A 56,268-nucleotide genomic window follows, 5' to 3' on the forward strand; every position below is an offset into this window, starting at 1 on the left:
TACTTCAACGGCTCCAGCACGGAAACGTAATTGGCGACCGCCGCACCGCCCATGTTGAAGATCCCGCCGAGTTTTGCGTTCTTGAGCTGCATGCCCTCGGGCGCCTGTCCCGCGAGCTGCATCGCGGTCATCACATGCATGGAGACGCCGGTGGCGCCAATCGGATGGCCTTTGGCCTTCAGGCCGCCGGACGGATTGACCGGCAGCTTGCCGTCCTTCAGCGTCCAGCCCTCCTTGATCGCGCGAGCACCCTGCCCCTTCGGCGTCAGGCCCATCGCTTCGTACTCGATCAGCTCGGCGACCGTGAAACAGTCATGGGTCTCGACGAAGGAGAGATCGGAGAGCGTCACGCCCGCCTTTTCCAACGCGCGCTGCCACGCCACGGTGCAGCCCTCGAACTGGAGGATGTCGCGCTTGCTCATCGGCAGGAAGTCCTGGGCGTGTGCGGTGGCGCGGAAGCCGATCGACTTGCTCATGCTCTTGGCGGTCTCGGCATCGGCCAGCACCAGCGCCGCGGCGCCGTCGGAGACCAGGGAGCAGTCGGTGCGCTTCAGGGGACCGGCGACATAGGGGTTCTTCTCGCTCTCGGCGCGGCAAAAGTCGAAGCCAAAATCCTTGCGCATCTGGGCGAAGGGATTGGCGACGCCGTTCTTATGGTTCTTGGCCGCGATCAGCGCCAGCGCATCCGACTGGTCGCCGTATTTCTGGAAATAGGAGCTGGCAATCTTGCCGAATACGCCGGCGAAGCCGCCGACCGTGTCGCCGTCCTCGGGCAGGTAAGACGCCTTGAGCAGGTTCTTGCCGATCTCGGGCCCCGGCGTGCGCGTCATCTGCTCGACGCCGACGACCAGCACGATCTTGGCGGCGCCTGCGGCAATCGCGCGCAGGCCCTGGTGCACGGCGGCTGAGCCGGTTGCGCAGGCGTTCTCGACCCGGGTCGCCGGCTTGAAGCGCAGCTTCGGGTCGGCCTGAAGCACCAGCGAGGCGGTGAAATCCTGCGGCGAGAAGCCGGCGTTGAAATGGCCGAGCACGATCTCGTCGACATCGCCAGCCGAAATGCCGGCATCCGCCAGCGCCTCGTTGGCGACGCGCGTGACGAGGCTTTCAACGGTTTCGGTATCGAACTTGCCGAACGGCGTATGCGCCCATCCGACGATGCTGGCGGTCATGGTCATTTCTCCCTGGGGTCTCTTCCTGAGTTAAGTCTTAGCCCAGGGATGGCAAGACTTCACGCGGCTTTCAGGGCCTTGAGGGTACGCTGGCAGATGGCCGTTATGCCGGCCCAGTTCCCGGCCCTGATTTCGGCCGTCGGGCACAGCCAGGAACCGCCAACCGCGACCACATTGGGCTCGGCAAGCCAGGTCGCCGCATTGGCCTCACTGATGCCGCCGGTAGGGCAGAACCGCACGCTCGGGAAGGGCCCGCCGAGGGCGCGAAGGCCCTTGATGCCGCCGGCCTGCTCGGCCGGGAAGAATTTGGCGACGTCGAAGCCATGGGCCAGCGCCATCATCAGCTCGGAGGCGGTCGCGATGCCCGGCGCGAACGGCAGGGCGCTGTCGGCAGCGGCCTTCAGGAGGTCGGGGGTCAAGCCCGGGCTGATGCCGAACTTGACGCCGAGCTTTTCGACGCGGGTGAAGTCGGCCGCATTGAGAATTGTACCGATGCCGACGAGCGCCTCGGGGACCTCAGACATCATCGCCCTCGCTGCCTCGATCGCAACAGGAGTGCGCAGGGTCACCTCCAGCGTGCGGACGCCGCCGGCAACCAGCGCACGCGCCAGCGGCACCGCATCCTGGATACGATCGATGGTGAGGACGGGAATGACGGTCGCCGCCTTGAACAGCGCGACAAGGTGATTTTGTTGGGCACTCGTGGTCATCGTTGTGGTCGCTTCTTCACTTGGTCGCCTGGCGAGAGGCCGCCGGCCGGTGCCGCTTCTTCGGCGGCATGGCATAGCCCGGAATGATGGCGCCAGGATAGCAAATCACGAGGCTGGCGAGGCGATGCCCGGCCTGGGCGGCTTCGACCGGCTCCGATCCGGCGAGCCGGGCGGCGATATAGGCCGCGGCAAAGCTGTCGCCGGCAGCCGTGGTGTCCACCACCGGCTTGGTCATAGGCTCGGCGCGGACCTCGTCAGTGCCGCCGGGAAAGCGCAGGAGGCTCACCGGCTCGGCGAGGCGGAATACGAGTTCCGGAGAAGGGATGCGGGCGATCAGCTGCTCGTGGCTTTCGCCAGGATAGAGCGCGAGCAGGTCCTCGATCGAGGTCAGCACGATGTCGGCGGCCGCGAAGGCCGTGGCAAACACATCGCGCGCGACATCGCGGTCCGGCCAGCCGCGCGCGCGAAAATTGGTGTCGAACACGAAGCGGGTGCCGAGCAGGCGCGCGCGCTTGATCGCCGCGAACAGGCGCTCGCGTCCGGGCGCGTCGTAGATCGAGAGCGTGATCGCGGAGAGATAGACGATGTCGTAGCTCATCAGCGAGTTGAGCAGCTCGTCGGTCTCCGGCAAATTCATCAGCTGCCGCGCCGCCGCGCTGTCGCGCCAGTGGAAGAACTGGCGCTCGCCCTTTGCATCCAGCTGGATCATGTAGAGACCGGGCAGCTTGCCCGGCAACCGCACGACGCGCCGCGTGCCGACGCCCTCGGTAGTCCAGGCTGCGATCATCTCATCGCTTAGGGCATCATCGCCGAGCGCGGTGAGATAGTCGACCTTCACCTCGAGCCGCGCCAGGTACACCGCCGTGTTCAGGGTGTCGCCGCCGAAGCCGCGCGAGTACAGCCCGCCGCCCTGCCCTTGCGTCGCGGACGATCCGGTCGAATGTCCGCCCTGGGCCTGCCGGAGCTCGACCATGCATTCGCCGATGCAAGCAACGCTCGCCATCATATGACCCGCTCAGTGCGCGATCAGGCGACGAAATTGCCGCCGAGCTCGTCTTCGATGTGAATGCGGATGATGTCGTCGAAATTCTTCTCGGCGGTGGTGAAGCCGAGCTCGCGCGCGCGCTTCGCATCGAAATTGCGCGGCCAGCCGCCGACGATGCCGACGATGAAGGGATCGGGCTCGTGCTTGATGCGCGCGGCGACCTTCTCGCCCGCAACGCGCTTCAAGGCCGCGATCTGCTCGCCGACTGTCGCCGACAGGCCCGGCATGGTCAGATTGCGGCGTGGGCCGACGGTGGCGAGATCCATGGTGCCGGCGTGGAGCAGGAAGCCGACCGCGGAGCGTGGCGTGGCGTGCCAGTGACGGACGTCCTCGGACACCGGGAGGATCGCTTCCTTGCCGGCGAGCGGCTCGCGCAGGATGTTGGAGAAGAAGCCCGATGCCGCCTTGTTCGGCAGGCCCGGGCGGATGCAGATGGTCGGCAGGCGGATGCCGATGCCGTCGAGGAAACCGCGGCGAGAATAATCAGCGAGCAGGAGTTCGCCGATCGCCTTTTGCGTGCCGTAGCTGAGCAGCGGTGTGTGGAAGAATTCGTCGCCGATCGCGTCCGGAAACGGCGCGCCGAACACCGCGATCGAGGACGTGAACACTACGCGCGGCCTGTAGCCACCGCCGACGAGGCGGATGGCATCGAGCAGCATCCGCGTGCCGTCGAGATTGATGCGGTAGCCCTTCTCGAAGTCGAGCTCGGCTTCGCCGGAGACGATCGCGGCAAGATGGAAGATCACATCGGGACGGCCGGCGATCAGCTTTTCGGCTGCGCCCGGCACGGCGAAATCGCCGGACACGGTCTCGACGGGGAAGCCGGCCTGCTCTGGCTTCTTCGGCTCGACCACGTCGTGCATGGTCAATTTCGTGATGTCGCTCTTGCCGAGCCGGCCGTCGCGCAGCAGCCGTTCACAGAGTTTGCGGCCGACCATGCCGGCGGCGCCCAGAACCAGAATGTGCAAGAGCCTACTCCTTCTTATTGGCCGGAGCGCGCCGCTCCCAACGCGCCCTCGGCAAGCCCCGCGATCATTCCTTCACGGCGCCGGTCATCGCCGACACATAATGCTCCACGAAGAAGGCGTAAAGGATGACGAGCGGCAGCGAGCCGGCCAATGCTCCCGCCATCAGCGAACCCCAGCGGTAGATGTCACCGTCGACGAACTCATTAACGATCGCGACCGGCACCGTCTTGTTGCTGGTCGACTGCAGGAACGTCAGGGCGTAAATGAACTCATTCCAGCACAGCGTGAAACAGAAGATAAAGGCCGAGATCAGGCCGGGGATTGCGAGCGGCACGACGATCTTGATCAGGATCTGCCAGCGGCTCGCTCCGTCGATCAGCGCGCATTCCTCGAGCTCGAAGGGGATGGTCTTGAAATAGCCCATCAACAGCCAGGTCGAGAACGGGATCAGTATCGTCGGATAGGTCAGGATGAGCGCCAGCGGCGAGTCGAAAAGGCCGTACTGATACACGACGGTGGCGAGCGGAATGAACAGGATCGACGGCGGCACGAGATAGGCGAGGAAGATCAGCCCCCCGACGAGATTGGCGCCCTTGTAGCGCAACCGCACGATCGCGTAGGCCGCGAACACCGATGCGATGATCGAGAGCACCGTGGCGCAGATCGCCACGTACATCGTGTTCCAGAGCCAGTACGGATAGTAGCTCTCGAACAGCAGCTTGTGGAAGTGCTTGAACGTCGGGTTCCAGGTCCAAAACGGATTGTACCTGTCGAGGTCAAGCAGCTGCTCGTCGGGCTTCACCGACGTCAGCGCCATCCAGTAGAACGGGAACAGCAGGACGACGACGATGATCGCCAGCGGCAGATAGAGCGTCACCAGTCGGCGCGGCACCGACTGCAGATAGCTCATGCCTTCGCTGTGATCATCCTTCGCGACTGTCGGCGCCGAGCCATGCAGCACGGCCTTGAGATCGATCCGCGAGGTGGGGAGATCAGTCATTGCTTTCCCCTTGCTGCCACTTGCGACGCTGCAAGCCGAACCAGGATACCATGATCGCAGCCAGCAGGAATGGAATCATGGCGCTTGAGATCGCGGCCCCCTCGCCCAGTTGCCCCGCGATGATCGCGCGCTGATAGGACAAGGTTGCCATCAGGTGGGTGGCGTTGACCGGGCCGCCGCGAGTCATCGCCCAGATCAGCTGGAAGTCAGTGAAAGTGAAGAGCACGGAGAAGGTCATCACGACAGCGATGATCGGCGTCAGCAGCGGATAGGTGATGTACCGGAAATTCTGCCAACGCGTGGCACCGTCGAGCGTTGCTGCTTCATACAGCGACGGCGAGACGGTCTGCAGGCCAGCGAGCAGCGTAATCGCCACGAACGGCACGCCGCGCCAGATATTGGCGAAGATCACGCAAATACGCGCCCAGGTCGTGTCGCCCAGGAAATTGATGTTCTGGCTGATCAGGCCGAGATGCTTCAGCGACCAGGAGATGATCGAGAATTGCGAGTCGAAGATCCACCAAAAGGCGAGTGCCGAGAGCACGGTCGGAACGATGAAGGGGATGAGCACCATCGCGCGCAGCATCGCCTTGAAGGGCATGTGCTCGTTGAGCAGCAGCGCGAGATAGAGCCCGACCGCGAATTTGAGAGCGCTGGCGACAAAGGTGTAGAGCAGCGTATTGAACACCGAGAGCCAGAAGATCGAATCGTCCCAGAGCCACTCGTAGTTCTCGGTGCCGATGAAGTGCCCGACCCTGCCGATGCGCGTGTCCGTGAAGGACAGCCAGATGCCGAGTCCCAGCGGATAGGCCAGGAAGAAGATCAGGAACGCCATGGCCGGCACCATGAACCAGAAGCCGAGCCAATTGCGATTGTGTCTGAGCTGGGTCCAGGCGCTAGCCTCGCTCATCTGAGGCTTGGCCCGGGGAATTGCGACATCAGCCATGCCCGATATCCCTGATCGAAATGTTGACGAGCGGGCGGCCGGACGGCCGCCCGCTCCGTGACCCCTCAGCGATAGATGCGCTTCAGCTGGCGCTCGGCTTCCGCCATCGCGCCCTTCGCATCCTTGGCGCCGGTGCAGTAATTGGCGAACATGTCGACCACGATGAAGTCGGCGATCGCAGTTGCCGCCTTCTCGCCGACGGTGCCGATGCCGGATGCCGGCAGCGTGCGCTTGGACGCCTGCGAGAACACGGCGTTCTTGGGATCCGCCGTCCAGACCGGCGCCGATTCATAGGCGTTCAACGTCTGCGTCAGATAGCCCTGCGCCCCCTCCAGCCACTTCTCGTAGTTCTCCTTCTCCAGCATGAAGGCGACGAACGCCTTCGCCGCATTCGGATATTTGGTGAAGTTGAAGGCGAGGATCGGCAGCGCCAGCTGCAGCTCGGTCGGCTTGCCGACCGGTCCGACCGGCCAGAGCGCGTGATAGGTGTCCTCAGCGAGTTCTTTCTTGCTCGGATCAGTCTTGGCAGCGACGTAGATCGAGATGCCGTTCGCCGTGCAATAGAGCTCGCCCGCGAGGAAGGCCTTGTTGTTGGATGAATCATTCCAGGACGCGGTGCCGGGGATGAAGGTGTCGTACAGCGCCTTGCAATATTCCAGCGCCTTCGCCGTCTCCGGCGAGTTGATGATGATCTTGTCGTTTTGGTCGACCGTGTAGGCGCCGTGCCCCCACAGAACCCAGTGCAGCCATGAGTTGCCGTCGCCCGAGGCGTGCCCGAGCGCAAAGCCGGCAGGCGTGTTGTTCGCCTTCAGCGCCTTGCACATCTCGAGGAAGCCGGGGAAGTCCTTCGGGAATTCCTTGAAGCCGGCCTTGTCGGTCGCCGACTTGCGGTAGGTCATGTAGCCGCCGTTGGTGGCCACGGGAATGCCGAGCCAGTCGTTGCCGAACTTGCAGGTCTTGGCCGCCGCATCGGTCCAGCCGCCATACTTCTTGCCGAGGTAATCGGCGACGTCGTTCATCTTCAGCACTTTGGTGGGAAACAGCTGCGGCAGCGTGTGCAAGCCCCAGGCGAGATCGAGCCCTGAGCCGGTATTGGCCGCAACCGATGCCTTCGGCTGCACGTCCTCGAAGGATTCGCTGAATACGTTCATCTCGGTGCCGGTCGCAGCCTTGAACGCCGCAACCATCGCGTTGAACGCATCGTCCTCCTGCGGCACGAAGCGCTTCCACCGCATCACGGTCAGCTTGGCACCGGGCTCCGCCTTCCACGGCGCGCTCTGCGCCCAGGCCTTGGCGAAATCGAACAGTGCCGGCCCAGTCAGCATGCCGGTCGCAGCCAGAGCCGTTCCGCCCTGAAGCAGAGTCCGGCGGGTAAAGTCTTGCATATCGTCCTCCCTGTGATGCTTTTTCTTGTCTTACGTCTTGCGCTAGGCGTTCAGGCGCTTGCCTGTGGCCTCGTCGAACAAATGCACCAGCGACGGGTCGGGCTTCAGCCGCACCTTGTCGCCCGGGTTGAACTGGTGGCGCTCGCGGAAGACCGCGACGACCTGCTCGCCGCCGACCTTGGCGAACACCTGCGTCTCCGAGCCGGTCGGCTCGACCACGATGATCTCCGCCTCGGCGCCGTCATCGGCGATGGTGAAATGCTCAGGCCGCACGCCATAGACGGCAGGACGGCCGTCCGACGCCGTCGGCGCCGTCTTGAGCGGCAGCTTGACACCGTTCGGCCCCTCGAAGGTGGCAACGCCGTTGACGCGCACATGACCTTTGAGGAAGTTCATGGCGGGCGAGCCGATGAAGCCGGCGACGAACTGGTTGTCGGGCTTGTCGTAGAGCTCGAGCGGCGTGCCCATCTGCTCGACGATGCCGTCATGCATGACGACGATCTTGTCGGCCATGGTCATGGCCTCGATCTGGTCGTGGGTGACGTAGACGGTCGTCGTCTTCAGCCGCTGGTGCAGCTCCTTGATCTCGGTGCGCATGGCGACGCGCAGCTTGGCGTCCAGGTTCGACAAGGGCTCGTCAAACAGGAACACCTGCGGATCGCGCACGATGGCGCGGCCCATGGCGACGCGCTGACGCTGGCCGCCCGAGAGCTGGCGCGGATAGCGATCGAGCAGCGGCGACAGCGCCAAGATCTCGGCGGCGCGCTTGACGCGCTTGTTGATCTCGTCCGAGCTGGCATTCCGCAGCTTCAATGAGAAGCCCATGTTCTCGGCCACCGTCATGTGCGGATAGAGCGCGTAGTTCTGGAACACCATCGCAATGTCCCGCTCCTTGGGCTGGACATTGTTGACGACGCGGTCGCCGATCGAGATCGTGCCGGAGGTGATGTTCTCGAGACCGGCGAGCATGCGCAGAAGCGTCGACTTGCCGCAGCCGGAGGGGCCGACCAGAACGACGAACTGGCCGTCCTCGATCGGAATGGTCACGCCGTGCAGGACTTCAAAATTGCCGAACGATTTCCGCACGTCGCGGATTTGCACAGACGACATCTAGCTCCCTCCTTGAAAGTCGACGACGCCCTTCGCGCCGCGACCGTCTTGCTTTTTCAGACTTTACCGAACCCGGCCCGATCATAGCGAGCAACATTGTCGGCAGTTTGTGCGGTTTTGGCAATTTGTCTTTGGTTAGTCGTTGCTGGTAGCGCTGTCAACGTTCCTTTGTTTGCGACCGTGACTGTGTTAAGAGCAGCAATGGGTCGAAAACGCACCAAGTCAGGCAAGATCCGGCTGGCGGAAGTCGCCGAGCTTGCCGGCGTCAGCCCGATCACCGCGTCCCGCTTCTTCCGCAATCCGGAAGCACTGTCGGTTGCCAAGCGGACGCGGGTCGAGAGCGCCGCCAAGGAGCTCGGCTATGTTCCGAACCTTGCTGCACGCGCGCTGGCCTCGCAGCGTACCGAGGTGATCGGTGTATTGATCCCATCCCTCACCAATAACGTGTTCTCCGACGTGCTGCGGGGCATCTATGACGCCTCCGAAGGCAGCCGTTACTCGATCCAGCTGTCCAACACCCGCTACAGCATCCTCCAGGAGGAGAAGCTGCTGCGCCTGTTTCTGGCGCAGAAGCCGGCCGGGCTGATCGTCACCGGCATCGACCAGACCGCAGAATCGCGCGCGATGCTGGAGGCTGCCGACTGCCCGATCGTGCAGATCATGGAGATTGGCCCCAATCCAGTCGACATGATGATCGGCTTTTCGCACTATGATGCTGCGCGCGCGGCAGTTGCCCACCTGTTCGCGCAGGGTCACCGCAAGGTCGGCTTCATCGGCGCGCGGATGGATCCGCGGGTGCAGCGGCGGCTCGATGGATATGTCTCGGCCATGAAGGATGCCGCCCTGTTCGAGCAGCGGCTCGTCGTGACGACGGCGACGCCGACATCGGTGACGCTCGGCGGCGCCCTGTTCACCGACCTGCTTGCGCGGGACCCCGGCATCGATGCGGTGTTCTGTGCCAATGACGACCTCGCGCTCGGCGTCCTGTTTGAATGCCGGCGCCGGGAGATCGCCGTCCCGGAGCAGATCGCGATCGTCGGATTCAACGACCTCGAATTCATGGCCTCAGCCGTCCCCACCCTCAGCAGCGTGCGCACCAATCGCTATGAGATGGGGAAAACGGCCGCGACCATGCTGATCGACGCGATCGATGGACGGCGGCCCGAGCAGCCGGTGCTCGACCTCGGCTTCAAAGTGGTCGAGCGGCAAAGCTCGTTGTCGCGGCGTTCGGACAATCGACCAGCCGCTTCCGGAGCCGGCGCCGCCAACAAAATGGTAGCGTTACCAAGCAGCCAAGATTAGTATCGTACTTGTGAGGAAATGACCCGCCAGCGGGCCGGCAGACCATCGCTCGCGCCGCTGGGCATCGCACCAGCCGACAGATTGAGACGGACGCCAGTGCGTTTGCATTGCAGGAGAGACCAATGACAAAAAAGCCAACCAATGGGCACGCTGCCGGCAACGGCGCTCGCCGCCACCTTCGCTCGCAGGAATGGTTCAACAACCCGCACAATCCGGGCATGACCGCGCTCTATATGGAGCGCTATTTAAACTACGGCCTCACCCGCGCCGAGCTTCAATCCGGTAAGCCGATCATCGGCATCGCGCAAACCGGCAATGATCTCTCACCCTGCAACCGCCATCATATCGAGCTGGCCCATCGCGTCCGCGAGGGCATCCGCGAGGCCGGTGGCATTGCGATGGAATTCCCGACCCATCCGATCCAGGAGACCGGCAAACGTCCGACCGCGGCGCTCGACCGCAATCTCGCTTATCTCGGCCTGGTCGAGATCCTCTACGGCTATCCCCTCGACGGCGTGGTGCTGACCACCGGCTGCGACAAGACGACGCCCGCCTGCATGATGGCCGCAGCGACCGTCAACCTGCCCGCGATCGTGCTGTCGGGCGGCCCAATGCTGAACGGCTGGCATGCCGGCGAGCGCACGGGCTCCGGCACCATCGTCTGGAAGTCGCGCGAGCGGCTCGCCGCCGGCGAGATCGACTATGAAGAGTTCATGGAGATCGTGGCCTCCTCGGCGCCCTCGGTCGGCCATTGCAACACCATGGGCACCGCCTCGACCATGAACGGGCTCGCCGAAGCGCTCGGCTTCTCGCTGCCGGGCTGCGCGGCGATCCCCGCCCCCTACCGCGAGCGCGGCCAGATCGCCTATGAGACGGGCAAGCGCATCGTCGAGATGGTCTGGGAGGATCTGAAACCCTCGGACATCCTGACCCGCAAGGCGTTCGAGAACTGCATCGTCATCAATTCGGCGATCGGTGGGTCGACCAACGCGCCGATCCACATCAACGCGCTGGCCCGCCACATCGGCGTCGAGCTCTCGATCGACGACTGGCAGAAATTCGGCCACGACGTGCCGCTGCTGGTCAACATGCAGCCGGCCGGCTTCTATCTCGGCGAGGAGTTCCACCGCGCCGGCGGCGTTCCGGCTGTGGTGCGCGAGCTGATGAAGCACAAGCGCATCCATGAGGACGCAGTGACAGTCAATGGCCGCGGCATCGGCGAGAACTGCAGGAACGCACCGGCGCCCGACAACGACGTGATCTGGACTTACGACAAGCCGCTGGTGAAGGACGCCGGCTTCCTGGTGCTAAAGGGCAATCTGTTCGATTCCGCGATCATGAAGACCAGCGTGATCTCCAAGGAGTTTCGCGACCGCTATCTCAGCAACCCCAAGGACCTCAACGCCTTCGAAGGCCGCGCCATCGTGTTCGAGGGGCCCGAGGATTATCACGAGCGGATCGACGATCCCTCGCTCGACATCGACGAGCGCTGCGTGCTGTTCATCCGCGGCACCGGGCCGATCGGCTACCCCGGTGGCGCCGAGGTCGTGAACATGCAGCCGCCGGCAGCATTGATCAAACGCGGCATCCTGTCCCTGCCCTGCATCGGCGACGGCCGCCAGTCCGGCACCTCGGGTTCGCCCTCGATCCTGAACGCCTCGCCGGAAGCGGCGGCAAATGGCGGGCTCGCCATCCTCAAAACCGGCGACAAGGTGCGCATCGACCTCAACAAGGGCAGCGCCAACATCGTGATCTCGGAGGAGGAGCTGAAGAAGCGCCATGCCGAACTCAAGGCCAGCGGCGGCTTCAAGCATCCGCCGAACCAGACGCCGTGGCAGGAGATCTATCGCAATACGGTCGGCCAGCAATCCACCGGCGCCTGCATGGAGCTCGCCACGCGCTATCAGAACGTCGCCGGCACCTTTGGCGTGGCAAGAGATAACCACTAGCAGCCACACCGTCATTGCGAGCGAAGCGAAGCAATCCAGAGATAGCTCCACGGAGATGGCCTGGATTTGCTTCGTCGCAAGAGCTCCTCGCAAAGACGTGGGTTGGCATTGAAACTACACGAAGGAGAACAAGAACATGGCAGACCGCCTCAAGGGAAAGCGGGCCGTCGTCACCGCTGCAGCCGCAGGCATCGGGCGCGCATGCGCCGTCGCATTCGCGCGTGAGGGCGCGACCGTCATCGCCACCGACATCAACGAGAGCGGGATTGCCACTCTGGCCAAGGACGGCGTCGCCGAAGTCGCAAAACTCGACGTCCGCAACACCGCCGACGTCAACGTCTTTGCCAAGCGTGTCGGCAAGATCGACATCCTGCTCAACGCTGCGGGCTTTGTGCACCATGGTACGATCCTGGAGTGCTCGGAAGAGGATTTTGACTTCTCGTTCGACCTCAACGTCAAGTCGATGCACCGGACCATCAGGGCGTTTCTGCCCGAGATGCTGGCAGGCGGCGGCGGCAGCATCGTCAACATCTCGTCCTGCGCGGCGCTGCGGCCGCCGGCCAACCGTTACGTCTACAGCGCGTCGAAGGCGGCGGTGTCGCTGCTGACGCGCGCGGTCGCGCTCGATTTCATCACCAAGGGCATCCGCTGCAACAGCATCTGCCCCGGCACCGTCGAGACGCCCTCGATGCTCGACCGCGCCGCCGCGCAGGGGCCGCAAGGCAAGGAGATGTTCATCTCCCGCCAGAAGATGGGCCGGCTCGGCACCGCCGACGAGATCGCAGCGATGGCGGTCTATCTCGGCAGTGACGAAAGCGCGTTCACCACCGGCGTCGACCTCGTCGTCGACGGCGGCTACATGCTCTGATGTTCAGGGGTCAAGTCTCATGAACAAGATCGATCTCAACGGCCGCGCCGCTGTCGTCACCGGCGGCGCGCAGGGCTTTGGCCGCGCGATTACCGAGCGCTTCGTCGCCTCCGGCGCCAAGGTCGCCATTTGGGATTTCGATGCCGCGCTGGCCGAGAAGACGGCGAAGGAGATCGGCGACGGCGTCCGCGTCTTTAAGGTCGACGTCACCGACACCGCAGCCGTCGAGCAGGCCCGCGATGCGACGCTGGCCGCCTTCGGCAAGATCGACATCCTCGTCAACAATGCCGGCGTCGCCGGCGTCAACAAGCCGGTCTGGGAGACCGACCTCGAGGAATGGCGCAAGGTGCTGCGCATCAACCTCGACGGTCCTTTCATCTGCTGCAAGGCCATCGTGCCTACGATGCTCAAGCAGACATACGGGCGCATCGTGAACATCGCCTCCATCGCCGGCAAGGAAGGCAATCCGAACGCCGCGCACTATTCGGCGTCCAAGGCCGGTGTGATCGCACTGACGAAATCGCTCGGCAAGGAGCTCGCCGCCCACGACATCCTCGTCAACGCGGTGACACCGGCGGCGGCGAAGACCGCGATCTTCGATCAGATGACGCAGCAGCATATCGACTTCATGCTGTCGAAGATCCCGAAGGGGCGCTTCGTGCTGGTGGAAGAGCTGGCCGCGATGGTGGCCTGGCTCGCATCCGAGGACTGCGCGTTCTCCACCGGCGCGGTCTTCGATATCTCGGGCGGTCGCGCAACTTATTGAGGACATCATGATCCGGGAAGGCGGATGCCTCTGCGGCGCGGTGCGGTTCAAGGCGGAGGGCGAACCGCTCAACGTCCGCATCTGCCATTGCCGCATCTGTCAGAAGGCAATGGGCTCGCCCTACTTCGCCCGCGCGCAATTCGACCAGCGCGCGCTCAGCGTCGAGGGCGACACCGCCCGCTTCGCCTCCTCCGAGAACATCGACCGCGTGTTCTGCAAGCGGTGCGGCACGCGGCTGTTCGCGTGGCGCCGCAACGGTACGCTCGCCGGCGTCGCGCTGGCCACGTTCGATGATCGCAACGCCTTCGCGCCCACCGAGCACATCTGGGTCTCGGAAAAGCTTGCCTGGCTGAAGCTCGACGACGGCCTGACGCAATATCAGACGACGATCCCGGCTTGATGTCAGGCCTGGTTTGAAGCGGATGCGCTCACCGCCTGAGCACGCTGGTCCGTCGTCCCAATCCATATCCCGACAAACACCGCGACGATGCCGGCCGCCAGATTCCAGCTTAGCGGCTCGTGCAGCAAATAGGCGCCAACCAGCGATGCCGTTATCGGATTGACCGTCACCGAGATCGCGACACGCGTCGGCGTGGTCCGCTCCAGCGCGAAGGCCCAGAGATAAAAGGTCAGCGCGGCTCCGAAGGCCCCGAGATAGAGCGCTGCGAGCCATTGCGGTGTGCCGAAGCCGGTCACCGGCACAAAACTGCTGCGCACATATGAGAGCAGGATGAGGCAAGTCGCGCCTGCCGCCATGCTCATCGTCGTGAAGGCGATCGGGCTGGAACGCCGGATCAGCGGCTTTGACCAGATACCGTAAAGTGCCATACACACGGCCGCAGCGATCATCAACAGATCGCCCCGCCAGGCGCCCGACGGCGCCGAAGCCAAGTCGAAGAGAAGCGCAAGGGCGACGCCAAACGTCGCAATTACGACACCGATCGACTTGCGCCAAGTGAGCGATTCGGCGCCGAGCGCAGCCCCCATCACGAGCGAGAGCAGAGGCAGCGTCGACAAACCGAGCGCGCCGCGCGCGGCGGTCGTAAATATCAGCGATGCATTGAACAGGATCGGGAACAGGGCGAAGAACAAAAGGCCAAGCCCGATCGCGGCGATCCGGTCCCCTCGCCCCGGCCAGCAGTCTCCGCGCAGCAACGTCAGCGGCAGCAGCAGGAGAAAGCCGATGCCGAACCTGAACGAGCCGATCGCGAGCGGATCGAGCATATTCACGAGATAGCGCGTGGCGCCGATGGAGGTGCCGCCGAGGCCGCTCGACAGCACGGCAGCCAAAACGCCGGAGATCTCGGTCACGATTGCTCCCATCAATGCTTCGAACGCAGCATAAGAGGCGCGCCGAAATGGGGAATGGATTTTCCGTCATGCTGGGATAACGTTACGTCATGACCACACCAGATCTCGATCCCAGTCTGCTGAAAGCATTTCTCGCGGTCACCGAGCATCGTTCGTTCACCCGCGCGGCCCACGTCCTCAACCGGACCCAATCGGCGGTGAGCGTTCAAATCAGGCGCTTAGAGGAGCGGCTCGGCACAAGATTGTTTCAGCGCACCAGGGCCGGCATCCTGCCGACCGCGGCAGGCGAAGAGTTGCGCGCCTATGCGCAGCGCATTCTCGCGCTCAACGCGGAGGCGGTCGGGGCGCTTCGCGCACGCAAGGCCGAAGCCGTGGTCCGCCTCGGCGTGATGGACGACTACGGCACCATCGTCATTCCGCCCCTGCTGACGAGCTTTGCCAAGCATCACCCACTGGTCCGGATTGAGATCGAGACGGGACTGACCGCGACGATGCCGGCGCGGCTCGGCGATGCCTACGATCTCGTCATCGCCATGCATCCGCAAGGATGTGGCGACGGCGAGCTCTTGAGGCGTGAGCAGGCGGTCTGGGCGGCTGCCTCATCCTATCGCGCCGCGGCGCATAATCCCCTGTCCGTGGCACTCTACCCGCCAGGGTGTCTGTTCCGGCAATGGGCTGCGGAGGCGCTCGACGCCGCTGGCGTGCCCTGGCGCCTGGCCTATGTTAGCCGGACGCTCGCAGCAGTCGAGACGATTGCGGCTCAAGGCCTCGCGGTGACGGTGGTGAAAGCAGGGACCTTGCCGGCGAGCCTTCGCGTGCTGTCCGATCGTGACGGCATGCCGCCATTGCCGCCGGCGGAAATTCGCCTTCACCGTGCGCGCCACCTATCATCCGCAAGCGGCCTTCTCGCGGACCATTTGCAACGGGGAATTTCGGAATTGAGCGCCATATAGCGGTAGATTGTGAAGGGTTGTGGCCCTATACGGCGTGCTTTGGGAGGCGCGCGGGCAGAAGCCGAAACGGATGAGCTGGTGAACATTTCTTTTTATGATCCATCCGTCTGGGTAATGCCGGTGCTGCTCGCCATCACCTTCCATGAGGCTGCGCACGCCTTCGTCGCGCATCAGCTCGGGGACAACACAGCCTCGCAGCTCGGTCGCGTCAGCTTCAATCCGCTCCGCCACATCGACCCGTTCGGGACCCTGATCCTGCCGGCGATGCTGCTGTTTGCGCATTCGCCGTTCCTGTTCGGCTACGCCAAGCCGGTGCCGGTCAATTTCCGCAAGCTGAACAACCCCCGGCTCGGCATGGTCTGGGTGGCGCTGGCCGGGCCCGTCACCAACATCCTGCTGGCGCTCGCCGCCGCCCTCGCCTTTCATGCCCTGCCACTGGTGCCCGCGAGCTCGGCGAAATGGGTTGCGGACAACCTCAAGAATGCCCTCGTGATCAACGCGATCCTGGCGGTGTTCAACATGATGCCGATCCCACCGCTTGACGGGGGTCGGGTCGCGGTCGGGCTGTTGCCGCAGCGGCTTGCCTTGCCGCTGGCCCGGCTTGAGCCAGTCGGGATGCTGATCCTGATCGGCCTCCTCATCCTGCTGCCGCTGGCGGGTTCGCAGTTCGGTCTAAATCTTGATGTTATTTCAGCAATACTGCGAACGTTGACCGGTTATGTGATTCAGGCTGTTCTGTTCCTGACCGGCAATGTTTAGTTGAACAGCGACACCCGAACACAAGCCGAAAGGCCAGAGGCCGACTTGGTCAAAGCTGCCGATATGCTGATCGCGCGACGCGCCGACACCCGCGCCCGCGCCGATTTTGCCACATGGAAGATGATGGCCAAGCTCAACGGGGCGTCCGCGCTGCCTGCGGAAGCCCAGGAGTTCCTCGCGAGCTACAAGAAACTGCTGGCGGAGATGAGCGAGGGCGAAGCGACCGAGGCCACCATCGGCGCGATCTACAAGGCCTACTATGCCGAGATGGGCGGCGCGGGAACGCCGCCTGACGTCCGCCCCCGTCCGCCTGAAACGGCGGCGGACAATGTTACCGTCTTCCGCCGCCCGACCCCCAAGCCGAAGAAGGCCGCCGCCTTCGGGGCGACGGCATTCGCCGGAACCCAGAAACGGCCGCTGCCGGTGGCGCTGATCTTTGCCTGTCTGGTCGTGGTGTATGTCGGGATCCGGCTCTACTGGCGCTGAGCCGTCTTCTTCTTTTTCTTGGCGTCCGGTGGCGTGAAAATGATGTCCACGGTGCGCTCGAACCGGTCCTCTGTCAGCCCGGCGGGCGGCTGCGGAATGGGATCGGATTTACGGACAATCGAGACTGCCGCCGCATCGTAAGCCGCGTCCCCGGACGACTCAACGACATCGACCGAAAGCACGTTTCCTCTGCGGTTGATCGCAAAGCTCACTTTGACCTTCTGGTTATGGGGCTCCTTGCCCTCCGGATTGACCTTGTGGGCCGCCAGATGCGCGCTGATCTTGCGGTTCCAGTCCGCGGTAATCTTCAGGATGTCCTTGCCAAGCCCAAGCACCGGCGCCAGGGCCTTCTCAGCCTCGCGCGCGTCTTCATCGAGTGTCTGCCGCGCGGTCGCAACCGACTTCGGCGAGGCCTCGGCAGCGGGAGTTTCGACCGCTGCGATTTTCGGATCCTCGTCCTGCGGCTTCTTCGAGATGTTCTCCGCAACGACTCGATCGGGATCGTCGACCTGTTGCGACTGATCCTTTGGCAGCTCGGTTTCCTTGGTCTCGGCCTTCTGCTCGGGAAGCGCCTGCTGCTCCTGCATCGCTTCGCTGTCAGGCCCGGGCGGAAGGTCGGTATCGGGTGCCTTTGGCGAGGCCATCTCGACGGCGAACTCGGCGCCGGCCGCACCCAGACCATCGTCGCCGTCATCGGCTTGCAGGTGTGCGAGCGCGAGCGCCGCACCACCCAGATGAAGCGCGAGCGCCGCCACCGCCGCCAAGACCCAAAGCTTCCTGGATGGTCTGGGTTCGTTCGACATAGTGCGCCTCTAAGGCTGAGCGGCGCCTGCCGAGGGCGCCCCCGGAGCGCCTTCCAGCGCGACCAGCTTCACCCGCGTATAGCCGCCTGAGCGCAAGAGCTCCATGACACCCATCAACTCGCCATAGGGCACCGAGCGATCAGCACGCAGGAAGACATATTTGTCTTTGCTCATGTCGGACAAACCGTCGAGGGTGCCGATCAGCTCGGCGCGGTGGACCGGGTTCTCTCCGATCGCAAGCGTCAAATCGGGCTTGATGCTGAGATAAGTCGGCTTGTCCGGCTTCTTCTGCGGCGTCGCGCTCGACGTCGGCAGATCGATCGGCAGGTCGACGGTCGAGAGCGGCGCTGCGACCATAAAGATGATCAGCAGCACCAGAATGACGTCGATGAACGGCGTGACGTTGATGTCATGCGTTTCCGAGAAATCGTCGTCTTCGCCGTCGTTGTCTGCGAGCGAAACGCCCATGGTTCACTCCGCTGCGCGCGAATGCACGCTGCCGTGGCTGCGATCGAGATCGCGCGAGAGCAGCCGCCCCGCAGCGCCCGAGGCGCGGCTGACGAGCTCGAGATAGCCTTTCGTCACGCGCGCGAAATGGTTGTAGATGATGACGGCGGGGATCGCGGCGACGAGACCGATTGCGGTGGCGAGCAGCGCCTCGGCGATGCCGGGCGCGACCACGGCGAGGTTCGTGGTCTGCGACTTCGAGATGCCGATGAAGCTGTTCATGATGCCCCAGACCGTGCCGAACAGGCCGACGAAGGGCGAGGTCGAGCCGATGGTGGCGAGCACACCCATGCCGATGCGGATGCGGCGCTGTTCCGCGCGCACGATCTCGGCAAAGCTCGAAGCGGCGCGTTCCTTGATGCCGGCATCGCTGGACAGGCCGGCCGACATCCGCGCCTCACGCAGCGCCGCCGTCAGGAAGGATGGCAGGATGCCCTCCTTAGTGCCGAGCGCCATCTGGGCTTCCGCGAGCGAGCGCGCCTCGGCGGTCTTCTTCAGCGCCGACCGCAGCTTGGTGGAAGCAACCGACAGCTCGATCGACTTTGCGATGAAGACGGTCCAAGTCACCAGCGAAGCAAAGGCGAGCCCGATCATCACCGCCTTCACGATGACGTCCGCCGACATGAACATCACCCAGGGCGACAATTCCTTCATGGCCGGCGCGATGGCGGCCGCTGCATCGGGCTTGGCGGTCGTCGAAGCGGCAGTCGCGGGGGGCGCCGTCGCAGCAGCGGGCGCGGTTGCGGTCGAAGCCGAAGGTGCCGGGGCCGCAGGTGCGGTATCCGCTGGCAGCGCACCGACCGGGGCCGGCTGGGCCGTCGACTGCGCCGGCGCCGGCGGGGTTTGTATCTGGGCGGAAGCAGGAGATGCGAGCCAGGCGGCCGCCAGCATCGCGGCGGCGGCAAGGCTTGCTTGGAAGGTCATGATCTTCATACTTCGGCCCAGTAGCGAATGAGGTTGTGATAGATACCCGTCAATTTGACCGTTTCGGGATCGTCACGCCCGAGCCGTTCCACCAGCGCCTGAATCGCGGTGTCGAGGTCAAAGATCATGCTTCGGGCTTGATCGTCCCGTACCATGCTCTGAAGCCAGAAGAAAGACGCAACCCGCGTTCCCCTCGTCACCGGCGTGACCAGATGGAGGCTGCTCGAGGGATAGAGCACGCAGTCGCCGGCTGGCAACTTGACTTCGTGGGATCCGTAGGTGTCCTCGATCACAAGTTCGCCACCATCGTACTCTTCCGGCTCGGTGAGGAACAGTGTGACCGACAGGTCTGTGCGGATGCGAAGGCCGGTCAGGCGGTCGCCGCGGATCGCATTGTCGACGTGCAGGCCGAAATGGTGACCGCCGCTCGCCGCATAGCGGTTGAACAGCGGCGGGAAGATCTGGAGGGGGATTGCCGCCGCGATGAAGCGCGGGTTCGACGTCAGCGCCGCGATGATGCGGTTGCCGAGCTTGCGCGCGACTTCGCCATCCGGCGGCAATTGCTCGTTGCGCTTGACCATCGCCGACTGCGCGCCGGCGGTGGAGCGGCCGTCCTCCCAGTCGCTGGCGTCCATGATGCGGCGGAAATCCGCCACATCATCCTTGCTGAGAGCGTTTTCGATGCATGTCAGCATGAAACTCGTTGTTGCTCCATCAGTAACGCGCGGAGAGCACCACATAGGCGGCACGGCCCGGTGCTTCCAGCACGAACGGCGCTGCGCTTTGGTACAGCGCGTCGTAGTAGCGCTTGTCGAAGATGTTGTTCACGAACAGTTTGAGCTTCCAGTGCTGATCGAGCTTCGCCTCCGCGAACGCGTCAAAGCGCCAGTAGCTCGGCAGCGACGTACCCTGATTGGCCGCGAGCAAAGTGCCGCCATAGATTTTCGAGCGGTATACCGCCTGCCCGCCCAGTTCCCAGGTGTCGTTGAGCTGATATTTCGACAGCAAGCTGAACGACTCGTGCGCGATATTGGCGAGCGGACGCCCGACATTGGTCGGATACAGCGTCCTGTTGGCCGACGGCGCCAGCGACTGTGTCACTTCCGACTGCATCAGCACGAGACCGCCGAACACACTCCATTTGTCTGTGATCTTGCCACCGACGCCGAGATCGATGCCGCGGATGCGATAGGCGGCACCGGCCGTGATGCACGATATGTTGCCGGTCGTTCCGGTCGGATAGACACATCCCAAGGGGGCAGCAACGGCCGCGCTGCCAACATTCTGTGACTCGCGGGCGTTCTCTTTCGTCGTCTGGAACAGCGCGGCGGTCAGCAGCAGATGACGGTCGAACAGCTCCCATTTGGTGCCGAGTTCGATGGCCTTGTTTTTCTCAGGGCCGAATATCTGCGTGTTTCCGCCCGGCAGGGTCGGATTGAGGCCGCCGTACGCTGTGCTGGTACCGTCGAACTCGGCACCGACTGGATTCGCAGAAGTCGCATACGCCACATAGACGCTGCCGTTCGGCAACGGCTTGAGCGTAAGCCCGAGATTGAAGTTGGGAATCAGGAATTCCGCCGACTGCTGACCGAACGCGCCGTTCGCAGCATAGCCGGTGGTCTTGATACTGTAATCGTCGTAGCGAAAACCGCCATTGAGGATCAGGAGGTCATGGTAGTTCGCACTATCCATGACGTAGCCGCTGACCGTGTCGATGCCGATCTTGGTCGGCAGACCCGAAAGCGAGGGAATTCCAAACGGAAGATACGTATTCTGAGGAAAGAAGACGCTGGTGTTGGTCGGCGAGCCGGATGGGCTGGAGGGAATGCCGGTGGCCTCCGAGGTCAGCCCAAGATACCTGTCGATCGAGGACCGCTCACGATCGACTTCGACGCCCGCAAGCGCAGTATGCTTGAACCCCGCGCCGTCCAGGAACTTGTAAGTCGCCTCGGTCTGGTTGGCGAGCACGTCGGTGATCTGAAAACGGCTCTGGGGATTGGACGTCAAGGTCGACGCCGAGAGCGGGTCCTTCAGCGAAGGCGCTTCCGGCAGCGTTCCGATGTAATTCTGCGTCGAACGCGACGCGCGAAACTTGTTGCTGATCATCAGATCGGGGGTGATCTGCACCTCGGCATTGATCGTGCCGATGTCCTGGCCGGTCCGGAAGAAGTCGCGATTGACGAAGCCGTACCAGTTCTTGCGGCTCGCTCCGAAATCCGGGAACGGACCGCCAGCGGTGGACGCGGTGCTCGGCCGATAATAGGGCACGCCGAAGTCCGGAAGACCGGTCAGTTCAGTGTGGATGTAGTTGCCGGTGACCCTGATCGTATCGGTCGGCTTCCAAGTCGTGGCGACGAAGGCGCCGTTCCGGTTGTCGGTGACATAGTCGCGGCCTGCGACATTGGCGTCCTGAAACAAGCCGCCGACACGTACGGCGAGCGTCGGGTCGATCACCTGGTTGACATCGAGCGTGACACGCTTGGTCTGGTCGGTCCCGAACGTCGAGTCCATGTTGTAGAAGCTCGCCCCGGTCGTCGCCTGCTTGGTGACGATGTTGATCGCACCACCGGCGACACCGCGGCCGGAAAAAGTCGAGCCCGGACCACGCAGGATCTCGACCTGTTCGGTGAAGAAGTTCTCACGCACGCTGACGCCGGAATCGCGCACGCCATCGATGAAGATGTCGTTGCGCGCGTCAAAGCCGCGGATGAAGAAGCGGTCGCCGAACGCATTGCCGCCCTCGCCCGAGCCCAGCGTCACGCCAGCCGTGCTGAGAATGGCCTGCTTCAGCGTCGTGGCGTTCTTGTCCTCGAGGACTTCCTTGCTGAGAACGGTGATCGACTTCGGCGTATCGACCAGCTTCTCCGGAAATTTGCCGCCAGCCTGGACGTGGTCGACCTTGTAGGGCGCGGCCGGGTCGGCATAGGGATTGGCGTCGGCTGGGCCGGACGGTGTGGTGGGAGCCGTCTGCTCGGCCTGCTGCCGCTGCGCGGCGCGGCGAAGCGCGTTACGGGCTCGGACCTGCTCCGGCGAAGGCTTCGAGGCCACCGGACGCGGACGTTGGACCGGAGCATCGACTGTCACCGGCGGCAGGTTCGACTGCTGTGCTTCTGCGCCGCTCGACACCGACGCCACCGCAATCAAGCTCGCGACTGCCGAAACCTTCTTGCCGGAAATGCCAGCGGACTTCTCATCCATCGAGTTGAACGCTACGACCGAACGCAACGACCTCGGTGCGACCACCTGCCCCATTACCAAACGCCCCATCTTCCTGTTCGCTCATTCACTTCGATGAACGATGGGCTGTGGTATCGGCCACAAAATAGCGGGTCAATGCGAGCACGCCGCGAGAACGCTTGAATAGGTCCAGATCAAAACGATTCTAAACTGCCGTTTGAAATCATTCTAAACAAAGATTGGAGTCGTTCTAAAACGAGCGCGAAATCGGCGTCGTGCTCGTGGCATCAGTCGCTGCTCGGCGGCTTCATCAGCGAGAACAATTCGTCGACAGTTTTCTGCGCGACCGCACGCACACGATCGGTGTTGTCCATCCCCGCGATGTTGACGCCGTTGACGACGGCTTTGATCTCGTCGCGGAAGTCGGTGAGAAAGCGCAAGGGATCGCGCTGCTCGTTGGCGACGCGCGCGATCAGCCCCGTGATCAGAATCTGACACGCGATCAGCTTACCGTTCAATTCGTCCATCCCTGCGCTCCATTCGTGGCGGCGCCGATATGACCGATGCTGATTTTCCTGACAACCGAAACGGCCTGCGCGCGATTTAGAACCGTTCTCGTGACCCGCGCGACCTGGAGGCTTTCCGCGGTGTCCCGCAGCGCCACACACACGGCGTCCGGGCATTGGATAACGTTCGCACGCGGATCGTTCGCGCCGAAAAAATGCAGCATTGCACCCCAACGCGCCAGACTGCTGCATGCGGTGCAAAGCTTTCCAATTGTTTAGGATTCTCGACCGATAGTGCTGTTTACACTTAAACTTGGCGTGTATTATACAAGCGCGCTGGAACCCTATGATTGCCCCATAATTCGTAGCTTGGGGGCACGAGAGCCGCCGAGCCGATATGAAAAAAACACGGCCGATCCTCTGGATTCTGATCATCGCGGCCGTGGGCTCCGCGAGTTACTATGGTTGGCAGAAATTCGGCTCGCCTGGGGCCGGAAAGACCCAGACAGCCCAGAAAGCTCCGCCCCGGCCGCAGCCCGTCCCGGTCAGCGTTGCCCCGGTCCAGAAGACCGACTTTCCGGTCTATCTGACCGGTCTCGGCACGGTTCAGGGCTTCAACACTGTCCAAGTCCGCAGCCGGGTGGATGGTCAGATCGACAAGCTCGCCTTCCGCGAAGGCCAGATCGTCCAGCAGGGCGAGCTTCTGGTCTCGATCGATCCCCGTCCCTATCAAGCTGCGCTCGATCAGGCCAAGGCCAAGAAGGCGCAGGACGAGGCGAACCTCGCCAACGCCAATCTCGAACTCCAGCGCGCCATGAGGCTCGGTGAATTCGCGACCGCACAGCGGGTGGATACCCAGCGCTCCACCGTCGCCCAGCTCACCGCCCAGATCGCCGCCGACGACGCGGCGATCGCCAACGCCCAGACCCAGCTCGACTACACGCAGATCAAGTCGCCGATCACAGGCGTCGCAGGGCTGCGCCAGGTCGACATTGGCAACATCGTCAACGCATCGACGCAGACCGGCATCGTCACGATCTCGCAGGTCGAGCCGATCGCCGTGATCTTCACGGCACCGGAAGACCAGCTTCCCTATATCAGCGAAGGCCAGAGGGCCGGCGCGCTCAAGGTGATCGCCTTCACCACCGACGGCAAGAAGACGCTGGCGGAAGGCAAGCTCGCCGTCATCAACAACCAGGTCGACACGAGCAGCGGGACTATTCGGCTCAAGGCGGTGTTCGACAATAAGGACCACTCGCTGTGGCCGGGCCAGTCGGTTTCGACGCGTCTTCTGGTGCGGACGCTGAGGGATGCGACCGTCGTTCCCGATGATGCAGTCCAGCATTCGACCAACGGCCTGTACGCCTATACCGTCAATCAGGACGACAAGGCCGAAGTGCACAAGATCAAGGTCAGCTATGGCATCGATGGCCGTTCGGTCATCGATGAAGGCCTCACGCCCGGGCAGCAGGTCATCACCGGCGGTCAGTTCAAGGTGCAGCCTGGAAGCCTCGTCTCGACAGCGGTGGCGAGCTCGGATCCGGCCCAGAACAAGGTGCGACAGGAATGACCGAGGGCGGGATTTCGGCACTCTTCATCCGTTATCCCATCGGCACCTCGCTGCTGATGGCCGGCATTCTCTTCGTCGGCCTCGTCGCCTACCCCCTGCTGCCGGTTGCGCCGCTGCCGCAGGTGGACTTCCCGACCATCCAGGTCACCGCCAACTTGCCGGGCGGCAGCCCCGAGACGATGGCCTCGTCGGTGGCGCAACCGCTCGAGCGGCAATTCGCCCAAATTCCCGGCATCGCCCAGATGACCTCGACGAGCTATCTGGGCACGGCGTCGATCACCATCCAGTTCGACCTCAATCGTAGCATCGACGGCGCCGCCAATGACGTTCAGGGGGCGATCAACGCCGCCAGCGGCCAGCTGCCGAAGAACCTGCCCTCGCCGCCGACCTACCGTAAGGTCAACCCGGCGGACGCCCCGATCCTGCTGTTGTCGGCCACCTCCGAGACACTGCCGCTGACCAGCGTCAGCGACGCCGTCGACGCCCAGCTCGCCCAGCAAATCAGCCAGCTCTCCGGCGTCGCGCAGGTCTTCATCGGCGGCCAGCAGAAGCCGTCCATCCGCATTCAGATCGACCCGGCGAAGCTCGTCGCCAAGGGCCTGTCGATGGAGGACGTCCGCAGCCAGATCGCCATCACCACCGTCGACAGCCCGAAGGGCAATATCGACGGGCCCAAGCGCGCCTACACGATCTACGCCAACGACCAGCTCACCCACGCCAAGGACTGGAACGACGTCATCATCGCCTATCGCAATGGCGGCCCCTTGCGAATCCGCGATATCGGCCAGGCGGTCAGCGGCGCCGAAGACGCCAAGCAGGCGGCCTGGGCCAACGGCAAACGCGGCGTGTTCCTGGTGATCTTCAAGCAGCCCGGTGCCAACGTCATCGAGACTGTCGACCGCATCAAGGCCACCCTACCCAGGCTGGTGGCCGCTATTCCGCCCGCTATCAAGATCGAGCTGATCAGTGACCGCACCACGACGATCCGTGCCGCGGTCGAGGACGTCCAGTTTACGCTGCTGCTGACCATTGCGCTCGTGGTCATGGTCATCTTCATCTTCCTGCGCAGCTTCTGGGCCACCGTCATTCCCACGGTGACGGTACCATTGGCATTATTGGGCGCGTGCGCCTTGATGTGGGTGGTCGGCTATTCGCTGGACAATCTGTCGCTGATGGCGCTCACCATCGCGGTCGGATTCGTGGTCGACGACGCCATTGTGATGCTCGAGAACATCACCCGCTATATCGAGGAAGGCGAATCCCCGCTCGCGGCGGCCTTCAAGGGCTCCAAGGAAATCGGTTTCACCATCGTCTCGATCAGCATCTCGCTGGTCGCGGTGCTGATCCCCCTGCTGCTGATGGGAGGCATCATCGGGCGCCTGTTCCGCGAATTCGCCGTAGTGCTGGCGATGACGATCTTCGTCTCGATGTTCGTGTCGCTGACGCTGACGCCGATGATGGCCTCGCGCTTCCTGCGCGCGCATGGGGAGGTGACCCACGGCAAGTTCTACCAATGGAGTGAGCGCGCCTTCGACGGCATGTTGCGCGGCTACGAATATGTGCTCGACCACGCTCTGGCCTGGCGCCGCACCACGCTCGCGATCTTCTTCGCCACGCTCGGATTGTCGATTTACCTGTTCATTCTGATCCCGAAGGGCTTCTTCCCGCAACAGGACGTCGGCCTGATCACGGCCACGTCCGAAGCCTCGCAGGACATTTCTTTTAAGGAGATGCTCAGACGCCAGGAGCAGCTCGGCAAGATCATCATGGCCGATCCCGACGTTGCGAGCGTCGCCATGGCGATCGGCGGCAGCGGACGCGCCGGCAACAATGGCGCCCTGTACATCACACTGAAGCCTCGCGATATGCGTGAGGCCTCGGCTCAGCAGATCATCGCGCGCCTGCGTCCGCAGTTCGACAAGGTCGAGGGCGCCCGCCTTTACATGCAAGCGGCCCAGGACGTCCGGCTCGGCGGCCGGCCGACCCGCACGCAGTTCGAGTTCACCCTGCAGGACGCCGATCTCGCCGAGCTCAACGACTGGGCACCGAAGATCCTCGCCAAAATGCAGACGCTGCCGGAGCTGCGCGACGTCGCGACGGACCAGCAGACGCAGGGCACCACGGTCCAGCTCAAGATCAACCGCGACACCGCCTCGCGCTACGGCATCCAGCCGCAGATGATCGACGACACGCTCTATGACGCCTTCGGCCAGCGGCAGGTCACGCAGTATTTCACCCAGCTCAACACCTACAAGGTGATCCTCGAGATCCTGCCCGAGATGCAGGGCGATCTCGAAAGCCTGAACAAGCTCTATTTGAAGTCGCCGCTAACCGGCGAGCAGGTGCCGCTGTCGACCTTCGCGACCTGGACCACCGATCCGGTCCGCCCGCTCTCGATCAGCCATCAGGGTCAGTTCCCGGCGATCACGATCAGCTTCAACCTCGCGCAAGGCGTCGCGCTCGGCCAGGCCACGGAAGCCGTGCAGCGGGCGATGACCGAGCTCGGCGCGCCGCCGACGTTGAATTCGAGCTTCCAGGGCACCGCGCAGGCGTTCCAGCAATCGCTCGGCACCGTGCCGCTGTTGATCCTCGCCGCGCTCGTCGTGGTCTACCTGATCCTGGGCATTCTCTACGAGAGCTATATCCATCCGATCACCATCCTGTCGACCCTGCCCTCGGCCGGCGTCGGCGCGCTCGCGATCTTGATGGCGGCCGGCTTCGACTTCAGCCTGATCGCGCTGATCGGCATCATCTTGCTGATCGGCATCGTGAAGAAGAACGGCATCATGATGGTCGACTTCGCGATCGCCGCCGAACGCGACGAACACAAGACGCCGGAGCAATCGATCCGCCAGGCCGCGCTGCTTCGCTTCCGTCCGATCATGATGACCACGATGGCCGCGCTGCTAGGCGGCGTGCCGCTGATGCTCGGCCACGGCACCGGCGCCGAGATCCGCCAGCCGCTCGGCTACGCCATGGTCGGCGGCCTGATCGTCAGCCAAGCGCTGACGCTGTTCACCACGCCGGTGGTCTATCTCTATCTCGACAAGCTCAACAACTGGTTCTCCACCTGGGGCCGTTCGGGTGACGGCGAAGGCGACGAGGCGCCCGAGCGCGGCACCGTCAAGCAAGCCGCCGAGTAAGCTTGCACCGCACCTCTCGCGACGCTACAGCGGGACCCACGGTTCACGCCAACGCGGTTTCGCCATGTCCATGCAATCCAGACTTGTCGCCCTCGCCGCGGTCTTGTTGTCGACCAGCGCTGCGTATGCCCAGCAGGGCGCCAAGAAGAATACCGCTCCTCCTGCCCCGACCGCACATCCCGCGCCTGTCCCGACGCAAGCGCAGGCGGACGGCGCTCCGGGCCAGCCCGGTTGGATCGTGCGCTGCACCAGCGCGAGCCGCGACGCGCCGCTCGAATGCGCGATGGAGCAGAACGCTGTACTGACCAAGACCGGCCAGACTGTCATCCTGATCAACATCCGCATCGCGCCCGACACCCGCACGCCGATCGCGCTGCTGCAATTGCCGCTCGGCCTCAACCTGCCCGTCGGCGCCAAGCTCCAGGTCGACGAGGGCAAGACGTTCGATCTCGAGATCCAGACCTGCGAGAACCGCGGCTGCTACGCCTCGACACCGGTCGCGCCGGATCTGCTCGCCGCCTTGCGGGCAGGCAAACAGTTGAAGGTTTCCTTCCAGAACATGGCCAAGAAAACGATCGCGATCCCGATGCCGCTCAACGACTTCGCCGCGGCCTACGACAAGATCAAGTAACTGGTACCGTCAGGTCGCGATGTCGCCGGCCCGAAGCAGCGTCGAGAAGCCGCCATAGATCATGCGCTTGCCGTCGAACGGAATGTCGGTGCTCTTGAGCCGCGGGTCCGCCATCACCTTCTTGTTGATGGCATCGCGGGTCTCCCGGTCGCGGTAGACGATCCAGGAGAAAACTACGATCTCGTCCTCCTTCGCCATGACCGCGCGCGGAAACGAGGTGAGCTCGCCATAGGGAACGTCGTCACCGATGCATTCGACATAGTCGAGCGCGCCGTGCTCCAGCCAGACCGCACAGGCGGTCGTCGCCAGCGCCTTGTAGGCCTCGATCTTGTCCTTCGGCACGGCCAGCACGAAACCATCGACATAGGGCATCACGGATCTCCTTGGGTTGTGTCACTCAAGGACGATGGGGCGCACTGCGATCCGACACGAAACGCGATTTTCAGATGAGGCAAACGGTCGCGAGCGATGGTGCCGTCAACAAATCTTCGTCCCTGCCTCGGAGAGGCCGGGGCTTAAGCCTGGGAAAAAGCGCCCGGAACTGGCTGGGGAACCTGGATTCGAACCAAGACAAACAGAGTCAGAGTCTGTTGTGCTACCGTTACACCATTCCCCAACGAAGTGCTTGCTTCAGCTAAGCTTTCTTCGGAAGCTTTGCAAGATGGGCTGAAAGTTTCGCAAATCGTCAGTTCGCAGGCCGGTCATATAGCCGGGCCGGCGTTCGCGGTCCAGTCCTTCTGTGGTCAGAACCGTACCCTGTCAAAGTGAAAAACAACCGGCTGCAGCCCCATCTCCACCGGCAGAAGTTCACGCCTCCAGGACGACCAAACGCTATGGTTGCAACGCGCTAGAAATAGGGATGCGTGCAACGCTTTTGCATCGTCTGCAGTGGGGCGACGTGAGTCTTCTAATGGGTGGGCGCCCCTTGTACGAGGAGGCGGACGCTCATGAAGTGAAGCCCGCGGAGCTCTCTCACCACCGGACCTGGTCTCACTCCGGACTTTCGCTCGGTCCTCAAAGGGCTGTGGGAAACGCGCCGAAACTGATATTCGTTACATAGCAATCTGACGACGCTAGGGAGCGCCACCGCGACAGGCGGCATAAACTCTTCACACCCCCATGCCGAGCGCCATCCAGAGCGCGGCCAGGAAGTGCGCCGCGCCGGCGCGATCTCCGGCGCCAGCTGCGTCAAGACGTGCGGATCCGCCTTGGCGCACGCTTCGCTGACAGGACGAAACCAGCCGACGCCGCCATCCGCCTGGATCTCGGTCTCGCACCTGGCGAGCTCGGTGCGCACCTGGTCGGCGATGCCGTGGAATTGCTCGAGCGATGTCGGCAGCGCCAGCGCCGCGATCGTTCATGAAGCCGCCGAGCACGCCGGCGGTAGCCCCGCCCCAGCGGCCATTGAGCACGCCAGGCGAATAGCGCAGCGCCTTGGGACGGCGCTGCACGTCATACAGGATCGGATCGCCCCGCACGTCGGGGTCGAGCGGCTGCACGTTCGGCGGCGCGGCCGCCGGCGCCGGATGCTCCTCGAGTTCGTCAGCCGGCGCGCCGGTTCGGGATGCAGCACCAGCGGCGGCGCACGCCCGAACATCGGCGGCGGCGAATTCGGCTTGCAGCGGCCGTTGTCGAGAACTCAAAATGCATCGGATCCTTGCGCCCCGGAATACCAGCCGCCCCACATCGCGCCCTGGCGACATAATGCATCGACGACGAATTGCGGCATGTTGCCCTTGGCATACAGGCCGTTTTCCTCGGCGTTCAAATGATCCGCGCACCATGCGATGGTTGTAGGCGGCGGCATATTTCGAGATGCCGGCCCCATCGATCTTTTTCTGATCGTGCTGGCAACAGTCCCAGATCTCATTCAACGCCGCGAACAACGCCGGCGCCGCCTTGCGATGAAACATGATCGATTTGACGCGCCGGGCCCTCGTAGTACATCGCAAACGGCGGCACGACCGGAACCATCTGCGGCGCGATCTCGCTATTCCCGGGATCGCCATAGAAGGCGTTTCGCGCAGCCTGCGTGTCTTTGGGCCAATTTGCCACGGCAAATTCTCCATTGAAAATGGTTGAAATGACAGGCTGTTCTACCGGAGGTCGACACCATCACGGGTTGAGGTGGTACGGCGTTACTACGTCTAAAGCCGGGGCACCAATCCAAATGTCGCCAGTTATCGACCTGATCCGGTTCGCAGCCGCGATGATGGTTTGCCTCGGCCATGCCGAGAGTATGTACGGGGGCGGGCTAACATCGCCGCCGCCGCAATGGATGCAGCAAGCCGGCGTCAACGTCTTTTTTCTTCTTTCGGGCTATCTGATCTCACAGACGCTAAATCGTCGCTTAGATGATCCGACCTCTACCTTTCGAGACTACGCGATCGACAGATGGTCGCGCATCTATTCAGCGTTTTTGCCAGCACTGCTGCTCGTCGCAATGATCGACTGGCACGCCATTGATCTTGGGCGCGCGCACAGCGAAACGGTCGAGAGGTTCACGCTGAGAACATTCGCTGCAAATCTGTTCATGCTGCAGGCCCCGGACACCTCACTTCCATTTGGATCAGCAGCCCCGTTCTGGACCGTGGCCATTGAATTCTGGATCTACATGTTCGTCGGGCTTGTCGCGTTCTCACTTCGCGACGGATTCACCCCGTGGCGCATAAGCGCAATCGCGCTGTGGCGGCATCATTCCGGTCTCGTCCCTAACCGGAAACAACATGGTCCTGGTGCCATGGCTACTCGGCGCCTCGATCGCGCGAGCCGGGGTTCAAGGACCGAGTCCCCGCCCTTTTGAGCGCCGCGGTCGCAGCCGTCAGCATCTTCGCCCTCCACATACACCTTTCAACCGGCGGCGCCGTGTACACGTGGAAAGTCAACCTTCTGACGGCGGCCGCCTTCGCGGGGATCATATGGACATCCGAGCGCGTCCCCGGATTTGGTCCTTCGCGATGATATGCGGCAATCGCATGGGGCGCGAGTTGGTCCCACTCGCTCTATTTGATCCACCACTCGATCATGAGCGACTTCGCATCGGAGGTCACAGGCTCGCTTTACGCCTTACCGTGGATGGTGGCCTTTTCCGTCATGGCGTCGATCCTGTTCGCGATGATGACCGAGGTCCATCATCGCCGACTGGCGATCTGGCTAAAGCAGCAACTGCGACCGCGCACACGGACCTCGCTAAAACCGGCTACATCCGCGCCAGACCACTGAAGGCGTTCTGGGCTGCAACATTGAAGTTGTTGGCATTGGTCCCGTCATCCTGCTCATTGGCAGAGAACACGTGCAAGCCTAACAATGGCGCCGCTATGTCGATTGACGCCGCGGACACCGACACGCGGTTATAGGAATTCCACACGCCGAGAAAGCCTGCGCTTCCGCCCGACGCTGAGTCGCCGAGCATCCAGTCGAGTTGCTGCGACGCATTGCTCGCGTATTTCCGACATAGGTTCCGCGCTGCGGCGCCGGGCCGTTGGTGATCGCGGCGTTGTTAGCAGAACGCCGCCGACCATGACCAGGGCGGTGCCGGCCGACTACACCGTGTCGCTGGTCCAGTCCGGACCGCGAGACAGAGCCCGGCAGCGCAAGCGTATCGACGCGTCGCGCATTGAACGGGTCTGAGATCACCAGCGGCCGTTTGGTGCCGATCCGCTCGGCGAAACGTGCGGCGGCGGCGATTGTACCGCAGCCGAACTCGATCGCCGTCGGGCGGAGGATTTCAATGGGCGTGAAGGCGTTGGTCATCGTGTTCGATCTCATGACTTGGATGCCGAAGCGCCTGCGGCCAGCCGCTCGGCATAGTCGATGGCCTCGATCAGGCTGTGCTCGTTGGCGATGCCCTTGCCGGCAATATCGAAGGCGGTGCCGTGATCGACGGAGGTGCGGATGATCGGCAGGCCCAGCGTGATGTTGACGCCGGAGAGCTCCTGCCAGCGGCCGGTCGCGGGATCGACCTGGAAGCCGAGCAGCTTGACCGGGATGTGGCCCTGGTCGTGATACATCGCGACCGCAGCATCGTACTGGCCGGCGCGCAGCTTGACGAAGATGGTATCGCCAGGCACGGGGCCGACGACGTCGAGACCGTCGGCGACCGCCTTGGCGATCGTCGGCGCCGAGACGTCGATGTCCTGCCGGCCGAACAGACCGCCCTCGCCGGCATGCGGGTTGAGCGCAGCGATCGCGATCTTCGGCCGTTCGATGCCGAGCCGGCGCAGCGCGCCGTCGGTGAGGTCGATCACCATGCGCAGGCGCTCCGGCGTCAGGCGCTTCGGCACGTCCTCCAGCGCGACATGGGTCGAGACATGGCTGACGCGCATGTTGCCATGGGCCAGCAGCATTACCGAGCCGCGCACGCCGGTGAGATGTGCGAGCATCTCGGTATGTCCAGGAAAATGATAGCCGGCCTTGTTGAGCGCTTCCTTGTTCAGCGGCGCCGTGACGATGGCCGCGGTGCGGCCCGCCTGCGTCAGGCGCACGCCCTGCTCGATCGCCTTGTAGGCAAAGCGGCCGCCGTCGGCGCTGAGCACGCCGGGCCTGATCGGGTTGCCCTCGACGTCGGCCTGAAGAAAACAGAGATTGGGCCAGTCGGCGTTCTCGACACTGACTTCGGGAATGACGACATTGGCGCCGAGTGCCGCTCTCGCGCCCTCAAGCGCCGCGCCGCTGCCGATGATCAGCAGGCGCAGATCGCCTTTCGTGATCCGGTCCTTCAGCCCGACGCAAGCCTTGACGATGATCTCTGGCCCGATCCCGGCGGGATCACCCATGGTGATGGCAAGATGACTAGAGGTCATGTCGGGCTCCCCATATTGAGCAAATGATTGTCCCGGAGTAGATCGCGCCAGAGCTCGCTTGGTCCGAATGCACCGGATTTCGAGATCACGTCGACGCCGGCCCACCGGCCGCCCTGCAAGATCGAGCGCGGCAGTCCCGGCACGATACGTCCCGTGACCTGGAGCGCATGCGCGCCAAGGGCAACGCACGCCGCCTTCAGGGTCTCGCCGCCGGCAACGATCAGCGTGCCCGGAGGTTCGAGCGCCGCGATCAGTGCCGTCATTTCGCGCGCAATCCGCCGCGCCGCCTCTGGGCGGGCCAGGCCTTCGGCGAGAGCGAATTTGACCAGGGCCACGCCGTCATCGGCAAGCTTGCGCCGGACAGGCGCCGCGCTCTCGCCTTCGGCAAGTGCGATAGTTGCCGCGCCGCACGCGGCCAGCTGAGACGCAGTCGCGGCCTGATCCGAGCCGAATAGCCCCAGCACCGGCAACTTCAATTGGCCCGGCGCCTCGGCGCGATGGCTGCGGGCGAGCGCGCCTGCGAGCCCACCGCTTCCGCACCACAGCACAGGCCCTGGCATCCGCCGTCCCATCTCGACGATACGATCGAGGTCGATATCACTTTCGGCATCGAAAACCTGAACGCCACCCTGCGATAGGGTATCGGTCCCGCCCTGCCGCGCCTCGATGCCTTCCTGCCGCAGCTCGGTCAGGAGATTGTCGCTGACGCGATGCCACTCGCCTTGTAGCGTGCGCGCGAATTGCTGGCCGTCCACGGTGCGGCGCCCCTGATAGTCGAAGGCGGGCGCGACTACGCAAGACGCCCAATCGCCGCTGTGCAGGCAGGCGCCGAGCTCGGCCGCCCACGCGCCACGAAGCAGACTATCGAGCTTCTTGTAGGCGATCGTCGGCCTACGGAGCTGCGGCGCCAGTCGTCCAACGATCTCGACGCTCTCGGCTTTCGACCGCTCGCGGGTACCGCTATCGATCGCGAGGCTCCGACTGTTCGGCACTGCAGGCACAGGTGGCCAGGTGACGTCGAACGGCCCGCACAGACCGACGAACTCCGCCGCGGTGTCGAGTGCACCGGAGAGATCGTCGGCAAGCAGGCGGACGCTTGTCATCGTCGCGCGCCTCCGGCACTAAAGATCTTGCCCGAATTGATCAGTCCATTCGGGTCGAGCAAGCGCTTGATATCACGTATCAGCTCGATGTCGAGGGGATCAGTAACGCGAGCGAGGCGGCCGCAATTGGTGATGCCAATGCCGTGCTCGGCACTGATGGCTCCGCCCTGCGCGGCGGTCTCGTCGTCGACGATCTCGTTGATCTCCGCCACCAGCGCGGCCGTGGCAGCGCGATCTTGGCAACGCGCGCGGTCAATCAGGGCGATCACGTGGATGTTGCCGTCGCCGATATGGCCGTGCATCACGACGCGCGCATGCGGGACGGCGGCCTTGATCCGGGCTTCGACATTGGTCACGAAGACGTTGCCGCCGATCTGGCAGGAGCCCTCGGCACCCATACTGACGCGAGTGCTAGATGGCAATGCGGTCGAAGTCGGCAGCGATCCGGGTGTTCGGAAAAATCCCGGCTGCCTCCGCAAGGACCTCATCGTCGTCATAACGGCCCGACTGATGCGTGAGCACGAGCTGGCCGACGCCGGTTTCGGCCGCAAACGCAGCCGCATCGCGCGCAGTGAGGTGCCCATAGTCCCGCGCGGTCGATGCGTCGCGATCGAGGAACGTTGCCTCGATCACCAGCAGATCGGCGCCAGAAACGTATTTGGAGAGGTCTTCCGTCGTTTCGGTGTCGCCGATCACGATGAGCTTCCTGCCGCCGCTCGGCGGCCCCAGGACGTCTTCCGGGTCGATGATTCGATCAGCGAGCACGACTGGTCGTCCCGCAGCCAATTCTCCCCGCATCGGCCCGTCTGGAACGCCCAGCTCAGCAAGGCGCTCCGGCCGAAGACGGCGGCGGGCGGGACTCTGGAAGGCGAAGCCAAAACTGTCGGTGTCGCGATGGCGAACCGGAAAGCAGTCGATGGTGAAGGCGCCCGCGTCGATGACCTGCCCTTCGCTCAGCGGCGCGAACTCCACCGCGATCGGCGCCCTGCCCGCGCCCCACAGACTTGCGAGCAGGCGGACGACGAGGTCGAGCGTGCGCTGCCCTGCATGAACGGTCATCAGGTCGGCGCTCTGCCGCAAGCCCAGGGTTGAAAAGAGACCGGGAATGTCGAGCACGTGATCGAGATGGGCATGCGTCAGCAGGATGCGGTCGAGCCGCCGAAAGCCAGCGCCAGCGCGCAGCAACTGGCGCTGCGCGCCCTCGCCGCAATCGACCAGAATGCGCTTGCCCGCCGCCTCGACCAGGAGCGCCGGATGGTTACGCTCCGCCGACGGAACGCTGGCCGAGGTTCCGAGAAATGTCATGGCGAACATGGTCTCACGTGTCCGGTTGTGGACGGTCTCACCGCCCCCAATGCCATGCGAGCAGCAGCGCGTACAAGCCCATCGACGCGGCATAGAGCGCGGCCAGGAGTGCGTATCCTGCGATCCGGCGTCCGATCCTCGCCTTCGGCGCGATCCACCAAGCGAGCGCCTTGAAGGCGGCGGGCACCAGCCACCAGCCGAGCAGCTGGGTACTGACGAGATTGCCGACGAACAGCGACAGCCAGACCGGCACGCCGTGGCTGTCGATCAACGGCGCGCTGATGAAGTAGCCCCAGAGGTAGACCACGGGATAGAGCACCAGAAGGACGATGAGATTGCTCTTCCAGATCAGGCCAGGCCCTTGCTCCGGCGCCTTGCCGGCCGGGAACCAGAAATTGAAGCCGTAGCTCGCCCGCTTCACGCTCATGCCGGCGTTGAAGCGCGCGCCTTCCCTCAGCAGCGACTGCCGTAACGACGAGTCCAGCCATGCATTGAGGTTGGCATCCGAGTCGAACGACAGGATGATGATCCATTCGTCGTGCAGGCCCGGAATCGGCCGCTCGATCTTGTGGCGCAAAAATCCCTTGAACTCGGCCTCCGCGGTCTGAATGCGCTGCTGCCATTTGAGGAACGCGTCCTCGAGCCCGTCCGGCACCTTGAACGAGATCACGGCAGAGACTGCGCTGTCGCGTTGCACGCCGGTGTCGGGCAGGATGTGGACATCCTCCGACCCGACGAAGAAGCGCTGCACCTCTGCGATGAGCCGCGCTCGCACATCGCTCTGAAGCCAGGCGCGCGCTGCCGCCGGGTTCGCGAAGCGCAGGATCGTGACCCAGTCGACATGCGCCGGCGGTTGCGGCGGCACCACCTCCTGGCTGAGGAAGCCGGGCCAGGCCTTGAGCACTTCACCGACCTCGCCGCTCCACCGCGCGAACGCGGCAAAGCCGTCGTCGGCAATGCGGCGCTGGATGACGAGGGCGACCGGCTGGCCCGCCGTATCAGGAGATGCGCTCATGAGCAGCCGTCCGCCTCAGCTCTTCTTGTAGAGACGCTTGCCCATCACCCAGGTCTGGTCGACGCAGCGATCGTCGCCGACCATCGTCACGGCGAAGAGCATGCTCGCAGCCTCGTCCATCGTGCGCGGCCCGCCGCCCTCGGCGATCAGCGACTGGTGCCAGGGCTGCGCGGCTTGCCCGCCGTTCGGATCGAGCGCGACGAAATCGGCCTCCTTGCCGGGCTCGAAATTGCCGAGCTTGTCGTCGATGTAGAGGCCTTCGGCACCGCCAAGCGTGATGGACCAGAAACCGCGGTACGGCGAGAGCTTGTTGCGCTCGGCTTCAGCGAGATCCTTGCGCGCCGGATCAATGCTGCCATCGAGCAGCGTGTTGTTGCACATGCCGACCTTGTAGGCATCGTCGAGCACGGAGATCATCGAGAAGCGGTTGCCGCCGCCGACATCGGTGCCGAACGACATCTTCACGCGATGCTCCGGATCGGTGGCGCGGCCAATGCGGAACAGACCGCTGCCGAGGAACAGGTTCGAGCACGGGCAGAACACCACCGCGGCACCCTTCTTCGACATGCGACGGAATTCGTTGTTCGAGAGATAGACGCCATGGCCCCCGGAGAATTTCGGACCGACGAGGTCGAACTTCTCGTACACGCCGAGATAATCCTGACAGTCCGGGTGCTCGACGAGCACGCCGCTGCATTCGGCCGGGTTCTCGGAGATGTGGGTGTTGACCCAGCAGTCCGGATGCTCATGCTTGAGGCGCTGACACGCTTTCAGCAGCTCCGGCGAGGCACCGAAGGCGAAGCGCGGGGTGATGGCATAGAGGTTGCGGCCCTTGTTGTGGTACTGCGCGATCAGCCGCTTGCTGTCGTGATAGAAGTTCTCGGGCGTGTCGACATAGTCAGCCGGCGCATTGCGATCGATGCCGGTGAGGCCCGCGATCACACGCATGTTGCGGCGGGCTGCCTCCTCGAACAGCTCCTCGGTCGACACTGGCGACGAGCTCGTGAACGCCTGGCACGTCGTGGTGCCTGAGGCCAGCAGCGCGTCGAGGAAGCGCTTCACGCCCTCGCGGGCATAGCTGCGGTCCTTGTATTTGAGCTCTTCCGGATAGATCCACATCTGCAGCCACGGCAGCAGCTGCTCGCCATAGGCGCCGAGCACCCGGGTCTGCGGCAGATGAATGTGGCCGTCGATGAAGCCCGGGACGATGATGCGGTCCTTGATATGGGTGATCTGCACGCTCGGATGCGCGGCGGCAATCTTGTCATACGGGCCGAACGCCTTGATGACGCCGTCGGTGACGACCATGAGGCCGTCCTGGTGAAAGCGCGCGGCGGCCTGCTCGTTGCCGATGTGCTTCCAGGGGTCGTCGACGAAGTCGAAGAATGTGCCGCGAATACCGACGGAGCTCATGATTTGGTCCTTCCTCTAAGTCTGTGTGGCGTGACGCGCCGAGGGCAGCGCGATTGCAGGCAGCGTGGCCCTCGCCGCTCACCGCGAAATGGCAGGGCGCGCTGATGAGGCCGCCGAACAGGCCGTGGCTGCGCTCGTCCTTGGAATTTGGCTGAACGGCACGACGCACTGCAGAATCGGCACGACCCTTCCGTTCGCGCGCCCGGCGTCGGAAGCAGGTGCAGTCATGGCTCACGCCCCTCGGTCTCCACCGGCCGCGTCTTTCGTGCCCGCAACGAGAGGCGACGATACAGGTTGCGGATCTTGACGCACGGAGCGTGCCAGAACTGTGTGTAAAAACCCTTAGGAGTTATCGTATCCATGCGGAGACTTGACCGCTGATGCCGTGGGTCGAGGGCGCAAAACAAAAAACGCGAAAACAACCCCATGCACAGTACAAATCATTGATGAATTTCAGGCCGAAGCGTTCCAGCCAGGCCATTTGACTCGTCGGGCAAAACAGGCGCAGACTTGCATGATCGCCGATCGTGAATCCGACATCGCGCGACGCCGTTAACGTTTCGGAAGGCATCGCGGCTTCGAACGCGCGCGCTTCGACGTCAGGCCAATTGTCGAAGGCGCGAGGCAGTGCATCCGCGCTCGATCTCGGTTTGCGCAACGCCACGCTTGTCCGGCAGATGGATTGAGTCCGGCAGGCGTCGGCAATCGAGGTTAGAGATGACTCTCCGCAGAGCTGACGGTGTGTGGCTCAATGAACCGGAACGATGGACGGCTGAGGGCGATAGCCTAAAGATCATCACTGACAAAGGCACCGACTTCTGGCGCGAAACCCACTACGGCTTTAATCGCGACAGCGGGCATTTCCTGGGCTTCCCGACCGGCGAAGCATTCACGGCCAGTTTACGCGTTCAGGGCGATTTCCAGGCGCTCTACGATCAGGCGGGCATCATGGTGCGCGTCGATGCGGAGCATTGGGTCAAGGCCGGGATCGAACTCTCGGACGGCCGCGCGATGCTCGCGAGCGTGTTAACCAACGAGCGATCGGACTGGGCCACGGCATCCTATGAGCATGATGCTGGCGATGTCTGGGTGCGCGCGACCGTCGCCAACGGCGTCCTTCGTTTGCAAGTTTCGGCCGACGGCAAGTACTGGCCCCTCATGCGGCTAGCACCGTTTCCGGCGGCGAGCTCTTATCTTGTGGGGCCGATGGCCTGCACACCGGAACGGGCGGGGCTAGAAGTCGTATTCTCGAGGTTTCATCTGACACCGCCGCTTGGAAAGGACCTACACGACCTGAGCTAATTGGCCGTTCTGCGATCTCAGATCGACGTTCACCACAAAGCCCTCCCGCTCGCCTCTACTCTCGCTCCGACTGCGCCTCGACCGCCTGTACGGCGACACTTGCCACCTGCCGCAGCGCCTCGCGCTCCGCGCCCGAGGACGCCATCACGCCCATGCCGACCGCGACGGCGGAGACGTAGCGCGCGAGCGCGGCGGGATCGGCGCTTTCCTTCAGATCACCTTCGGCTTTGGCCCGAACAAAACGGTCGTGGAGCTGGTCTTCGTTCTGGGCGCGGCGGGCGGCGAGCTCGAACGGGACGTTCTCGGAGCCCGTACCGCAGGCGATGCCGCCTTGCACCAGTAGGCAGCCGGGCGGATTCGCCGGATCGGTCTGCTTGTCGGCGATGCCCATCAGCATCCGCTCGGCGACGGCGCGGGCGGTGGGTGCCGCGACCACCTCGTCCATCCAGACGGCGCGCAATTTGGTGTAGCGGTCGAGCGCGGCCTTCAGCAGGCCTTCCTTGTTGCCGAAGCAGGCGTAGAGACTCGGCGGATTGATGCCCATGGCCTCGGTGAGCTGGGCAATGGTCGCGCCCTCATAGCCATGGCGCCAAAACACTTCCATCGCCTGATCCAACGCCATCTCGGCGTCGAACTCGCGGGGGCGTCCCATGCCCATGTGCCTGTCTCCTCGGAATGGCGTCCTGTAGCGGCCTAACGCCTGATCGTATCTATTTGTTCTGGCTTTCTTTTCTTGTGTCTTCCAATCGTCGCGGTATCGACGTACAATTTTCTTCGTGAATGAAACATAAGTATCTTGCACTGCGGCATCCAGCTCCACATCTGTAGTGAACACTACATATCTGGAGCGCGCAAATGCATCCCTCCCAAAATACCGCCCGCGCCGGCCGTTTCCGCCGCCTCCTCGGTGGAGTCGCCATCGTAGGCGCCCTCGCCGTCGCCGGCTCGATCGCGACCGGCCGCTACTTTCACGCGGCGCAAGCGACCGCACCCGCGGCCGCGGCCGCGGCCGAACAAGCCGTTCCCGTCACCGTCGCGATGATCGAGCCGCGGCAGACTGTGCTGTGGGACGATTTCTCCGGCCGGCTGGAGGCCATCCACCGTGTCGAGCTGCGCCCCCGCGTCGCGGGGGCGATCCTGTCGACCAATTTCACGGAAGGTGCGTTGGTGAAGGCCGGCGACGTGCTGTTCAAGATTGATCCGGCGCCTTACGCGGCAGAGGTCGACAAGGCCAACGCCCAGCTCGAAGCCGCCAAGGCGCGCGTTGTCTTCACCCAGAGCGAGCTCGAGCGCGGCGCGCAGCTGGTCGGCAACGCCGTGGTGACGCGGCGCGACTACGACCAGCGCGAGAATGCCAGTCGTGAAGCGATCGCCAACGTGAAGGCGGCCGAGGCAACGCTGCAGACCGCAAAGCTCAATCTCGGCTACACCGAGGTGCGCGCGCCTGTGGACGGCCGCGTCGGCAAGATCGAGGTCACGGTCGGCAATCTTGTCGCCGCCGGCACCGCCTCTCCCGTGCTGACCTCGCTGGTCTCGGTCAATCCCATCTACGCCTCGTTCGACGCGGACGAAGAGGTGGTGCTGCGCGCGCTGAATTCCATTGCAGACGGCTCCGGCCAACGCGGCAAGCTCGACCAGATCCCGGTGGAGATGACGACCTCCGGCGGCCTTTCGGCGAAGGGCCACATCCAGCTGATCGACAACCAGGTCAACGGTCAGAGCGGCACCATCCGGGTCCGCGCGGTTTTCCCCAACGAGGACGGCCGTCTCATCCCCGGCCAGTTTGCCCGGGTGCGCATGGGGCAACCGAAGCAGCAGACGCTGGTTATGATCGACGAGCGCGCGATCGGCACCGACCAGGACAAGAAGTTCGTGATGGCGGTCGGTGATGACAGCCGCGCGGTCTACCGGCCGGTCACGCTCGGCGGCGCCGTCGATGGGCTGCGCGTCGTCACCTCGGGCCTGAAGTCCGGCGACCGCGTCGTGGTCAATGGCTTGCAGCGCGTGCGTCCCGGCGCCCTGCTCAAGACGGAGGTGGCGACGATGGGCGCGCGAGGGCCGCAGCAGGCATCCAACCACAGCAACCAGGACGTGGTGCAACGCTAATACTTTCCGTCATCCCGGGGCGCGCGTAGCGCGAACCGGGATCCAGCAGTTACGAACTCCGACCACTTCACCTCTGGATTCCGGGTTCGCTGGCTTCGCCCGCGCCCCGGAATGACGGCTGAGCTATGTGGATACGACCAAGACATTGCCCAGGGGCAAAGCCATGAATCTCTCGAAATTCTTCATCGATCGTCCTATTTTTGCCGGCGTATTGTCGGTCCTGATCTTCCTTGCCGGCCTGATCTCGCTGTTCGCGATGCCGATCTCGGAATATCCCGATGTCGTGCCCCCTTCCGTCGTGGTGCGCGCAACCTATCCCGGCGCCAACCCCAAGGTGATCGCGGAGACGGTGGCGACGCCGATCGAGGAGCAGATCAATGGCGTCGAGAACATGCTCTACATGTCGAGCCAGGCGACCACTGACGGCGCGATGACGCTGACGGTGACGTTCCGCCTCGGCACCGACCCCGACAAGGCGACCCAGTTGGTGCAGAACCGCGTGCAGCAGGCCGAACCGCGCCTGCCCGCCGTCGTGCGCCAGCTCGGCATCATCACCAAGAAGTCGTCGCCCGATCTCACCATGGTCGTGCACCTGTTGTCGCCGAACGGCCGTTACGACATGACGTATTTGCGCAATTACGCGGTGCTCAACGTCAAGGACCGGCTTGCGCGGATTGACGGCGTTGGCGACGTGCAGCTCTATGGTGCCGGCGATTATTCGATGCGGGTCTGGGTCGATCCGCAGAAGGCCGCCGAGCATGGCCTGACTGCGAGCGACATCGTGAGGGCGATCCAGGCGCAGAACGTCGAGGCCGCGGCCGGCGTCGTCGGCTCCTCCCCGAACGTCAAGGGCATCGATCTCCAGCTCTCCGTCAATGCCGAAGGGCGGCTCGCGAACGAAGAGCAGTTCGGCGACATCGTGGTCAAGACTGGCGCGCGTGGTGAAGTGGTGCGCTTACGCGACGTCGCTCGCATCGAGCTTGGCGCGTCCGAATACGGCCTGCGCTCCCTGCTCGACAACAAGCAGGCGGTCGCGATCCCGATCTTCCAGGCGCCGGGCTCCAACGCGCTTGAGATCTCCGATCACGTCCGCGCCACCATGGCCGAGATCAAGAAGAACATGCCCGAGGGCGTGTCCTATCAGATCGTCTACGACCCGACCCAGTTCGTGCGCTCGTCGATCGAGGCCGTCATCCACACGCTGCTGGAGGCCATTGCGCTGGTGGTGCTGGTCGTGATCCTGTTCCTCCAGACTTGGCGCGCCTCGATCATCCCGCTTCTGGCCGTGCCGGTGTCGATCGTCGGCACCTTCGCAGTGATGCACGTGTTCGGCTTCTCCATCAACGCGCTCAGCCTGTTTGGCCTGGTGCTCGCGATCGGCATCGTCGTCGACGACGCCATCGTCGTGGTCGAGAACGTCGAGCGCAATATCGAGGCCGGGCTGTCGCCGCGCGATGCCACCTATCAGGCGATGCGTGAGGTCTCCGGCCCGATCATCGCGATCGCGCTGGTGTTGGTCGCGGTGTTCGTGCCGCTCGCCTTCATCTCCGGCCTGACCGGGCAGTTCTACAAGCAGTTCGCGTTGACGATCGCGATCTCGACCGTGATCTCCGCGGTCAACTCGCTGACACTGTCCCCGGCCTTATCGGCGCTGCTGCTGAAAGGCCATAACGAACCGAAAGACAAGCTGACGCTAATCCTCGAAAAGACGCTCGGCTGGTTCTTCCGCGGCTTCAACAAGGCTTTTACGCGCTCCTCGGAGAATTACAGCGGCAGCGTCACCAGAGTGATCTCGGGCAAGGCCGCGGTGATGGGCCTCTACGTGGTCCTGGTCGGCCTCACCGCCCTCTTGTTTCAGCAGGTGCCGAGCGGCTTCGTGCCGGGCCAGGACAAGCAATATCTGGTCGGCTTCGCCCGCCTGCCCGATGGCGCCACCCTCGACCGCACCGAAGAGGTGATCCGCAAGATGAGTGACATCGCGCTGACCCAGCCCGGTGTCGAGAGCTCGGTCGCCTTCCCGGGCCTGTCGATCTCCGGCTTCACCAACTCCTCCAACGCCGGCATCGTGTTCTCGACCCTCAAGCCGTTCGACGAGCGCAAGGACCCTTCGCTCAGCGGCCCCGCCATCGCGGCCGAGCTGAACAAGAAATATGCGGGGATTCAGGAAGCCTTTATCGCCATGTTCCCGCCGCCGCCGGTCAATGGTCTCGGCACCATCGGCGGCTTCAAGCTCCAGATCGAGGACCGTGCCGGTCTCGGCTATGAGGCGCTGAACGAGGCGACCAAGGCGTTCATGGCGGCGATGCAGAAGGCCCCGGAGATCGCCGGCGTGTTCTCGAGCTTCCAGGTCAACGTGCCCCAGCTGTTCGCCGACATCGACCGCACCAAGGCGCTCCAATTGGGCGTGCCCGTGACGGAGGTGTTCAACACGCTTCAGATTTACCTCGGTTCCTACTACGTCAACGACTTCAACAAGTTCGGCCGCACTTATTCCGTCCGCGTGCAGGCTGACGCGCCGTTCCGCGCTCGCGCCGACGACATCAGGCAGTTGAAGGTGCGCTCGTCCTCGGGCGACATGGTGCCGTTGTCGGCGCTGCTCACGATCCGCCAGAGCGCGGGGCCGGAGCGCGCGATCCGCTACAACGGCTTCCTGTCCTCCGACATCAATGCGGCCGCCGCTCCCGGCTTCTCCTCCGGCCAGGCGCAGGAGGCGGCGACGAGGATCGCCGCGGAGGTGCTGCCGCCGGGCTTTGCCTTCGAATGGACCGATCTGACTTATCAGGAGTTCATCGCCGGCAATTCCGGCATCTGGGTGTTTCCGCTGGCCATCCTGCTGGTGTTCCTGGTGCTGGCCGCACTCTATGAGAGCCTGACCTTGCCGCTCTCGATCATCATGATCGTGCCGATGGGCCTGCTGGCCGCGATGTTCGGGGTCTGGGTTTCGAAGGGCGACAACAACGTCTTCACCCAGATCGGCCTGATCGTCCTCGTGGGACTCTCGGCCAAGAACGCGATCCTGATCGTCGAATTCGCGCGCGAGCTCGAGTTCGCAGGCCGCACGCCGATCCGCGCCGCGATCGAAGCGAGCCGGCTACGGCTGCGCCCGATCCTGATGACGTCGATGGCGTTCATCATGGGCGTGCTGCCGCTGGTGCTCTCCACCGGCGCGGGCTCGGAGATGCGGCGCGCCATGGGCGTTGCCGTGTTCTCCGGCATGATCGGCGTCACCGTGTTCGGCCTGTTCTTGACGCCGGTGTTCTATGTGCTGCTGCGCACCGTCACCGGCATGAAGCCGCTGACGCATCACGGCAGCGACACCAGCGCGGCGCCGGTTCAGGGTTTAGGGCACTAGATCAACGAAATCCTGATACCAGCAACAGAACGAGCACGGTCTTGCGAAAGACCGTCTCGTTGACGCGGTGGACGCGATCCCTCGAACCAAGCCGGCAGGCTGATCGCGAAATCGACGAAGACCTTCCCCGGGGCCGAGGTGACCACCTTGCCGGCCGCCCGCAAGCATCTCCGGCGCGGCGTGGGTCAATGGTGACGCCGGCGACCTCAGCTCCGCCGCGGCACGATCGCGATCGGGGTGAAGGTGTAAACCTCCTCATCGTTCTGATTGAACATCGTCCACTTCACCAACGCGATGCCCTGCGGCTTCGACTTCGAAGGCGTCAGGCTCATGACCTCCCCGATCAGATGGAGGCGGTCGTTGGGCCGCACCGGCATCGTCCAGCGCAGGCCATCGACGCCCGCGCCGATGAGCGGATGCGGGCCAAAGGGTCGGGTCTGGATCGCAAGATTCATGGCAATTGCGGCGGTGTGCCATCCCGAGGCAGCGAGCCCCCTGAACAGGGTCTCCTTGGCGGCCTCGTGGTCGAGATGCATCGGCTGCGGATCAAATTCGGCAGCGAACCGCTTGATGTCGGCCTCGGTGACCTCGACCTCGGGGGATCTGAACCGCATTCCGACGGAGAGATCGTCGAACCATTCGACCTGCGCCATGATTTTGCCTCGCAATCCGATGCACCGCCTGCGAAGTCGCGGCCCAAAGGCTTGAGCAATAGCGGGACCGCAGCGCACAAACCGGCCCCGGGGTTCCGGCGAAACCCCTTTCCCGATGCGACGAAACACGCCTGAAACAGATGGCCGGTTAAGTGGTTGTCAAAATAAATACAAGGACGGCCACCATGCAATTCCTCTTCGACCTGATCTACGAATATTCATGCTGCCAGAATCTCGTCGCCCAGCCGCTGGGGGAGGACGTGCTATGATCGAGCTGATCTCTGCCCTGCTTGCCCTTTGCAGTGTTGGCGTCTTTGCTGCGCATGCGCTGGATGCCTACCGCACCACGCACTCCTGACCGACGTCGTCAAGCTTACTTCACCTCGCCGCGTTGGGGCGAGGTGAGCATCAGGCGCATCCATGTCCTTCCGGCGCTAGAATGGGCGCCGGTAGAAGTGCTCCGAATGCGTTGCCGGCGGAAACCGATTGGCGAGCGCAAGCGCTCCCCTTTCGTCGGTCTCAAGGGCGATCTTCTGCGCCAGCATCACGTCGCCGGGGACGAGGAAGCCTGACGGAACGAAGCACCATCCCATGGTCGCTCGGCCTTCACCGTCGATTTCGTGGACGTTGGCGGCAGTGCCGTAATGAATGCGATAGATCTTGCCGGTGTCGCAGCCGACGACGTCGAAATACCGGTGCTCCTCGAATTGCGCCCGTTGTGCGGGCGACAGCCATTCGGAGAGCAGCCGGCGGCCACGGGCATCCGGCGTGTTCTCGCCGAAGAAGCGCCGATAGAGTTCACGCAGCGCATGCAGACGCGCACGCGCCGGCGCGCGGAGCCAAACTGCCGCAATCATGAGCAGCTCAGATCAACCGCCAACCAGGCGCGGATAGAATAGCGTTTCTTCCGCGGTCGGGTCGAACGATCTGATTCGGGTGACCTCGCCGGGCCCGGTTCGCAGCGCCGCAGTGAAGCCGGCTCCGGTCAGCTCCCGAAAGCGCCGTTCGGCTCGCGCCAGCGCTTCGGCATTGCCAGGATCAAACTCGTGGCGTGTATCGCCGGTCTGGTCCATCACGATCTGGGTTGCCATATTGAGTCTCCTCATGCCCACCCCTGAACCTGATCAAAGCAAACCTCGTGCCCTCAGTTCCTGATGGCAACAACTTTCTCGCATCGACGCATCACGCCTTGCTGAACGGCTTAGCGCAATGCTGCCGCCCCTCCTCCCTCATCGATCTGCCGGCCCATCAGCGCGATCGCTTTCTGATAGACGCCGGCAGCATTCCAGGCTTGGATGGCGGCGAAGTTCGGCTCGCCCGGCTGGTAACGGGCTCCTGCGCGCCAACCATGGGCTTTGAGGAAATTCGCCGTCGAATTCAGTGCGTTGGCAGCCACCTCTAGATTGCCGGTGCCATAGGCCAGGATGTTCTTGGGCATGAACTGGGTCTGGCCGACCTCGCCATGCATGGAGCCCCGGGTCGATCCCGAGAGCGTGCCGCGGTCGATCAGCTTCAAGGCGGCATAGAGCTGATCGGTGAAGAATTCGGGACGGCGGCAGTCATAGGCGAGGGTCGCGATCGACGACAGCATGTTCTGGTTGCCGCGCTGGCTGCCGAAACCGGTCTCCATGCCCCATATCGCGATCAGCGGCCCGGGCGGCACCCCGTAGCGCTGCTGGATCGAGGCGAACAAGGCGGCCTGCGACTGCTTGAGCTGCCTGCCTTTGGCAACGATGGCGGCGGCGCCGCGCTTGGCAAGGAACTGGTCGAGCGTCAGGGAAAAACTGCGCTGGCCGCGATCGGCCGCGATGGTGGCGCTGGCATAATTGGTCTGCATTAAGGCCGAAAGCGCGGTGGGGCCGATGCCTTTGCCCTGCGCCTCCTGACTGAACTCGCGCTTCCAGGCCTCGAAGCCCGCCGGCGAGCTGCCGCATTGCGCGGCCTTGACCGCAGGTGCCAGGCAACCAAGCAGCACCATCGCGCCAAAAGCCGCCCCCGCAACAGCCCTGCCCCTGATCATATCCGCTATCTCCCGTCCTGTACCGATCTGCGGCGCAATCTTACCCACTCGGAGGCGCCGACTCCATGGCGCGATCATAGGACAAGTCCAGCCCGGCCAGATTACCCTCCTTCCGCCATGTGTCGAGCAGCCGCAGGAATGCCATCGGCCCGCGCCAATATTGGCTGTTTCTTGCCGCGATCGGATCGAACACGCCTTCATTGTTGTAGTAGCCGGGCGTGCATTCGGCGAGATAGGTCTGCCGGCCGAGCGCAGCCTTGACGACTTCGTCGACCCAGGCCTTCTCGGCGGCGAGCGTCGGCTCCAGGGTTCGCGCTTTGCGCCTGCGCACTTCTGCGATCACATAGGCAATGTGCTGCGACTGCTCGTCGATGATGTGCGGAAAATTGGCGCTCTGACCGGCCTGCACCGTGACGATCAGGAAACAATTCGGGAAGCCGCGGCTATAGAAGCCGTGCAGCGTCTTGACGCCGTCGCGCCAGCGCTCGGACAGGCTGACGCCATCGCGGCCATAGACCTCAAAACCCATGCGGCGGGCGTAATCAGTGCCGACTTCGAAGCCGCTGGCATAGATCAGGCAATCGAGCTCATAGGCCTTACCGTCGACCACGACCGCATTCTCGGTGATGCACTCGACGCCCTGCCCTTTGGTGTCGACGAGATGCACGTTGGGACGATTGAAGGTGTCGAGATATTCGTCGTGGAAGCACGGCCGCTTGCAGAACGCCTTGTACCAGGGTTTGAGCGCCGCCGCGGCCGCCTCATCCTGCACGATCGTATCGACGCGGGCGCGGATCTCCTCCATCTTGCGGTAGTCGGCCTGCTCGATCACCCTGAGTGCCTCTTCCAGCGAGGTCACCGGCTGGGGCTGGCGGCGCGGCGCCAGCAGGATCTCGCCGAGCAGCCCGGTCCAACCATCCTGCACCAGATCCCGCTCGACCGGTTCGCCGGAGATGACCGCGGTGAAATTGTCCATGCGCTCGCGCTGCCAACCGGGCTTGAGGCTTTGCGCCCAGGCTTGATCCGTCGGACGGTCATCGCGAACGCCGATCGCGGACGGTGTGCGCTGGAAAACGTAAAGCGCCTTTGCCGAGCGCCCGAGATGCGGCACGCATTGCACGGCGGTTGCGCCGGTGCCGATGATCCCGACGCGCTTGTCGGCAAGGCCGGTGAGATCGCCCTCTGCAGTGCCGCCAGTATACGCGTAGTCCCAGCGGCTGGTGTGAAAGCTGTGGCCTTTGAACGTCTCGATGCCGGGAATGCCGGGCAGCTTCGGCCGGCTCAGCGGACCGCCGGCGAGAATGACGAAGCGCGCGCAGATGCGATCGCCACGATCAGTCTCGACCAACCAGCGCGCCTCCTGCTCCTGCCATTCCATCCGTGAGATGATCGTCTGAAACAGCGCACGCGCGTAGAGATCAAAATGACGACCGATACGGCGGGAGTGCTCGTAGATCTCCGGAGCGCGCGCGTATTTGCGCACCGGCATGTAGCCGGTCTCCTCCAGGAGCGGCAGGTAGATGTAGCTTTCGGTATCGCAAGCAGCTCCGGGGTAGCGATTCCAGTACCAGGTGCCGCCGAAATCGGCGGCCTTTTCCACGATCCGGAAATCGTCAACGCCGGCCTCGCGAAGGCGCGCACCGCACAAGAGGCCGCCGAAGCCGCCACCGACGACGAGAACTTCGGTCGCTTCGCTGACAGGTGCGCGTGCGAGGCAGGGATCGGCCCAGGGATCGTCGAGATAGCGAGCGAAATCGCCGGTCACCTCGACATATTGTGCCTTGCCTTCGCTGCGCAAACGACGGTCGCGCTCGTCGCGATAGCGCGCACGGAGGGCGGAGATATCGACGCTAGATTCCTCCGCTGCACCGGTCTTGTGTTTTTCCGCTGACATTCGTCTCCTCCACGGCAAACACCACTTCGCCGGCCGTTCGCTTGAAGTTAGCCCTGAAAAAGTGCGGCATGCAATCACGCGCGTTCTTTTCTGCGTGAACGTCGCGCGGCGTTCCGTTAACCTCGCGCGCAATCACACGCGTAGGCCATGCAACGACGTGGCTGTGGAGGAGGAGACCATGCAGGGGTTGATGATGGACATGCCGCTCCTGATCAGCGGCCTGATCCAGTATGCCGCCGACTACCACGGCGAGGCCGAGATCGTCGCGCGCGAGATCGAAGGCGACATCCATCGTTACACCTATGCTGATGCCCATCCGCGCATCAAGCGCATGGCACTGGGCTTGAAGCGGCTCGGCATGAAGAAGGGCGACCGCGTCGGCACGCTGGCCTGGAACACGCACCGCCATTTCGAGATGTTCTATGCCGCGCCGGGCATGGGCTATGTGCTGCACACCGTCAACCCACGGCTGTTTCCGGAACAGCTCGTCTACATCATCAATCACGCCGAAGACCGCCTGCTGTTCATCGACCGTGCCACGCTGCCGATCGTCGAGGCGATTGCGCCGCAACTCTCGACGATCGAGGCCTACGTCGTGATGTCCTCGCGCGAACGGATGCCGGAGACGAAGCTGCCGAACCTCAATTGCTATGAAGAGCTTCTGGACAAGGAAAACGAAGCCGGCTTCGCCTGGCCCGAGTTCGACGAAAAGTCCGCCTCCACCATCTGCTACACGTCGGGCACGACCGGCAATCCCAAAGGCGTGATCTATTCGCACCGCGCCGCGATCTTGCAGACCATGACCTGCTGCAGTTTCGACTTTCTGCCGGGCCATGTCGAAGGCGTGCGCGAGGTGATGATGCCGATGGCGCCGCTGTTTCACGGCAATGGCTGGAACATGCCGTTCACCGCGCCCTATACCGGCTCCAAGCTGGTGCTGCCCGGCCGCAACTACGAGCCCGACAAGCTCTATGAGTTGCTCGAAGGCGAGAAAGTGACGCTGTCGGCCGGCGTGCCGAGCTTCTGGCTAATCCTGCTCGACTGGCTCGGGCGCACCGGCAACAAATTCTCGGCGCTGCGCGCAACGTTGTCGTCGGGTTCGGCGCCGCCGCGCGCGATGGTCGAGAAGCTCAAGCACGACTACAATATCGACTACGTTCAGGCCTGGGGCATGACCGAGGCCCTGGGCTGCTCGATGCCGGGCCTGCGGCCGGGCTCGGAGCACCTCAGCGAGAAGGAGAAGTTCGACCGGCGCCAGGTGTCCGGCCGCGCCTGCTTCGGCACCGCCTTGCGCATCGTCGATGATGCCGGAAATGAATTGCCGCGCGACGGCAAGACCGTCGGCCATCTGCGCGCCCGCGGCCCCTGGGTCGCCTCCGGCTACATGAAGCTCGACGAAGGCCTCGACCGCGACGGCTGGCTGATCACCGGCGACATGGCGGTGATCGACAGTCAAGGCCATGTCACGTTGACCGATCGCTCCAAGGACGTGATCAAGTCCGGCGGCGAATGGATCTCCTCAATCCAGCTCGAGGACGTCGCCTTGTCTCATCCCGATGTGCTTCAGGCCGCCGTGGTCGCGATATCGCACGAGAAGTGGCAGGAGCGCCCCCTGCTCCTCGTCGTTCGCAAGAAGGGCGCGAACGTCGACGGCAAGGCCCTGCTCGACCACATGCGCCCGAAGATTGCGAGCTGGTGGCTGCCGGACGCAGTCGAATTTTTGGACGAATTCCCGATGACCGGCACCGGCAAGGTGCTCAAATCCGCGCTGCGCGAAAAGTTCAGGGAATACCGCGTCGCTTGAAGCGCGATCAGGCCTGGGTTCGTTCCGTGCGCGGCCTTCACCTTTTGGTCAATCCTCGGACGATATATCGGGGTGTCGCTCGGCGGGCTGCCGGGCGTCACGGAGGCGAAATACCTGATTGCAGGACGACATCGCCTCGGTCGCGTTCTGGTACCAGACGTTGCCGACCGCGTCTTTCCCGAAGCTTCCGGGGCCCGATTAGCTGGAAATCGGCTGATCCAGCCGATGTCCACCGATCAAGGAGACGAAAGATGCTCCACCCGATGTCGCCAAAAGTCGTCGAGCTCAAGCGCAAGCTCGAGAGCTTCATGGACCGGCACATCTACCGAATGAGGAGCGCTTCTATCGCGAGGCCGAAGAACTTGGACCGTGGAAGGTCTATCCCGTCGTCGAGGAGCTGAAGCCGCCGGCGCGCACCGAGGGTCTAAGCATGGGGATCGCAGTCTAATCGACGCTTGACGGTTCCTGGATGGATGCAGATGCGCGCTGCTTCGAAATTCCTTCGAGTATCGCTCCGAAGATTATGATCGGCAGATAGAACGCAAGCATGATCGTATTCCTCCTGCTGTGACAACCTTGACCTGCAGGTCAAGTTCCTCGAATTGACACTGGTCGCTTGCAGAGCTAGCGACCCGAACCGCCGCGAATTTCAGGAACGCATCGCATCAATCGCATGAGCGATCAGAACGACTGCGCTCGCGGCAATGAGAAACGCAAACAACCAACTCACGTCCGCCTCCAATCCCGGAAGTGAACGCGCTCATCCATGCACAGTCAAAAGCCATCGGCCTGGAACCGCTATTCAGCGGCTCGCTGATGCCTCGCAGCAACAAGTGCATCCGCTGTCGGCCCTATCGGCAGAATGCCAAAAGGAGCAACGTGCCGACGACGCAGGCTGCTAGGACTAAAAACCAAACGCCCATACAGCTTCTCCGACTCACATACGCCAATCAGGATTAGCCCTACGATTTGGCATTGAAACGCTTGTTGCTGGTTTTCCCCAAGCCAAGCGTGATCCATCTGCTCGCTGCGTTAGTCCAATACCTCCACCGTCGCGGAACGTCGCGAATATCAGCGCTCGCTGGCGAGCGGCGCGCTGATCCTCAGCCCGGCGCACTGTCTTCACCTCTCCTTACAGGAGAGGCGAAAGCCGCCCTCGCCTCAGTTCACCACGTAAACATCAGGATCGGCGCTCGAGCTCGGCTTGTTGAAGGCGTTGCGCAAGGCCGGTGACATCGGAACGTTGTAGTTGAGTCCGTTCGGTGGCGTTGGCGATTGCAGCCATTTCTTGTAGAGCACCTCGATCTCGGGGCTTGCATAAAGCTCCGCGGTGGCGCGATCGGCGAGTGCCTTGAACGGCGCATCCTCCCGCCGCAGCATGATGCCGTAAGGCTCCGGTTTCGAGAACGCCTCCTCGCTGATCATGTAGAGCTGCGGCTCCTTCGACCGCGCGATCGCAACCGCGAGCTGGACGTCATCGAGTGCGTAGGCCTGGGCGCGGTCAGTCTCCAGCAGCAGGAAGGCCTCGGCCTGGTCCTTCGCCGGCATCACGTTGATGCCGAGATTGCGCTCGGTATTGACCTTGGCGAGCTGCGTCAGGTTGACCGATCCGGCCACTGCGGTGACGGCCTTGCCCTTCAGATCGTCGATCGTGTTGATCTTCGCGGCCTTCTTCGCCGCGAACCGCGTTGCGCTGAGGAAATGCGTGTTGGTGAAGGCGACCTGTTTCTGGCGATCGGCATTGTTGGTGGTCGCCGAACAATGCAGATCGAGCGTGCCGTTGACCATCAGCGGAATCCGATTCGACGACGTCACCGCGAGAGTGTCGACGGCGATGTCGGGCATGCCGAGCTGCCGTTTCGCGGCGTCGACGATCCTGAGACAGATATCCATGGCAAAGCCGACCGGCTTCTGGTTGCCGTCGAGATAGCTGAACGGGACCGAGGCCTCCTGATAGCCCAGCGTGATCTTCTTCGTCTCCTTGATCTTCTGGAGCGTGCCCGACAGGTCTTCGGCTGAAGCTGCGGCTGCAACACATGTGACGGCCAGGAGAATAGTCGGTAGACGCATCGGGGGCTCCTCAAGGGATCATCAACTGCGCCGGCGCGCAATCATACAAGGTGATAGCCCAGAGCTGGAACGATCACCAGATCGGGTGCCGCCTACCAGCTATCGCGCTTTTCGATGTACCGCAGCGCCAGGGAGGCGTCATGCCCCTCTATCCGCAGGTGAGCTGCTGCTCGAACCAGCCGGACAGTCGCTCCGACAACGGCAGCCACGTCCGCTGGAAGTTCGCGAACTTTCCGAGATTGGCGCGGTACATGCCCCGCAGTTCCTCTTCGATCACCGGCAGATCGACGCCGGCGCAGGCGCCATCCCTCACGATTGTCCTGCCGGCGACGACGACCTCATTGACGAGCGACGCGTTGCCTCGTGCAAACAGCAGTACCATGGGATCGACGGGCATGATCTGGTCACGATCGAGCCGGTCGAGATCAATCACGACGTAGTCGGCGGGATTGCCGGTGGCCAACTCGCCACTTCCGGGCGCGCCGGTCGCACGGCGGCCGTTGCGAATGGCGAGAGCAAACATCTCGGCCGGTGTCCAAGTCTGCTTGAATCCGAGGCCGCCATGAACCATCTGCACCAGCCGCATCTCACGCAGGATATCATCATCCTCGTCCAGCGCCAGCCCGTCGATGCCGACCGCAATGGCGCAGCCGCATTTATGGGCGGCGGCAATCGGCGCAAGCCCCGAGCGCAGATGCATGTTCGAGCTGAAATTGGTGACGATGCGCGCGCCGGACGCCGCGATCATCTCCAGCTCATCCGGCCGGGCGTAGATGCAGTGCGCCAGAGTCAGCCGTTCCGAGAGAAAGCCAACGTCGCGCAGCCAGCACACCATATCCGGGAAGTGCTGATCAACCCAGGCGCGCTGGTACACGGTTTCCAGGAGATGCATATGGATGCGACGGCCGGTCCGCGCCGAATTTTCCGCCACCGCCTCCAGCAGCGGCTTCGAGCACCATTGCACGCCGGCGGGCCCGAGCTGGACGTCCACCATCGGGCCGGCGATGGCAGCGGCAATCGCTTCGGTCAGCTCGATATAGGCCCGCGGTGACATTGGTGCGCGGACGAAGAGATCTTCGACGGTCTTGCGACCTTCCTTGGAGAGACCCGAGAGCACCGGTTCGGTATCGCCATAGACGATCGGGTTCTGGTCGCGCACCGCCATTGCAAAAGCCATGCGGACGCCGACGTCTGATGCTGCTCTTGCAATCGCCTTGGCTTCGTCCAGCAGGGGCATCATCCCGCTCGGACGGGTGTAATGCACCATCACGGCCGCGCAACCCGCGTTGGCCGACCGAGCCAGTGCGGACGCCGCGGTCAAATATGGATCGACCGGCGTGCCGAGTGCAGTCCGCAGGATCCAGCTTTCCAGAGGCATGCCGACGGCGCCGAAGAATGACGCAGTGGCGCGGGCGTGGTCGTGGGCGTTGACGAAGGCGGGAATGACGAAGGAGCGCCGGCCCCTGGCGGTCCCCGCTCCTTCCGAGACATCCGTGATCGTCCCACCGTCGTGCCGGAGCACGACATTGTCGCCAACGCCGCGGTCAGGACCACGAAACAGGCTGGACGCCGAGATTTCCGCGGCTATCACCGTCTCTCCAAGGATCAGTTGGCCGTATACACCAACTCCCGCTCCGCGCGCGGCGGCAGGAATTCGCGTGAGAACACCTCTGCCGGCGTCGGCGCGCGGGCGAGTTGATAACCCTCGACCACGATGGCGATGGCGCGCGTCATGCGGTCATCCTTGATGTCGCCGATGCCGATTTCCTTCATCTCGGGCGACACGATCAGCTTCTCGAACGAATATTGCAGCCGGCGCTTCTCGACATCCGCATTGATGAGATTGTCGTAGTTGAGCGCCGCCTTCATGCCGCCGTTCTGGTCCTTGGCCACCGCGATCGCGCCTTTGTTGATGGCTCGCACGAGGCTCGCGACAGCCTTCGGATTCGAGGCGATCAGCTTGCGCGACACCATCACGCCGTTGGAATAGAGATCGAGGCCGTACTCACCGAAGGAGAACCACTTGAAATCCTTGTCCGGGTCCTGGCGGTTGAGCACGAGGTTGAAGTAGCTGGTGATATTGAAGACGAGCGCTGCGTCGATGTCGCCCTTGATCAGCATCGGCTCCTGGAGGTTCGGCGCCATATTGGAAATCTTGATCTTCTCGCCATCGAGCCCGTTCTTGCGGGTGAATACCGGTATCAGCCGCGTCGTCGGCGTGCCCTGCGCGCCTCCGAGCGTGCGGCCCTCGAAATCCTTGATGGTGTTGATGCCGCTTGATTTCTTGGCGGCGATCGCGAACGGCGGCTGGTTCCACATCATGTAGACCATGATCGGCGCCTCCTGCGGCTTGGTCGAGGCGTTCTGGATAATGGCGTTGACGTCGCCGAAGCCGGCGTCATAAGCGCCCGACATGACACGCGTGACGGTGGCACCGGAGCCCTCGCCCTGGTCGATGACGACGTTGAGGCCTTCCTCTTTGAAGTAACCGTTGTCCTTGGCGTAGAAGAACGCGGCATCGCTGCCTTGCGTCTTCCAGCCCAGCGTGAACTTGATCGTGGTGTCTTCGGCCGTGGCGACGCCAGCGGATAGGGCCAATCCCAGCAGCGCGACGATTACGTTTCTCAACATCGAGATCTCCTCAAGCTCCGTTGCGTGACGATTTGAAAATCAGGTGGCGATCACGTCGTTCTTGCGCGTGGCCCAGCCGGTGACCCGCCCTTCAATCAGCGAGAACACGGCGTAGAGCGCGACGCCGAGCCCGGCGAGCACGAACAGCCCGGCGAACACCAGCGGCACGTTGAAATTGGAGGACGCGGTCATCATGACGTTGCCAATGCCGCGGTTGGAGGCGACCGTCTCCGACAGAACCGCGCCGACGAAGGCGTAGGAGATCGCGACTTTCAACGATGCGAAGAAGAACGGCATGGTCCGGGGCAGACCGACGTTCCAGAGAATGTCGAACTTGCTGGCGCCGAGCGCCTTCAGGACGTCCTCGAGCTCGGGCTCGGTGGTTGCCAGGCCCGTGGCAATGTTGACAACGATCGGGAAGAAGCAGATCGACAGCGCGGTCAGCACCGCGGGCACCGTGCCGGAGCCGAACCACAGCACGAAGATTGGCACCACCGCGACCTTGGGGATCGAGGAGAAGCCGATCAGGAGCGGATAGCAGGTGTCATAGGCCGTCTTGGAGACGCCGATGACGGCGCCGAGGGCGACACCGAGCGCAACGCCGAGGACGAAGCCGAACATGGTGGTGGCCAGCGTCTGCACAATGTGCGGCCACAGCACCGGGAAACGCTGAAACAGGGTCACGAACACCTGCGAGGGCCGCGGCAGCACCAGGTCGGACATGCCGGTCATCAGGCAGAACAGCTCCCAGGCGACGAAGAACAGCACGATCAGTCCCGCCGACCACGCCTTCTGCCTGACATCGATCCC

53 protein-coding genes, 1 tRNA gene and 1 pseudogene (2 of these 55 running past the window's edge) are annotated in these 56,268 nt (G+C 63.5%); 17 read left to right on the forward strand and 38 right to left on the reverse strand.

The window, feature by feature from the left end:
* From IVA98_RS18935 to IVA98_RS18970, 8 genes are all read right to left on the reverse strand, one after another.
* Positions 1-1,169, reverse strand: the 5' portion of a protein-coding gene (locus IVA98_RS18935; RefSeq protein WP_247304470.1) for an acetyl-CoA acetyltransferase. It extends 1 nt beyond the left edge of the window; only the first 1,169 of its 1,170 coding nucleotides appear in the window; it begins with the start codon at positions 1,167-1,169; the stop codon is cut by the window's left edge — 2 of its three bases fall inside, at positions 1-2.
* Positions 1,170-1,228: 59 nt separating this feature from the next.
* On the reverse strand, positions 1,229-1,879 hold the full coding sequence (locus IVA98_RS18940; protein WP_247304472.1) for a bifunctional 4-hydroxy-2-oxoglutarate aldolase/2-dehydro-3-deoxy-phosphogluconate aldolase: 651 nt from the start codon (positions 1,877-1,879) through the stop codon (positions 1,229-1,231).
* Between the two features lie 16 nt (positions 1,880-1,895).
* The gene (locus IVA98_RS18945) at positions 1,896-2,882 is read right to left on the reverse strand and encodes a sugar kinase (protein ID WP_247304616.1); all 987 of its coding nucleotides are present in this window, start codon (positions 2,880-2,882) and stop codon (positions 1,896-1,898) included.
* A 23-nt stretch (positions 2,883-2,905) separates the two neighbouring features.
* Positions 2,906-3,892 (reverse strand): D-erythronate dehydrogenase, encoded by a 987-nt coding sequence (gene denD, locus IVA98_RS18950; RefSeq protein WP_247304474.1) that lies wholly within the window; start codon positions 3,890-3,892, stop codon positions 2,906-2,908.
* 64 nt (positions 3,893-3,956) lie between these two features.
* On the reverse strand, positions 3,957-4,892 hold the full coding sequence (locus tag IVA98_RS18955; protein ID WP_247304476.1) for a carbohydrate ABC transporter permease: 936 nt from the start codon (positions 4,890-4,892) through the stop codon (positions 3,957-3,959).
* Entirely contained in the window at positions 4,885-5,802 is a 918-nt protein-coding gene (locus tag IVA98_RS18960) for a carbohydrate ABC transporter permease (RefSeq protein WP_524536390.1), read from the reverse strand. Before IVA98_RS18960 ends, IVA98_RS18955 begins: the two co-directional genes overlap by 8 nt.
* A gap of 101 nt (positions 5,803-5,903) precedes the next feature.
* Positions 5,904-7,223 carry an ABC transporter substrate-binding protein gene (locus tag IVA98_RS18965; protein ID WP_247304480.1) on the reverse strand — a complete coding sequence of 440 codons (1,320 nt, stop codon included), beginning with the start codon at positions 7,221-7,223 and terminating at the stop codon, positions 5,904-5,906.
* A gap of 42 nt (positions 7,224-7,265) precedes the next feature.
* Positions 7,266-8,333 carry an ABC transporter ATP-binding protein gene (locus tag IVA98_RS18970; RefSeq protein WP_247276915.1) on the reverse strand — a complete coding sequence of 356 codons (1,068 nt, stop codon included), beginning with the start codon at positions 8,331-8,333 and terminating at the stop codon, positions 7,266-7,268.
* A gap of 201 nt (positions 8,334-8,534) precedes the next feature.
* On the opposite strand from IVA98_RS18970, the gene gntR reads away from it, so the two are divergent.
* The 5 genes from gntR (at position 8,535) to IVA98_RS18995 (ending at position 13,618) form a co-directional block, all read left to right on the forward strand.
* Positions 8,535-9,635 (forward strand): HTH-type transcriptional regulator GntR, encoded by a 1,101-nt coding sequence (gene gntR, locus IVA98_RS18975; RefSeq protein WP_247304482.1) that lies wholly within the window; start codon positions 8,535-8,537, stop codon positions 9,633-9,635.
* 122 nt (positions 9,636-9,757) lie between these two features.
* Positions 9,758-11,584: an IlvD/Edd family dehydratase gene (locus IVA98_RS18980; RefSeq protein WP_247304484.1), complete on the forward strand. Its 1,827-nt coding sequence runs from the start codon at positions 9,758-9,760 to the stop codon at positions 11,582-11,584.
* A 136-nt stretch (positions 11,585-11,720) separates the two neighbouring features.
* Positions 11,721-12,452: an SDR family oxidoreductase gene (locus IVA98_RS18985; RefSeq protein WP_247304486.1), complete on the forward strand. Its 732-nt coding sequence runs from the start codon at positions 11,721-11,723 to the stop codon at positions 12,450-12,452.
* Between the two features lie 19 nt (positions 12,453-12,471).
* A complete protein-coding gene (locus tag IVA98_RS18990) occupies positions 12,472-13,218 on the forward strand; it encodes an SDR family NAD(P)-dependent oxidoreductase (protein WP_247304488.1) in 747 nt (248 codons plus the stop codon).
* 7 nt (positions 13,219-13,225) lie between these two features.
* Entirely contained in the window at positions 13,226-13,618 is a 393-nt protein-coding gene (locus IVA98_RS18995; protein WP_247276910.1) for a GFA family protein, read from the forward strand.
* A gap of 2 nt (positions 13,619-13,620) precedes the next feature.
* On the opposite strand, the gene IVA98_RS19000 is transcribed toward IVA98_RS18995, so the two are convergent.
* On the reverse strand, positions 13,621-14,529 hold the full coding sequence (locus IVA98_RS19000; RefSeq protein WP_247304490.1) for a DMT family transporter: 909 nt from the start codon (positions 14,527-14,529) through the stop codon (positions 13,621-13,623).
* Positions 14,530-14,618: 89 nt separating this feature from the next.
* Here IVA98_RS19000 and IVA98_RS19005 point away from each other — a divergent pair, with 89 nt between their 5' ends.
* From IVA98_RS19005 to IVA98_RS19015, 3 genes are all read left to right on the forward strand, one after another.
* Positions 14,619-15,482, forward strand: coding sequence for a LysR family transcriptional regulator (locus IVA98_RS19005; RefSeq protein WP_247304493.1), 864 nt, complete (start codon positions 14,619-14,621; stop codon positions 15,480-15,482).
* Between the two features lie 78 nt (positions 15,483-15,560).
* A complete protein-coding gene (locus IVA98_RS19010) occupies positions 15,561-16,241 on the forward strand; it encodes a site-2 protease family protein (RefSeq protein ID WP_247304618.1) in 681 nt (226 codons plus the stop codon).
* Positions 16,242-16,304: 63 nt separating this feature from the next.
* Positions 16,305-16,727, forward strand: coding sequence for a hypothetical protein (locus tag IVA98_RS19015; protein WP_247304621.1), 423 nt, complete (start codon positions 16,305-16,307; stop codon positions 16,725-16,727).
* Here IVA98_RS19015 and IVA98_RS19020 read toward each other — a convergent pair.
* From IVA98_RS19020 to IVA98_RS19050, 7 genes are all read right to left on the reverse strand, one after another.
* Positions 16,715-17,530, reverse strand: coding sequence for an energy transducer TonB family protein (locus IVA98_RS19020; protein WP_247304495.1), 816 nt, complete (start codon positions 17,528-17,530; stop codon positions 16,715-16,717). The two genes, IVA98_RS19015 and IVA98_RS19020, sit on opposite strands and share 13 nt — an antisense overlap.
* A gap of 9 nt (positions 17,531-17,539) precedes the next feature.
* Positions 17,540-17,998 carry a TonB system transport protein ExbD gene (gene exbD / locus IVA98_RS19025; protein ID WP_247276905.1) on the reverse strand — a complete coding sequence of 153 codons (459 nt, stop codon included), beginning with the start codon at positions 17,996-17,998 and terminating at the stop codon, positions 17,540-17,542.
* A 3-nt stretch (positions 17,999-18,001) separates the two neighbouring features.
* The gene (gene exbB, locus IVA98_RS19030; protein WP_247304497.1) at positions 18,002-18,970 is read right to left on the reverse strand and encodes a tonB-system energizer ExbB; all 969 of its coding nucleotides are present in this window, start codon (positions 18,968-18,970) and stop codon (positions 18,002-18,004) included.
* Entirely contained in the window at positions 18,967-19,656 is a 690-nt protein-coding gene (locus IVA98_RS19035) for a Fe2+-dependent dioxygenase (RefSeq protein ID WP_247304498.1), read from the reverse strand. Before IVA98_RS19035 ends, exbB begins: the two co-directional genes overlap by 4 nt.
* 19 nt (positions 19,657-19,675) lie before the next feature.
* Entirely contained in the window at positions 19,676-22,213 is a 2,538-nt protein-coding gene (locus tag IVA98_RS19040; protein ID WP_247304624.1) for a TonB-dependent receptor, read from the reverse strand.
* Between the two features lie 212 nt (positions 22,214-22,425).
* Complete coding sequence (locus IVA98_RS19045; RefSeq protein ID WP_025035676.1) at positions 22,426-22,665, reverse strand: hypothetical protein; 240 nt, start codon at positions 22,663-22,665, stop codon at positions 22,426-22,428.
* Positions 22,653-22,868 carry a hypothetical protein gene (locus IVA98_RS19050; protein ID WP_247304499.1) on the reverse strand — a complete coding sequence of 72 codons (216 nt, stop codon included), beginning with the start codon at positions 22,866-22,868 and terminating at the stop codon, positions 22,653-22,655. The genes IVA98_RS19045 and IVA98_RS19050 overlap by 13 nt, the downstream gene beginning before the upstream one ends.
* A 173-nt stretch (positions 22,869-23,041) precedes the next feature.
* On the opposite strand from IVA98_RS19050, the gene IVA98_RS19055 reads away from it, so the two are divergent.
* The 3 genes from IVA98_RS19055 (at position 23,042) to IVA98_RS19065 (ending at position 27,988) form a co-directional block, all read left to right on the forward strand.
* Positions 23,042-24,214, forward strand: coding sequence for an efflux RND transporter periplasmic adaptor subunit (locus tag IVA98_RS19055; RefSeq protein ID WP_247304500.1), 1,173 nt, complete (start codon positions 23,042-23,044; stop codon positions 24,212-24,214).
* The gene (locus IVA98_RS19060) at positions 24,211-27,357 is read left to right on the forward strand and encodes a multidrug efflux RND transporter permease subunit (protein ID WP_247304501.1); all 3,147 of its coding nucleotides are present in this window, start codon (positions 24,211-24,213) and stop codon (positions 27,355-27,357) included. Before IVA98_RS19055 ends, IVA98_RS19060 begins: the two co-directional genes overlap by 4 nt.
* A gap of 64 nt (positions 27,358-27,421) precedes the next feature.
* On the forward strand, positions 27,422-27,988 hold the full coding sequence (locus tag IVA98_RS19065; protein ID WP_247332694.1) for an invasion associated locus B family protein: 567 nt from the start codon (positions 27,422-27,424) through the stop codon (positions 27,986-27,988).
* A gap of 9 nt (positions 27,989-27,997) precedes the next feature.
* Here the strand turns inward: IVA98_RS19065 and IVA98_RS19070 are convergent, their stop codons facing one another.
* The 4 genes from IVA98_RS19070 to IVA98_RS19085 form a co-directional block, all read right to left on the reverse strand.
* Positions 27,998-28,360 (reverse strand): DUF1428 domain-containing protein, encoded by a 363-nt coding sequence (locus IVA98_RS19070; protein ID WP_247304502.1) that lies wholly within the window; start codon positions 28,358-28,360, stop codon positions 27,998-28,000.
* A gap of 170 nt (positions 28,361-28,530) precedes the next feature.
* Positions 28,531-28,604, reverse strand: a tRNA-Gln gene (locus tag IVA98_RS19075).
* A gap of 493 nt (positions 28,605-29,097) precedes the next feature.
* Positions 29,098-29,901 carry a hypothetical protein gene (locus IVA98_RS19080; RefSeq protein WP_247304503.1) on the reverse strand — a complete coding sequence of 268 codons (804 nt, stop codon included), beginning with the start codon at positions 29,899-29,901 and terminating at the stop codon, positions 29,098-29,100.
* The gene (locus tag IVA98_RS19085; RefSeq protein ID WP_247304504.1) at positions 29,855-30,043 is read right to left on the reverse strand and encodes a hypothetical protein; all 189 of its coding nucleotides are present in this window, start codon (positions 30,041-30,043) and stop codon (positions 29,855-29,857) included. Before IVA98_RS19085 ends, IVA98_RS19080 begins: the two co-directional genes overlap by 47 nt.
* Before the next feature lie 115 nt (positions 30,044-30,158).
* Between IVA98_RS19085 and IVA98_RS19090 the strand changes: the two genes are divergently transcribed.
* Positions 30,159-30,791 carry an acyltransferase family protein gene (locus tag IVA98_RS19090; protein ID WP_247304505.1) on the forward strand — a complete coding sequence of 211 codons (633 nt, stop codon included), beginning with the start codon at positions 30,159-30,161 and terminating at the stop codon, positions 30,789-30,791.
* Between the two features lie 396 nt (positions 30,792-31,187).
* Here the strand turns inward: IVA98_RS19090 and IVA98_RS19095 are convergent, their stop codons facing one another.
* The 8 genes from IVA98_RS19095 to IVA98_RS19130 all read right to left on the reverse strand — a co-directional run bounded on the left by IVA98_RS19095 (position 31,188) and on the right by IVA98_RS19130 (position 38,290).
* Positions 31,188-31,400: a hypothetical protein gene (locus tag IVA98_RS19095; protein WP_247304507.1), complete on the reverse strand. Its 213-nt coding sequence runs from the start codon at positions 31,398-31,400 to the stop codon at positions 31,188-31,190.
* Positions 31,401-31,752: 352 nt separating this feature from the next.
* Positions 31,753-32,790 (reverse strand): 4-hydroxythreonine-4-phosphate dehydrogenase PdxA, encoded by a 1,038-nt coding sequence (gene pdxA / locus IVA98_RS19100; RefSeq protein ID WP_247304509.1) that lies wholly within the window; start codon positions 32,788-32,790, stop codon positions 31,753-31,755.
* Entirely contained in the window at positions 32,787-33,893 is a 1,107-nt protein-coding gene (locus tag IVA98_RS19105) for a four-carbon acid sugar kinase family protein (RefSeq protein ID WP_247355313.1), read from the reverse strand. Before IVA98_RS19105 ends, pdxA begins: the two co-directional genes overlap by 4 nt.
* Positions 33,890-34,291 (reverse strand): FAD-linked oxidase C-terminal domain-containing protein, encoded by a 402-nt coding sequence (locus IVA98_RS19110; protein WP_247332696.1) that lies wholly within the window; start codon positions 34,289-34,291, stop codon positions 33,890-33,892. Before IVA98_RS19110 ends, IVA98_RS19105 begins: the two co-directional genes overlap by 4 nt.
* A gap of 13 nt (positions 34,292-34,304) precedes the next feature.
* Positions 34,305-35,207 carry a ribonuclease Z gene (locus tag IVA98_RS19115; protein ID WP_247355314.1) on the reverse strand — a complete coding sequence of 301 codons (903 nt, stop codon included), beginning with the start codon at positions 35,205-35,207 and terminating at the stop codon, positions 34,305-34,307.
* A 28-nt stretch (positions 35,208-35,235) separates the two neighbouring features.
* The gene (locus tag IVA98_RS19120) at positions 35,236-36,213 is read right to left on the reverse strand and encodes an antibiotic biosynthesis monooxygenase (RefSeq protein ID WP_247304515.1); all 978 of its coding nucleotides are present in this window, start codon (positions 36,211-36,213) and stop codon (positions 35,236-35,238) included.
* A 15-nt stretch (positions 36,214-36,228) separates the two neighbouring features.
* Positions 36,229-37,626, reverse strand: a complete 1,398-nt coding sequence (gene guaD / locus IVA98_RS19125) for a guanine deaminase (RefSeq protein ID WP_247304518.1) — start codon at positions 37,624-37,626, stop codon at positions 36,229-36,231.
* Positions 37,627-37,975: 349 nt separating this feature from the next.
* Complete coding sequence (locus IVA98_RS19130; RefSeq protein ID WP_247304520.1) at positions 37,976-38,290, reverse strand: hypothetical protein; 315 nt, start codon at positions 38,288-38,290, stop codon at positions 37,976-37,978.
* Positions 38,291-38,343: 53 nt separating this feature from the next.
* On the opposite strand from IVA98_RS19130, the gene IVA98_RS19135 reads away from it, so the two are divergent.
* Entirely contained in the window at positions 38,344-38,928 is a 585-nt protein-coding gene (locus IVA98_RS19135; RefSeq protein WP_247304522.1) for a DUF1349 domain-containing protein, read from the forward strand.
* A gap of 55 nt (positions 38,929-38,983) precedes the next feature.
* Here IVA98_RS19135 and IVA98_RS19140 read toward each other — a convergent pair whose 3' ends face one another.
* On the reverse strand, positions 38,984-39,586 hold the full coding sequence (locus tag IVA98_RS19140) for a TetR/AcrR family transcriptional regulator (protein WP_247304524.1): 603 nt from the start codon (positions 39,584-39,586) through the stop codon (positions 38,984-38,986).
* Positions 39,587-39,783: 197 nt separating this feature from the next.
* Between IVA98_RS19140 and IVA98_RS19145 the strand changes: the two genes are divergently transcribed.
* Together IVA98_RS19145 and IVA98_RS19150 are read left to right on the forward strand one after the other, a co-directional pair.
* Positions 39,784-41,034, forward strand: a complete 1,251-nt coding sequence (locus IVA98_RS19145; protein ID WP_247332958.1) for an efflux RND transporter periplasmic adaptor subunit — start codon at positions 39,784-39,786, stop codon at positions 41,032-41,034.
* 163 nt (positions 41,035-41,197) lie between these two features.
* Positions 41,198-44,386, forward strand: a complete 3,189-nt coding sequence (locus IVA98_RS19150; protein WP_247355315.1) for an efflux RND transporter permease subunit — start codon at positions 41,198-41,200, stop codon at positions 44,384-44,386.
* A gap of 206 nt (positions 44,387-44,592) precedes the next feature.
* Here IVA98_RS19150 and IVA98_RS19155 read toward each other — a convergent pair whose 3' ends face one another.
* The 5 genes from IVA98_RS19155 to IVA98_RS19175 all read right to left on the reverse strand — a co-directional run bounded on the left by IVA98_RS19155 (position 44,593) and on the right by IVA98_RS19175 (position 48,953).
* Positions 44,593-45,039, reverse strand: coding sequence for a MaoC family dehydratase (locus IVA98_RS19155; RefSeq protein ID WP_247304530.1), 447 nt, complete (start codon positions 45,037-45,039; stop codon positions 44,593-44,595).
* Positions 45,040-45,473: 434 nt separating this feature from the next.
* Positions 45,474-45,896 (reverse strand): hypothetical protein, encoded by a 423-nt coding sequence (locus tag IVA98_RS19160; protein ID WP_247304533.1) that lies wholly within the window; start codon positions 45,894-45,896, stop codon positions 45,474-45,476.
* Between the two features lie 12 nt (positions 45,897-45,908).
* On the reverse strand, positions 45,909-46,130 hold the full coding sequence (locus tag IVA98_RS19165) for a hypothetical protein (RefSeq protein ID WP_091888574.1): 222 nt from the start codon (positions 46,128-46,130) through the stop codon (positions 45,909-45,911).
* Positions 46,131-46,240: 110 nt separating this feature from the next.
* The gene (locus IVA98_RS19170; protein WP_247304536.1) at positions 46,241-47,059 is read right to left on the reverse strand and encodes a lytic murein transglycosylase; all 819 of its coding nucleotides are present in this window, start codon (positions 47,057-47,059) and stop codon (positions 46,241-46,243) included.
* Positions 47,060-47,099: 40 nt separating this feature from the next.
* Complete coding sequence (locus IVA98_RS19175; protein ID WP_247304539.1) at positions 47,100-48,953, reverse strand: flavin-containing monooxygenase; 1,854 nt, start codon at positions 48,951-48,953, stop codon at positions 47,100-47,102.
* Between the two features lie 178 nt (positions 48,954-49,131).
* Here IVA98_RS19175 and IVA98_RS19180 point away from each other — a divergent pair, with 178 nt between their 5' ends.
* Together IVA98_RS19180 and IVA98_RS37270 are read left to right on the forward strand one after the other, a co-directional pair.
* A complete protein-coding gene (locus tag IVA98_RS19180; protein WP_247304542.1) occupies positions 49,132-50,757 on the forward strand; it encodes a long-chain fatty acid--CoA ligase in 1,626 nt (541 codons plus the stop codon).
* Positions 50,758-51,008: 251 nt separating this feature from the next.
* Positions 51,009-51,184, forward strand: a pseudogene (locus IVA98_RS37270) (acyl-CoA dehydrogenase); the annotation flags it as partial.
* Positions 51,185-51,918: 734 nt separating this feature from the next.
* On the opposite strand, the gene IVA98_RS19185 reads toward IVA98_RS37270, so the two are convergent.
* The 4 genes from IVA98_RS19185 to IVA98_RS19200 all read right to left on the reverse strand — a co-directional run.
* Positions 51,919-52,827 (reverse strand): amino acid ABC transporter substrate-binding protein, encoded by a 909-nt coding sequence (locus tag IVA98_RS19185; protein ID WP_247304545.1) that lies wholly within the window; start codon positions 52,825-52,827, stop codon positions 51,919-51,921.
* 148 nt (positions 52,828-52,975) lie between these two features.
* On the reverse strand, positions 52,976-54,415 hold the full coding sequence (locus tag IVA98_RS19190; RefSeq protein ID WP_247355320.1) for an amidohydrolase family protein: 1,440 nt from the start codon (positions 54,413-54,415) through the stop codon (positions 52,976-52,978).
* A gap of 17 nt (positions 54,416-54,432) precedes the next feature.
* Complete coding sequence (locus IVA98_RS19195) at positions 54,433-55,458, reverse strand: ABC transporter substrate-binding protein (RefSeq protein WP_247355316.1); 1,026 nt, start codon at positions 55,456-55,458, stop codon at positions 54,433-54,435.
* 39 nt (positions 55,459-55,497) lie between these two features.
* Positions 55,498-56,268 carry the 3' portion of an ABC transporter permease gene (locus IVA98_RS19200; RefSeq protein ID WP_247276874.1) on the reverse strand. Its footprint extends 6 nt past the window's final position, so the window shows 771 of its 777 coding nt (coding positions 7-777); its start codon lies off the right edge, out of view — the gene reads right to left on this strand; the stop codon is at positions 55,498-55,500.

It is taken from the genome of Bradyrhizobium sp. 160, assembly GCF_023073735.1.
In the GTDB taxonomy this organism is placed as follows: Bacteria; Pseudomonadota; Alphaproteobacteria; order Rhizobiales; family Xanthobacteraceae; genus Bradyrhizobium.

Bases quoted from the DNA above. Each gene is read 5' to 3' on its own strand.
- IVA98_RS19005 (WP_247304493.1), top strand. From the start codon at position 14,619: ATGACCACACCAGATCTCGATCCCAGTCTGCTGAAAGCATTTCTCGCG.
- IVA98_RS19150 (WP_247355315.1), top strand. From the start codon at position 41,198: ATGAATCTCTCGAAATTCTTCATCGATCGTCCTATTTTTGCCGGCGTA.
- IVA98_RS19060 (WP_247304501.1), top strand. From the start codon at position 24,211: ATGACCGAGGGCGGGATTTCGGCACTCTTCATCCGTTATCCCATCGGC.
- pdxA (WP_247304509.1), bottom strand. From the start codon at position 32,790: ATGACCTCTAGTCATCTTGCCATCACCATGGGTGATCCCGCCGGGATC.
- IVA98_RS18970 (WP_247276915.1), bottom strand. From the start codon at position 8,333: ATGTCGTCTGTGCAAATCCGCGACGTGCGGAAATCGTTCGGCAATTTT.
- IVA98_RS18955 (WP_247304476.1), bottom strand. From the start codon at position 4,892: ATGACTGATCTCCCCACCTCGCGGATCGATCTCAAGGCCGTGCTGCAT.
- IVA98_RS18965 (WP_247304480.1), bottom strand. From the start codon at position 7,223: ATGCAAGACTTTACCCGCCGGACTCTGCTTCAGGGCGGAACGGCTCTG.
- IVA98_RS18960 (WP_524536390.1), bottom strand. From the start codon at position 5,802: ATGAGCGAGGCTAGCGCCTGGACCCAGCTCAGACACAATCGCAATTGG.
- IVA98_RS19180 (WP_247304542.1), top strand. From the start codon at position 49,132: ATGCAGGGGTTGATGATGGACATGCCGCTCCTGATCAGCGGCCTGATC.
- IVA98_RS18945 (WP_247304616.1), bottom strand. From the start codon at position 2,882: ATGGCGAGCGTTGCTTGCATCGGCGAATGCATGGTCGAGCTCCGGCAG.
- IVA98_RS19165 (WP_091888574.1), bottom strand. From the start codon at position 46,130: ATGGCAACCCAGATCGTGATGGACCAGACCGGCGATACACGCCACGAG.
- gntR (WP_247304482.1), top strand. From the start codon at position 8,535: ATGGGTCGAAAACGCACCAAGTCAGGCAAGATCCGGCTGGCGGAAGTC.
- IVA98_RS19015 (WP_247304621.1), top strand. From the start codon at position 16,305: ATGCTGATCGCGCGACGCGCCGACACCCGCGCCCGCGCCGATTTTGCC.
- IVA98_RS19175 (WP_247304539.1), bottom strand. From the start codon at position 48,953: ATGTCAGCGGAAAAACACAAGACCGGTGCAGCGGAGGAATCTAGCGTC.
- IVA98_RS19185 (WP_247304545.1), bottom strand. From the start codon at position 52,827: ATGCGTCTACCGACTATTCTCCTGGCCGTCACATGTGTTGCAGCCGCA.
- IVA98_RS18940 (WP_247304472.1), bottom strand. From the start codon at position 1,879: ATGACCACGAGTGCCCAACAAAATCACCTTGTCGCGCTGTTCAAGGCG.
- IVA98_RS19140 (WP_247304524.1), bottom strand. From the start codon at position 39,586: ATGGGCATGGGACGCCCCCGCGAGTTCGACGCCGAGATGGCGTTGGAT.
- IVA98_RS19020 (WP_247304495.1), bottom strand. From the start codon at position 17,530: ATGTCGAACGAACCCAGACCATCCAGGAAGCTTTGGGTCTTGGCGGCG.
- IVA98_RS19170 (WP_247304536.1), bottom strand. From the start codon at position 47,059: ATGATCAGGGGCAGGGCTGTTGCGGGGGCGGCTTTTGGCGCGATGGTG.
- IVA98_RS19155 (WP_247304530.1), bottom strand. From the start codon at position 45,039: ATGGCGCAGGTCGAATGGTTCGACGATCTCTCCGTCGGAATGCGGTTC.
- exbD (WP_247276905.1), bottom strand. From the start codon at position 17,998: ATGGGCGTTTCGCTCGCAGACAACGACGGCGAAGACGACGATTTCTCG.
- IVA98_RS19095 (WP_247304507.1), bottom strand. From the start codon at position 31,400: ATGCTCGGCGACTCAGCGTCGGGCGGAAGCGCAGGCTTTCTCGGCGTG.
- IVA98_RS19035 (WP_247304498.1), bottom strand. From the start codon at position 19,656: ATGCTGACATGCATCGAAAACGCTCTCAGCAAGGATGATGTGGCGGAT.
- IVA98_RS19110 (WP_247332696.1), bottom strand. From the start codon at position 34,291: ATGGGTGCCGAGGGCTCCTGCCAGATCGGCGGCAACGTCTTCGTGACC.
- IVA98_RS19160 (WP_247304533.1), bottom strand. From the start codon at position 45,896: ATGATTGCGGCAGTTTGGCTCCGCGCGCCGGCGCGTGCGCGTCTGCAT.
- IVA98_RS19090 (WP_247304505.1), top strand. From the start codon at position 30,159: ATGTCGCCAGTTATCGACCTGATCCGGTTCGCAGCCGCGATGATGGTT.
- IVA98_RS19065 (WP_247332694.1), top strand. From the start codon at position 27,422: ATGTCCATGCAATCCAGACTTGTCGCCCTCGCCGCGGTCTTGTTGTCG.
- guaD (WP_247304518.1), bottom strand. From the start codon at position 37,626: ATGAGCTCCGTCGGTATTCGCGGCACATTCTTCGACTTCGTCGACGAC.
- IVA98_RS19115 (WP_247355314.1), bottom strand. From the start codon at position 35,207: ATGTTCGCCATGACATTTCTCGGAACCTCGGCCAGCGTTCCGTCGGCG.
- IVA98_RS18980 (WP_247304484.1), top strand. From the start codon at position 9,758: ATGACAAAAAAGCCAACCAATGGGCACGCTGCCGGCAACGGCGCTCGC.
- IVA98_RS19135 (WP_247304522.1), top strand. From the start codon at position 38,344: ATGACTCTCCGCAGAGCTGACGGTGTGTGGCTCAATGAACCGGAACGA.
- IVA98_RS19195 (WP_247355316.1), bottom strand. From the start codon at position 55,458: ATGTTGAGAAACGTAATCGTCGCGCTGCTGGGATTGGCCCTATCCGCT.
- IVA98_RS19040 (WP_247304624.1), bottom strand. From the start codon at position 22,213: ATGGGGCAGGTGGTCGCACCGAGGTCGTTGCGTTCGGTCGTAGCGTTC.
- IVA98_RS18985 (WP_247304486.1), top strand. From the start codon at position 11,721: ATGGCAGACCGCCTCAAGGGAAAGCGGGCCGTCGTCACCGCTGCAGCC.
- IVA98_RS19120 (WP_247304515.1), bottom strand. From the start codon at position 36,213: ATGAGCGCATCTCCTGATACGGCGGGCCAGCCGGTCGCCCTCGTCATC.
- IVA98_RS18990 (WP_247304488.1), top strand. From the start codon at position 12,472: ATGAACAAGATCGATCTCAACGGCCGCGCCGCTGTCGTCACCGGCGGC.
- IVA98_RS18995 (WP_247276910.1), top strand. From the start codon at position 13,226: ATGATCCGGGAAGGCGGATGCCTCTGCGGCGCGGTGCGGTTCAAGGCG.
- IVA98_RS19045 (WP_025035676.1), bottom strand. From the start codon at position 22,665: ATGGACGAATTGAACGGTAAGCTGATCGCGTGTCAGATTCTGATCACG.
- IVA98_RS19055 (WP_247304500.1), top strand. From the start codon at position 23,042: ATGAAAAAAACACGGCCGATCCTCTGGATTCTGATCATCGCGGCCGTG.
- IVA98_RS19145 (WP_247332958.1), top strand. From the start codon at position 39,784: ATGCATCCCTCCCAAAATACCGCCCGCGCCGGCCGTTTCCGCCGCCTC.
- IVA98_RS19080 (WP_247304503.1), bottom strand. From the start codon at position 29,901: ATGTTTCATCGCAAGGCGGCGCCGGCGTTGTTCGCGGCGTTGAATGAG.
- IVA98_RS19070 (WP_247304502.1), bottom strand. From the start codon at position 28,360: ATGCCCTATGTCGATGGTTTCGTGCTGGCCGTGCCGAAGGACAAGATC.
- exbB (WP_247304497.1), bottom strand. From the start codon at position 18,970: ATGAAGATCATGACCTTCCAAGCAAGCCTTGCCGCCGCCGCGATGCTG.
- IVA98_RS19050 (WP_247304499.1), bottom strand. From the start codon at position 22,868: ATGCTGCATTTTTTCGGCGCGAACGATCCGCGTGCGAACGTTATCCAA.
- IVA98_RS19105 (WP_247355313.1), bottom strand. From the start codon at position 33,893: ATGACAAGCGTCCGCCTGCTTGCCGACGATCTCTCCGGTGCACTCGAC.